The organism is Propionivibrio limicola (assembly GCF_009469695.1).
GTDB lineage: Bacteria > Pseudomonadota > Gammaproteobacteria > Burkholderiales > Rhodocyclaceae > Propionivibrio > Propionivibrio limicola.
The window spans coordinates 1-44,205 of the sequence record NZ_SSSR01000025.1 but is presented as its reverse complement, the minus strand read 5'-3'; the positions used below and the strand labels follow the sequence as shown (position 1 = coordinate 44,205).

The 44,205-nt window shown below is 61.3% G+C and carries 45 protein-coding genes; 11 read left to right on the top strand and 34 right to left on the bottom strand.

The features are described 5' to 3' along the window. Positions 1-56: 56 nt before the first annotated feature. The 14 genes from GH659_RS13690 to mnmG form a co-directional block, all read right to left on the bottom strand. On the bottom strand, positions 57-563 hold the full coding sequence (locus GH659_RS13690) for a COG3014 family protein (RefSeq protein WP_153111999.1): 507 nt from the start codon (positions 561-563) through the stop codon (positions 57-59). Positions 564-816: 253 nt separating this feature from the next. Next, positions 817-1,239, bottom strand: coding sequence for a F0F1 ATP synthase subunit epsilon (locus GH659_RS13685; protein ID WP_153111998.1), 423 nt, complete (start codon positions 1,237-1,239; stop codon positions 817-819). A 12-nt stretch (positions 1,240-1,251) separates the two neighbouring features. Then, the gene (gene atpD, locus GH659_RS13680; RefSeq protein ID WP_153111997.1) at positions 1,252-2,652 is read right to left on the bottom strand and encodes a F0F1 ATP synthase subunit beta; all 1,401 of its coding nucleotides are present in this window, start codon (positions 2,650-2,652) and stop codon (positions 1,252-1,254) included. A gap of 36 nt (positions 2,653-2,688) precedes the next feature. Beyond that, positions 2,689-3,561, bottom strand: coding sequence for a F0F1 ATP synthase subunit gamma (atpG, locus tag GH659_RS13675; protein WP_153111996.1), 873 nt, complete (start codon positions 3,559-3,561; stop codon positions 2,689-2,691). A gap of 17 nt (positions 3,562-3,578) precedes the next feature. After that, complete coding sequence (gene atpA, locus GH659_RS13670) at positions 3,579-5,117, bottom strand: F0F1 ATP synthase subunit alpha (RefSeq protein ID WP_153111995.1); 1,539 nt, start codon at positions 5,115-5,117, stop codon at positions 3,579-3,581. A 9-nt stretch (positions 5,118-5,126) separates the two neighbouring features. Continuing rightward, positions 5,127-5,663 (bottom strand): F0F1 ATP synthase subunit delta, encoded by a 537-nt coding sequence (locus tag GH659_RS13665; RefSeq protein WP_153111994.1) that lies wholly within the window; start codon positions 5,661-5,663, stop codon positions 5,127-5,129. A gap of 5 nt (positions 5,664-5,668) precedes the next feature. Continuing rightward, entirely contained in the window at positions 5,669-6,139 is a 471-nt protein-coding gene (locus tag GH659_RS13660) for a F0F1 ATP synthase subunit B (RefSeq protein WP_153111993.1), read from the bottom strand. A 46-nt stretch (positions 6,140-6,185) separates the two neighbouring features. After that, complete coding sequence (atpE, locus tag GH659_RS13655) at positions 6,186-6,434, bottom strand: F0F1 ATP synthase subunit C (protein ID WP_153111992.1); 249 nt, start codon at positions 6,432-6,434, stop codon at positions 6,186-6,188. An 84-nt stretch (positions 6,435-6,518) separates the two neighbouring features. Beyond that, the gene (gene atpB / locus GH659_RS13650; protein ID WP_153111991.1) at positions 6,519-7,385 is read right to left on the bottom strand and encodes a F0F1 ATP synthase subunit A; all 867 of its coding nucleotides are present in this window, start codon (positions 7,383-7,385) and stop codon (positions 6,519-6,521) included. A 2-nt stretch (positions 7,386-7,387) separates the two neighbouring features. Next, positions 7,388-7,729 carry an ATP synthase subunit I gene (locus tag GH659_RS13645; RefSeq protein ID WP_153111990.1) on the bottom strand — a complete coding sequence of 114 codons (342 nt, stop codon included), beginning with the start codon at positions 7,727-7,729 and terminating at the stop codon, positions 7,388-7,390. Between the two features lie 249 nt (positions 7,730-7,978). After that, the gene (locus GH659_RS13640; protein ID WP_153111989.1) at positions 7,979-8,830 is read right to left on the bottom strand and encodes a ParB/RepB/Spo0J family partition protein; all 852 of its coding nucleotides are present in this window, start codon (positions 8,828-8,830) and stop codon (positions 7,979-7,981) included. Beyond that, on the bottom strand, positions 8,827-9,627 hold the full coding sequence (locus tag GH659_RS13635) for a ParA family protein (RefSeq protein ID WP_153111988.1): 801 nt from the start codon (positions 9,625-9,627) through the stop codon (positions 8,827-8,829). The genes GH659_RS13640 and GH659_RS13635 overlap by 4 nt, the downstream gene beginning before the upstream one ends. Position 9,628: 1 nt before the next feature. Next, positions 9,629-10,276, bottom strand: coding sequence for a 16S rRNA (guanine(527)-N(7))-methyltransferase RsmG (gene rsmG / locus GH659_RS13630; RefSeq protein WP_153111987.1), 648 nt, complete (start codon positions 10,274-10,276; stop codon positions 9,629-9,631). After that, positions 10,273-12,180 (bottom strand): tRNA uridine-5-carboxymethylaminomethyl(34) synthesis enzyme MnmG, encoded by a 1,908-nt coding sequence (mnmG, locus tag GH659_RS13625; protein WP_153111986.1) that lies wholly within the window; start codon positions 12,178-12,180, stop codon positions 10,273-10,275. The genes rsmG and mnmG overlap by 4 nt, the downstream gene beginning before the upstream one ends. Before the next feature lie 170 nt (positions 12,181-12,350). Here mnmG and GH659_RS13620 point away from each other — a divergent pair, with 170 nt between their 5' ends. Next, the gene (locus tag GH659_RS13620; RefSeq protein WP_170285897.1) at positions 12,351-14,078 is read left to right on the top strand and encodes a response regulator; all 1,728 of its coding nucleotides are present in this window, start codon (positions 12,351-12,353) and stop codon (positions 14,076-14,078) included. Here the strand turns inward: GH659_RS13620 and mutY are convergent. Beyond that, a complete protein-coding gene (gene mutY / locus GH659_RS13615) occupies positions 14,075-15,196 on the bottom strand; it encodes an A/G-specific adenine glycosylase (protein ID WP_153111985.1) in 1,122 nt (373 codons plus the stop codon). The genes GH659_RS13620 and mutY overlap by 4 nt on opposite strands. A gap of 154 nt (positions 15,197-15,350) precedes the next feature. Between mutY and GH659_RS13610 the strand changes: the two genes are divergently transcribed. Continuing rightward, a complete protein-coding gene (locus GH659_RS13610) occupies positions 15,351-15,884 on the top strand; it encodes a flavin reductase family protein (protein WP_153111984.1) in 534 nt (177 codons plus the stop codon). A gap of 17 nt (positions 15,885-15,901) precedes the next feature. Here the strand turns inward: GH659_RS13610 and pflA are convergent, their stop codons facing one another. From pflA to GH659_RS13575, 7 genes are all read right to left on the bottom strand, one after another. After that, positions 15,902-16,663, bottom strand: a complete 762-nt coding sequence (gene pflA / locus GH659_RS13605) for a pyruvate formate-lyase-activating protein (protein ID WP_153111983.1) — start codon at positions 16,661-16,663, stop codon at positions 15,902-15,904. 95 nt (positions 16,664-16,758) lie between these two features. Next, positions 16,759-19,092: a formate C-acetyltransferase gene (pflB, locus tag GH659_RS13600; RefSeq protein WP_153111982.1), complete on the bottom strand. Its 2,334-nt coding sequence runs from the start codon at positions 19,090-19,092 to the stop codon at positions 16,759-16,761. 49 nt (positions 19,093-19,141) lie between these two features. Then, entirely contained in the window at positions 19,142-20,002 is an 861-nt protein-coding gene (nirC, locus tag GH659_RS13595) for a nitrite transporter NirC (RefSeq protein WP_153111981.1), read from the bottom strand. Between the two features lie 107 nt (positions 20,003-20,109). Beyond that, the gene (locus GH659_RS13590) at positions 20,110-22,104 is read right to left on the bottom strand and encodes a UvrD-helicase domain-containing protein (protein ID WP_153111980.1); all 1,995 of its coding nucleotides are present in this window, start codon (positions 22,102-22,104) and stop codon (positions 20,110-20,112) included. A gap of 61 nt (positions 22,105-22,165) precedes the next feature. Beyond that, a complete protein-coding gene (gene ubiB, locus GH659_RS13585; RefSeq protein ID WP_153111979.1) occupies positions 22,166-23,698 on the bottom strand; it encodes a ubiquinone biosynthesis regulatory protein kinase UbiB in 1,533 nt (510 codons plus the stop codon). A gap of 148 nt (positions 23,699-23,846) precedes the next feature. Next, the gene (locus tag GH659_RS13580; RefSeq protein ID WP_153111978.1) at positions 23,847-24,275 is read right to left on the bottom strand and encodes a universal stress protein; all 429 of its coding nucleotides are present in this window, start codon (positions 24,273-24,275) and stop codon (positions 23,847-23,849) included. Between the two features lie 86 nt (positions 24,276-24,361). Further along, entirely contained in the window at positions 24,362-25,282 is a 921-nt protein-coding gene (locus tag GH659_RS13575) for a calcium/sodium antiporter (RefSeq protein WP_153111977.1), read from the bottom strand. 216 nt (positions 25,283-25,498) lie between these two features. Between GH659_RS13575 and GH659_RS13570 the strand changes: the two genes are divergently transcribed. From GH659_RS13570 to ubiT, 8 genes are all read left to right on the top strand, one after another. Continuing rightward, positions 25,499-26,215, top strand: a complete 717-nt coding sequence (locus GH659_RS13570; protein WP_153111976.1) for a DUF554 domain-containing protein — start codon at positions 25,499-25,501, stop codon at positions 26,213-26,215. A 59-nt stretch (positions 26,216-26,274) separates the two neighbouring features. After that, positions 26,275-28,038 carry an arginine--tRNA ligase gene (gene argS, locus GH659_RS13565; RefSeq protein ID WP_153111975.1) on the top strand — a complete coding sequence of 588 codons (1,764 nt, stop codon included), beginning with the start codon at positions 26,275-26,277 and terminating at the stop codon, positions 28,036-28,038. A 32-nt stretch (positions 28,039-28,070) separates the two neighbouring features. Next, positions 28,071-28,718 (top strand): SPOR domain-containing protein, encoded by a 648-nt coding sequence (locus tag GH659_RS13560; protein ID WP_153111974.1) that lies wholly within the window; start codon positions 28,071-28,073, stop codon positions 28,716-28,718. Between the two features lie 6 nt (positions 28,719-28,724). Continuing rightward, positions 28,725-29,384, top strand: a complete 660-nt coding sequence (locus GH659_RS13555) for a thiol:disulfide interchange protein DsbA/DsbL (protein WP_246167863.1) — start codon at positions 28,725-28,727, stop codon at positions 29,382-29,384. A gap of 30 nt (positions 29,385-29,414) precedes the next feature. Next, positions 29,415-30,212: an SDR family oxidoreductase gene (locus tag GH659_RS13550; RefSeq protein WP_153111973.1), complete on the top strand. Its 798-nt coding sequence runs from the start codon at positions 29,415-29,417 to the stop codon at positions 30,210-30,212. Positions 30,213-30,322: 110 nt separating this feature from the next. Further along, positions 30,323-31,336 carry a ubiquinone anaerobic biosynthesis protein UbiU gene (gene ubiU / locus GH659_RS13545; protein WP_153111972.1) on the top strand — a complete coding sequence of 338 codons (1,014 nt, stop codon included), beginning with the start codon at positions 30,323-30,325 and terminating at the stop codon, positions 31,334-31,336. Between the two features lie 57 nt (positions 31,337-31,393). Beyond that, the gene (locus tag GH659_RS13540; RefSeq protein WP_153111971.1) at positions 31,394-32,287 is read left to right on the top strand and encodes a U32 family peptidase; all 894 of its coding nucleotides are present in this window, start codon (positions 31,394-31,396) and stop codon (positions 32,285-32,287) included. A gap of 23 nt (positions 32,288-32,310) precedes the next feature. Further along, positions 32,311-32,796: a ubiquinone anaerobic biosynthesis accessory factor UbiT gene (ubiT, locus tag GH659_RS13535; RefSeq protein WP_153111970.1), complete on the top strand. Its 486-nt coding sequence runs from the start codon at positions 32,311-32,313 to the stop codon at positions 32,794-32,796. 93 nt (positions 32,797-32,889) lie between these two features. On the opposite strand, the gene frdD is transcribed toward ubiT, so the two are convergent. The 9 genes from frdD to gmk all read right to left on the bottom strand — a co-directional run bounded on the left by frdD (position 32,890) and on the right by gmk (position 41,654). Continuing rightward, a complete protein-coding gene (gene frdD / locus GH659_RS13530; protein ID WP_153111969.1) occupies positions 32,890-33,258 on the bottom strand; it encodes a fumarate reductase subunit FrdD in 369 nt (122 codons plus the stop codon). Further along, positions 33,255-33,653 (bottom strand): fumarate reductase subunit C, encoded by a 399-nt coding sequence (locus tag GH659_RS13525; RefSeq protein WP_153111968.1) that lies wholly within the window; start codon positions 33,651-33,653, stop codon positions 33,255-33,257. Before GH659_RS13525 ends, frdD begins: the two co-directional genes overlap by 4 nt. Further along, entirely contained in the window at positions 33,650-34,405 is a 756-nt protein-coding gene (locus GH659_RS13520) for a succinate dehydrogenase/fumarate reductase iron-sulfur subunit (protein WP_153111967.1), read from the bottom strand. Before GH659_RS13520 ends, GH659_RS13525 begins: the two co-directional genes overlap by 4 nt. Further along, positions 34,398-36,197: a fumarate reductase (quinol) flavoprotein subunit gene (frdA, locus tag GH659_RS13515; RefSeq protein WP_153111966.1), complete on the bottom strand. Its 1,800-nt coding sequence runs from the start codon at positions 36,195-36,197 to the stop codon at positions 34,398-34,400. Before frdA ends, GH659_RS13520 begins: the two co-directional genes overlap by 8 nt. A 220-nt stretch (positions 36,198-36,417) precedes the next feature. Continuing rightward, positions 36,418-37,197: a TatD family hydrolase gene (locus GH659_RS13510; protein WP_153111965.1), complete on the bottom strand. Its 780-nt coding sequence runs from the start codon at positions 37,195-37,197 to the stop codon at positions 36,418-36,420. A gap of 107 nt (positions 37,198-37,304) precedes the next feature. Next, on the bottom strand, positions 37,305-38,555 hold the full coding sequence (locus GH659_RS13505; protein ID WP_153111964.1) for a D-amino acid dehydrogenase: 1,251 nt from the start codon (positions 38,553-38,555) through the stop codon (positions 37,305-37,307). Between the two features lie 2 nt (positions 38,556-38,557). Next, entirely contained in the window at positions 38,558-40,777 is a 2,220-nt protein-coding gene (locus tag GH659_RS13500) for a RelA/SpoT family protein (RefSeq protein ID WP_153111963.1), read from the bottom strand. Positions 40,778-40,817: 40 nt separating this feature from the next. Next, positions 40,818-41,024: a DNA-directed RNA polymerase subunit omega gene (gene rpoZ, locus GH659_RS13495; RefSeq protein ID WP_153111962.1), complete on the bottom strand. Its 207-nt coding sequence runs from the start codon at positions 41,022-41,024 to the stop codon at positions 40,818-40,820. 21 nt (positions 41,025-41,045) lie between these two features. After that, positions 41,046-41,654, bottom strand: a complete 609-nt coding sequence (gmk, locus tag GH659_RS13490; RefSeq protein ID WP_153111961.1) for a guanylate kinase — start codon at positions 41,652-41,654, stop codon at positions 41,046-41,048. 132 nt (positions 41,655-41,786) lie between these two features. Here gmk and GH659_RS13485 point away from each other — a divergent pair, with 132 nt between their 5' ends. After that, positions 41,787-42,128, top strand: coding sequence for an HdeA/HdeB family chaperone (locus GH659_RS13485; RefSeq protein ID WP_246167860.1), 342 nt, complete (start codon positions 41,787-41,789; stop codon positions 42,126-42,128). Here the strand turns inward: GH659_RS13485 and GH659_RS13480 are convergent. The 3 genes from GH659_RS13480 to GH659_RS13470 are packed head-to-tail and all read right to left on the bottom strand — an operon-like array spanning position 42,121 to position 43,942. Beyond that, positions 42,121-42,720, bottom strand: coding sequence for a ubiquinone biosynthesis accessory factor UbiJ (locus tag GH659_RS13480; protein ID WP_153111960.1), 600 nt, complete (start codon positions 42,718-42,720; stop codon positions 42,121-42,123). The two genes, GH659_RS13485 and GH659_RS13480, sit on opposite strands and share 8 nt — an antisense overlap. A 15-nt stretch (positions 42,721-42,735) precedes the next feature. Beyond that, on the bottom strand, positions 42,736-43,476 hold the full coding sequence (ubiE, locus tag GH659_RS13475; protein WP_153111959.1) for a bifunctional demethylmenaquinone methyltransferase/2-methoxy-6-polyprenyl-1,4-benzoquinol methylase UbiE: 741 nt from the start codon (positions 43,474-43,476) through the stop codon (positions 42,736-42,738). A 37-nt stretch (positions 43,477-43,513) separates the two neighbouring features. Further along, positions 43,514-43,942 (bottom strand): gamma-butyrobetaine hydroxylase family protein, encoded by a 429-nt coding sequence (locus GH659_RS13470; RefSeq protein WP_153111958.1) that lies wholly within the window; start codon positions 43,940-43,942, stop codon positions 43,514-43,516. Positions 43,943-44,205 lie beyond the last annotated feature (263 nt).

The window sequence follows — 44,205 nt, the reverse complement described above, 5'->3', positions numbered from 1 at the left end:
GCGCTGATCGCGCCGCCTTCCGGTCGGGCCTTCGCCCCTCCCTCTCGGCAACGCGATCAGCGCAAATGAAGTGTCCGGGGTGTGTCAGTTTTGAATCGCTGCCCAACAAAAATCTGTATCAGTTTTGAATCGCCGTTGACAAGGGTCAGGTCGGTCGACAGCATGACCTTCTCGTAATCCTGTCCGTCGTAACGGCGCGTCTTGTCATTGATCAGGAAGCTGCCGATGTCGCCGATGACCTTCGCCGGGTCCGTCTTCACGCTTTCTTCCCATTCGCGCACGACCTCATCGGCCTTGAGCCAGGAGTCGCGAGCCCCGGCATACTGACTGTCGAGGGTGAGCAGCTGGCCTTTCTCAAGGTAATAAAGAATGTCCTTGTCCTTGGTGATCAGGCCGGGCTCATTGTTCTTGTCCAGTACGTTGACCGCTTGTTTAACTGAACCAGTCTTAACGAGCGAGACGGTCTCCTTCAACTCACCGTCGTATTGGCGCATCGGATTGCCGGCGCAGCCAGCGAGGATTGAAGCGGACAAAAGCGTCGCGGTTAGGATTTTTTGATTCATGGTGTCCGGAATCAGGTTAGGGAAAGGGGGGGGGCTCCATTCGGGATCAGAAGATGCATGGTGCCGAAACCGCACGATTTTATGGAATTGTTATCCATTATGGAAATGACGAAGGCGAATAGTGATGCTTTTGTCACTTTTGGCGTGGTTTGGATACAACGCCGAAACGTGTCAATGCCTCGCGCTTCTGAATGCCTCAAAAGCGAAAAAGCCGCCTGGGAAGGCGGCTTTTTCGCTGCGGGTGAGAGAAAAGCTAGTGGCCTCCCCGGCCCTTCTTGATGGTCTGCAACTGCGCGATCGATTTGGCGAGTTCCGCTTCGGCCGCTGCGTAATTGACGTCGGTTTGCTGCAGCTTGGCGGCTTCTTCGGCCTGTTGTTTGGCCTTGAGCGCTTCGGCTTCGTCCAGACTCTTGGCGCGAATCGCCGTGTCGGCGAGCAATGTAATCAGCGTGGGCTGAACTTCAAGGATGCCGCCCGACACATAAACGAGCTCGTATTCGTTGCGGTCGGGTATTTTTAGCCGGATGGCGCCCGGCTTGACGCGGGTCAGCAGTGGCGTGTGGCGCGGGTAAATGCCGAGTTCGCCGGCTTCACCGGGGAACACGGCAAATTCCGCCTCACCGGAGAAGATCAGTTCCTCGGCGCTGACGACATCAACATGAACTCTAAGTGGCATGTCCGTTCCTGATTAAAGCGTTTTGGCTTTCTCGAACACTTCCGCGATGCTGCCCACCATGTAGAAGGCCTGTTCCGGAATGCTGTCGCACTCGCCTTCGACGATCATCCGGAAGCCCTTGATGGTTTCGGCGAGCGGCACGTACTTGCCCGGCGTGCCGGTAAAGACTTCGGCGACGCTGAACGGCTGCGACAGGAAGCGCTGAATCTTGCGCGCGCGGTAGACGACCAGTTTGTCTTCGGGCGAGAGTTCGTCCATGCCGAGAATGGCGATGATGTCGCGCAGTTCCTTGTAGCGCTGCAGCGTCATTTGCACGGCGCGGGCGACCGAATAATGGTCTTCGCCGACGACCTGCGGATCGAGCTGGCGCGACGTCGAGTCGAGCGGATCGATTGCCGGGTAGATGCCCAGGGCGGCGATGTCGCGCGACAGAACGACGGTCGAGTCGAGGTGCAGGAAGGTGGTGGCCGGCGACGGGTCGGTCAAGTCATCGGCTGGCACATACACGGCTTGGATCGAGGTGATCGAACCGATTTTGGTCGAGGTGATGCGCTCCTGCAGGCGGCCCATTTCTTCGGCCAGCGTCGGCTGGTAACCCACGGCGGAAGGCATTCGGCCGAGCAGCGCGGAGACTTCGGTCCCGGCCAGCGTGTAGCGGTAGATGTTGTCGACGAAGAACAGAATGTCGCGGCCTTCGTCGCGGAAGCGCTCGGCCATGGTGAGTCCGGTCAGCGCGACGCGCAGGCGGTTGCCCGGCGGCTCGTTCATCTGGCCGAACACCATCGCCACCTTGTCGAGAACGTTCGACTCCTTCATCTCGTGGTAGAAGTCGTTGCCCTCGCGGGTGCGTTCGCCGACGCCGGCAAATACCGACAGACCGGCGTGCTGCTTGGCGATGTTGTTGATCAGTTCCATCATGTTGACGGTCTTGCCGACGCCAGCTCCGCCGAACAGGCCGACCTTGCCGCCCTTGGCGAACGGGCAGATCAGGTCGATGGCCTTGATGCCGGTTTCGAGTAGTTCCACCGACGGGGACAGTTCGTCGAACTTCGGTGCTACCTGGTGGATGGCTCGGCGCTCTTCCGTTCCAATCGGGCCGGCTTCGTCAATCGGACGGCCCAGCACGTTGACGATACGGCCGATGGTCGCTTCGCCGACCGGCACCGAAATCGGGGCGCCGGTATTGTTGACCGCCATGCCGCGCCGCAAGCCATCGGAGGAGCCCATGGCGATCGTGCGCACGATGCCGTCGCCCAACAGTTGCTGTACTTCGAACGTCAGATCGGCTTCACAGCCGTCGTGTTCCTCGGCTTTGTCGAGCAATAGTGCGTCGTAAACCCTGGGCATGGTGTCGCGCGGGAACTGGATATCCACCACGGCGCCAATACATTGAACAATCTTTCCTTGACTCATCGTCGTTTCCTCAATCAATACGGTTGGTTCGCGTGGTCAGACAGCTGCGGCGCCGCCGACAATTTCCGAAAGTTCCTTGGTGATCGTGGCCTGACGGGCCTTGTTGTAGATCAGCTTCAGTTCACCAATCACGTTCTTGGCGTTATCCGAAGCCGATTTCATGGCCACCATGCGCGCGCTTTGCTCGGACGCCATGTTTTCGGCGACCGACTGGTAGAGCACGGCTTCAACGTAGCGCAGCAGCAGATCATCGATGACCGATTTGGCGTCCGGTTCGTAGACGTAATCCCAGCGGTTGGCGGTGGTGCTTCCCACCAGATCGCCGGAAAGCGGCAGGAGCTGTTCGATGACCGGTTCCTGCTTCATGGTATTGATGAAGCGGGTGTAGGCGATGTACAGAACGTCGATCTCGCCGTTGAGGTAGGCATCGATCTGCACCTTTGCCGGGCCGATCAGTTTGTCCATGCGCGGCGTGTCACCGAGTCCGCTTCCGCTCAGGTGCGAAACGATGGTCGCACCCGCCCGGGCCATGAAGCTGAAACCCTTGCTGCCGATGGCGGTGACCTGCAGCTTCTTGCCTTCGGCATCCCATTCCTTCATCCGGTTCAGGGCCAGACGCAGGATGTTGGTGTTGAGGCCGCCGCACAAGCCCTTGTCGGAGGTGACGACGATCAGACCCACCGATTTCTGCTCCGGACGGACTTCCATGAACGGGTGCGAGTAGTCGGTCAGGGCGTGCGAGAGGTTTCCCGCCACGCGCCGAATCTTGTCACCATAGGGACGCGCCGCACGCATCCGATCCTGCGCCTTGCGCATTTTCGATGCGGCCACCATCTCCATGGCCTTGGTGATCTTGCGCGTGCTTTCGACGCTCTTGATCTTGTTGCGAATTTCCTTGCCGCTCGCCATCTCGATCTCCCGGTCGCTCAGGCCTGCGTGGCCTTGAACTCCTCGATGGCCTTGGTGAGCGCCTGCTCAGTCTCGGCATCAAGATCCTTTTTAGCTTCGATCGTGTCGACGAGGCTGGCATGCTGTTGCTTGATGTAGGCGTGCATCTGTTTCTCGGTTTCGAGCGCCTTTTTCACTTCGACATCGTCGAACAGCCCTTTGTTGATCGCGTGCAGCGTGACGGCCATTTCGGCCACGGTCAGCGGCGAATACTGGGGCTGCTTCATGAGCTCGGTGACCAGACGCCCACGGTCAAGCTGTTTGCGCGTCGCTTCATCGAGGTCGGAAGCAAACTGGGCAAAGGCCGCCAGTTCGCGGTACTGGGCCAAGGCGAGACGAACGCCGCCGCCGAGCTTCTTGATGATCTTGGTTTGCGCCGCGCCACCGACGCGCGATACGGAAATACCGGCGTCGATAGCCGGGCGCACGCCGGAGTTGAACAGGTCGGTGTCGAGGAAGATCTGGCCGTCCGTGATCGAGATGACGTTGGTCGGAACGAAGGCGGAAACGTCGCCAGCCTGCGTTTCGATCACCGGCAGGGCGGTCAAGGAACCCGTCTTACCCTTCACTTCGCCGTTGGTGAACTTCTCTACATACTCTTCGTTCACGCGGGCGGCGCGTTCAAGCAGGCGCGAATGCAGGTAGAAGACGTCGCCCGGATAGGCTTCGCGACCCGGCGGACGGCGCAGCAGCAGCGACACCTGGCGATAGGCCCAGGCCTGTTTGGTCAGATCGTCATAAATGATCAGCGCATCCTGGCCGCGATCGCGGAAGTATTCGCCCATCGTGCAGCCGGCGTACGGGGCAATGTATTGCAGGGCGGCCGACTCGGCGGCCGTGGCGGCAACGATGATCGTGTATTCGAGCGCGCCGTGTTCTTCGAGCTTGCGCACGACGTTGGCGACGGTCGAGGCTTTTTGCCCGATCGCCACGTAGATACAGATGAGGTTCTTGCCCTTCTGGTTGATGATCGCGTCGACCGCGACCGCCGTCTTGCCGGTCTGCCGGTCGCCGATGATCAGTTCGCGCTGGCCGCGGCCGATCGGCACCATCGAATCGATCGACTTGAGGCCGGTCTGCACCGGCTGCGAAACGGACTTGCGCCAGATGACACCCGGCGCCACTTTTTCGATCTTGTCGGTCAGCTTGGCGTTGATCGGGCCGTTGCCGTCGATCGGCTGGCCGAGCGAGTTGACGACGCGGCCGAGCAGTTCCGGCCCGACCGGGACTTCGAGAATGCGGCCAGTGGCCTTGACCGTGTCGCCTTCGACGATGTGGCCATATTCGCCGAGCACGACGGCGCCGACCGAGTCGCGCTCAAGGTTCAGCGCCATGCCGAAGGTGCCGCCCGGGAATTCGAGCATTTCGCCCTGCATGACATCGACCAGACCGTAGATGCGGCAGATGCCGTCAGTGACCGAAACGACCGTTCCTTGCGTGCGGTTCTCGGCGCCGACGTCCAGTTTCTGAATCTTGTTCTTGATCAGTTCGCTGATCTCGGAAGGATTCAACAGCATTTATTTCTCCTAATTCTTGAGCGCCGCGGCCATTGCATCGAGTTTGCTGCGCACGGAAATGTCGATCACGCGGTCGGTGAACGACACCTTGATCCCGCCAATCAGTTCAGGATCCACCTCGATGGTGGGCTGGAGCTTGTGGCCGAAATGCGATTCGAGCTGGGCCAGCAGGTCGTCAAGTTGCTTTTGTTCGAGCGGAAAGGCGGTCGCGATGACCACGCGCCTGACACCTTCTTCGATGCGCTTCAGGCGCTCATAGACCTTCAGCATTTCCGGCAGGGAGTCGAAACGCTCATTCTCGGCCAGCAAGGAGATGAACGTGGCGAGTTCCTTGTCGTCCGGCTCGTCGGTCAATGAAAGAAACAGTTCAGCAAGCTGGCTGGCTGAAATTCCCGGATTGCCAAGAAGTCCTGCAATCTCCTTGTCCTCCGCAATCAGCGCCAGCCGCTGCAGACGCTTTTGCCAGAGCTCCTGCGTCTGGTTCTCCTGCGCGAGGCGGAAGAGCGCCTGCGCATAGGGTCGGGCGGTGGTGATGAAGTCGGACATAAGCGTTACAGGTCCTGTTTGATCGTTGCCAGCAGATCGGCATGAACCTTGGCATCGATTTCGCGGCGCAGAATTCTTTCCGCGCCGGCTACCGCCAGCTCGGCCACGCGTTCGCGCAAGGCTTCCTTGGCGCGCATGGCTTCGTGCTCGATGTCGACCTTCGCTTCGGCGATCACCTTTTCGGCTTCGATCCGCGCCTGTGCCTTGGCTTCATCGATGATTTGATGTGCCCGCTTTTCGGCCTGCAGGACGATTTCGGATGCCTTGGTCTTGCCATCGCGCAGTACGTCCGCCGAACGCTTGGAGGCCAGATCGAGGTCTTGCCTGCCGCGCTCGGCTGCAGCAAGACCTTCGGCAATTTTGGCGGCCCGCTCGTCGAGTGCCTTCATGATGGGTGGCCACACGAATTTCATCGTGAACCACGCCAGAATGAAGAACACAACGAGCTGGGCAACCAGTGTTGAGTTCAGATTCACGGTTATCTTCCCTCTGCGTGTGGGTGTACGAAATGCCAGTCAGCGATTAGCCAGCGACAAACGGGTTGGCGAAGGCGAACATCATGGCGATACCGACACCGATCAGGAAGGCCGCGTCGATCAGACCGGCCAGCATGAACATTTTCGTTTGCAGCTCATTCATCAGCTCAGGCTGGCGTGCGGAGGCTTCGATGTACTTGCCACCCATCAGTGCGATACCGATACATGCCCCAATAGCCCCGAGGCCGATGATCAGACCGCAAGCGAGCGCAACATTGCCGAGAACAGTTTCCATAACCACTCCTTAAATTGAATTGCTACTACCAGTTGAACCAGTTGAAAAAAACGAACTACAAAGCGTGAAATCGAATAAATCGGTTTAGTGCCCTTCGTGCGCCTGGCCGATATAGACCAGCGTCAGCATCATGAAAATGAAGGCCTGCAAGGTGACGATGAAGATGTGGAAAAGCGCCCAGCCCGTGCCGGCGACGACGTGGCCGATCCACAGCAACGGGCCGGCCAGCGCGGAGCCGCCGAAAGCGGCCCCCATCAGGGCGATCAGCAGGAAGACGAGTTCGCCGGCGTACATGTTGCCGAACAGCCGCATGCCGTGCGAGACGGTCTTGGCGATGAACTCGATGACCTGCATCAGGAAATTCGGCAGATAGAGCAACGGGTGGTTGCCGAACGGTGCAGTGAACAGCTCATGCACCCAGCCGCCGAAGCCCTTGACCTTGACGTTGTACCAGAAGCAGAGCAGCAATACGCCAAGCGACATGCCGAGCGTGCCGTTGAGGTCGGCGGTTGGCACAACGCGCAGGAAGGCGTGCGGATTGCCGGTGATTTTCTGCCAGATCATCGGCAGCAGATCGACGGGCAGGAAGTCCATCGAGTTCATCAGGAAGACCCAGACGAAGACCGTCAGCGCCAAGGGGGCGACGTAACGCCGGGATTGTTCGCTGTGAACAATCGACTTGGCCTGGTTGGCGACCATTTCGAGCAGGATTTCGAGGGCGGCCTGGGCGCGTCCGGGAACGCCGGAGGTGGCCCCTCGGGCGATGCGCCACATGAAATACAAGCCGACGATGCCGGTCAGGATCGAGAAAAATATCGTGTCCACGTTGAGGACACTGAAATCCACAATCGATGATTGCGCATGCCCGGTCGTGTTCAACTGGGTCAGATGGTGCACGACGTATTCGCCGGCGTTTGGAGCGTTTGTTGCTGCCTCGTGACCTGTAGCCATATTCAAGATTTTTTCAAGAAAGCCAGAAATCCCGCTTGCAAAGCAAGCCCCAGGCCGATCAGCATGGAAGGCCAATGCAGATCGGCAAAATTCTTACCCACCAGATAAAGCAGCGAAACTGTCGCAACAATCTTGATGATTTCACCAAGAAAAAAATTCAGGGGATAAGACGCCCCCGGGCGAGTGTTGATCGATCTCAGGCGCAGCGCGAATAGTCCATTGGGAAGAACGCAGCACATTCCACCTACTATCGCCGAGATCGCGCCGGGCGCTCCTTTAAGGAGTCCGGCCACTGCCGCTGCAATTATTGTTGCAACAACTTGAAACAGAATAGCTCTGAGCATTTAGGCACCGCAATGAAAAAAAATTCAGCAGGAAGGGCTGATTGTGTGTTTTTTGCCAATTTTTATAAAGTCATCGTTTTTTGCATTGCGCTACGCAATAAATGAATTTTCAGGCCGCAATTCGCACCCCTCTGTTTTGGTCGCGCCGTATTTGCCCGCGATATGTCAATGGGTTGTTGGCGGCCGGGCGGAAAAAAGCCCGGCGACATTCCTGTTGCCGGGCCTTGGGGAATGGTGTGATCCGAGCGGTCAGCGGAAGCGCTGGAGAATGCCTTCCAGTTGATCGAGATTGCCGAATTCGATCGCGATCTTGCCCGATCCGCGCTTGTTCGTCCGGATTTCAACCGTAGCGCCCAGCAAGTCTGACAACTCTTCCTGCAGGCGAAGAACGTCGCGGTCAGGTTTTTTCGCTTCCTGTGGTTTCGGCGGCTTCAAGGCTTGCTGGGCCAGGCGTTCGGCTTCGCGTACCGAGAGCCCCTTGTCGGCGATGTGCTGGGCCAGCTGAACCTGCAGCGGCACGGCGAGCGGCAGCAGGGCGCGGGCGTGGCCCATGTCGATGGCGCCGCGCATCAGGAGTTCCTGCACCGGCGGGGCCAATTGCAGCAGGCGCAGCAGGTTGGAGGCAGCCGGACGCGAGCGCCCGACGGCATCGGCGGCTTGCTGGTGCGTCATCGAGAATTCGTCGATCAGACGTTGCAGCCCTTGGGCCTCTTCCAGCGGATTGAGGTTTTCGCGCTGGATGTTTTCGATCAGCGCCATGGCGAGCGCCGATTCGTCGGGAATCTCGCGGATCAGGGCGGGCACTTCGGTCAGGCCGGTCATTTGCGCAGCCCGCCAGCGGCGTTCGCCGGCGATGATTTCGTAGCGGTCCTCGCCCAGGCCGTCTCCCAAGGGGCGTACGAGGACGGGTTGCATCAGCCCCTGGGCGCGAATCGATGCCGCCAGTTCCTCAAGCGAGCCGAGGTCCATCTGCGTGCGCGGCTGATATTTGCCCGGTTGCAGGCTAGTCACCGACAGGCTGCGCTGCTGATCCTTGTTCTGCGAATCGTTGCCGGCCAGCAGGGCGTCGAGGCCGCGGCCAAGCCCTTTGAGTTTTTTCATGCCGGCACTCCCTGCTCGGCGGCTGGGCGAACAACGCCGTCACGGCGGTCGAGAATCTCCTGCGCCAGCGCCGAATAGGCTTGCGCGCCCCGCGACTGGCGGTCGAAGGCAATGACCGGCTTGCCGTAGGATGGGGCTTCGGCCAGGCGCACGTTGCGCGGGATCATTGTGCGATAGACCTTGCTGCCAAAGTGCTCGATCAGTTCGGCCGACACTTGCTGTGTCAGCGTCGAGCGCGGGTCGAACATGGTGCGCAGCAAGCCTTCGATTTCGAGCTCGCGGTTGAGGTGGGCGCGCACTTTCTTCAGCGTGGCGACGAGATCGGTCAGCCCCTCCAGCGCGTAGTACTCGCATTGCATCGGAATCATGACCGCCTGCGCGGCAACCAGTCCGTTGACGGTCAGCATGTTCAGCGCCGGCGGGCAATCCATCAGGATGAAATCGTAGTCGCCGAGCACCGGCGCCAGCGCGTCGCGCAGCCGGTATTCGCGGCCTTCGATGCCGACCAGGTCGACCTCGGCGCCGGCCAGTTCGCGGTTGGCGGGCAGGATGTCGAAGCCGAAATCGGTGCGGATGCGCGCGTCGTTGAGCGTCGAGCGGCCGATCAGGATCTGGTAGACGGTGGGCAGCGCTTCGCGCTTGAGCACGCCGCAGCCGGTCGTGGCATTGCCCTGCGGATCGAGGTCGATCATCAGCACGCGCTGGCCGAGCGCCGCCAGACATGCCGACAGATTGACGGCCGTCGTCGTCTTGCCGACGCCGCCCTTCTGGTTCGTTACCGCGAGTATTTTCGTCAACTCAACTCTCCGTGGTTTCTTCTGCACCGGCTTTTTTCAGGACGACGAGATGGCGCTCGCCGTCGACGCCCGGCACGGCCAGCGCGTGCACCGCCTCGACTTGCACATCGGCTGGCAGGCGCGCAATTTCGTCATGCGGCCAGACGCCCTTCATCGCCAGCCAGACGCCATCCGCCGCCAGCAAATGATGCGACAGCGTGACAAAATCGGACAATTCCGAAAAGGCGCGCGAGGTGATCGCGGCAAAGCCGACGGCGGGCTGGTACTGCTCGACCCGCCCGCTATGGACGCTGACATTCTTCAAGCCGAGCTCGATGGCCGCCTGCTGCAGAAAGGCCGTCTTCTTCGAATTGCTGTCGATGAGCGTGACCTTGAGTTCCGGCCGGACAATCGCCAGCGGAATCCCCGGCATGCCGCCGCCGCTGCCGACGTCGAGCAGGCTGCCCGTCGGGACGTAAGGCAGGATGGCCAGCGAGTCGAGCAGATGGTGGCTGACGGCCTTTTCCTGTTCGCGCATCGCCGTGAGGCTGAAGGTCTTGTTCCACTTGTAGAGCAGCGCCACGTAGGCGAGCAGTTTTTCCTTGGCCTCTGCCGGCAAATTCACGCCCATGGCGGCTAGCCCCTGATCGAGTTGTTCGGCTTGCGTCATGGGTTGCCAGGCGCCGCTTCGAGCGCTTTACGCTTGAGATGAACGAGCAGGATCGAAATCGCCGCCGGCGTCATGCCCTGAATGCGCGATGCCTGGCCGATCGTTTCCGGCTGGTGATGGCTGAGCTTTTGCCGGATTTCGTTCGACAGGCCGCTGATCTGGCTGTAGTCCATCGACTCGGGCAGACGTGTGTCCTCGTAGGCGCGGCTTTTTTCGACCTCTTCGAGCTGGCGGTCGATGTAGCCCTGATATTTGGCCTGAATCTCGATCTGCTCGACGACGAGCGGGTCGGTTATGGCAACGTTGGCGGTCTCCTCGCCAACCTGCAATGTCGTCAGGCTGGCGTAGCTCACGCCCGGCCGGCGCAGCAGGTCGTACAGCGAGTACTCGCGCTCGATCGGCTTGCCGAGCACGCGCGTCACGTCGTCCATGTTGACCTTGGCCGGATGAACCCAGGTCGATTTCAGTCGCTCCTGCTCGCGGGCGATCGCTTCGCGCTTCTCGCAGAAAGCCGCCCAACGGGTGTCGCCGACGAGGCCGATCTGGCGGCCCTGCTCGGTCAGGCGCATGTCGGCGTTGTCCTCGCGCAGACTCAGGCGGTATTCGGCGCGGCTCGTGAACATCCGGTACGGCTCGGAGACGCCGCGCGTGATCAGGTCATCGACCATGACGCCGATGTAGGCCTCGTCGCGGCGTGGCGACCAGGCTTCCTTGCCTTGCACCTGTAGCGCGGCGTTGGCGCCGGCGAGCAGGCCCTGCGCGGCGGCTTCTTCATAACCTGTGGTGCCGTTGATCTGGCCTGCGAAGAACAGGCCTTTGAGCGCCTTGCTTTCGAGCGAGGCGTGCAGGCCGGTCGGGTCGAGGTAGTCGTATTCGATGGCGTAGCCGGGGCGCAGGATGTGGCAGTTTTCCAGTCCCTTCATCGAGCGCACGATGCCAAGCTGAACGTCGAACGGCAGACTTGTTGAGATGCCGTTCGGGTAGATTTCGTGCGTCGTCAGGCCTTCCGGTTCGAGGAAGACGTTGTGGCTGTTTTTTGCCGCGAAACGGTGAATCTTGTCTTCGATCGACGGGCAGTAGCGAGGCCCGACGCCTTCGATGACGCCGGTGTACATCGGCGAACGGTCGAGGTTGTTGCGGATCAGTTCGTGCGTGCGCTCGTTTGTGTTCGTCACCCAGCACGGCAACTGGCGCGGATGCTGGCTGGCGTGGCCGAGGAAGGAGAACACTGGCAGCGGGTCATCGGAATGCTGCTCTTCGAGTACGGAAAAATCGATCGTCTTGCCGTCGAGGCGTGCTGGTGTTCCCGTTTTCAGGCGGCCGATCGGCAGACCAAGATCGCGCAGACGTGCGGCCAGCGCGACCGACGGCATGTCACCCATGCGGCCGCCGGTCGATTGCGACAGGCCGACGTGAATCTTGCCGTTCAGGAACGTACCGGCAGTCAGCACGACGGCGCCGGCCGAAAAGCGGATGCCATGCTGCGCGACGGCGCCGACGACGCGGTCGCCATCGACGATCAGGTCATCGCAGGGCAGCGCGAACAGCGTGAGATTCGGCTGGTTCTCAAGCCGGGTGCGGATCGCCTGCCGGTAGAGCACGCGGTCGGCCTGCGCGCGTGTTGCACGCACCGCCGGCCCCTTGGAGGAATTGAGGATGCGGAACTGGATGCCGGCCTCGTCGGTTGCAGCGGCCATTGCGCCGTCCAGCGCATCGACCTCCTTGACCAGATGCCCCTTGCCGATGCCGCCGATCGATGGGTTGCAGCTCATCGCGCCGAGCGTGTCGAGGTTGTGCGTGAGCAGCAGCGTTTTCGCGCCCATGCGCGCGCTGGCAAGTGCGGCTTCGGTACCGGCATGGCCGCCACCGACGACGATGACGTCAAAACGGTCGGGATACTGCATGGGGTTGGGGTCTCGTACGGAGGTGCTGAAGGGATGCGGATTCTACGCCAATTCCATGAAAAATAACATGTTTCAAGCCGCTTTGGCGGCTTTGTGGCGGGCGTTGACGGTGCTCGACGCCGGCCCGTTTTACCTTGATCGGCAAAGCGCTGTCGCGTAATGTGCGGTTCATGGGAATCGCCAACATTAACGACTCTTCGGAACTGATGAAGCGCCTGAACAAGGAGCTGCCGCGCTTGCGGGTGCTGCTCGTCGACCGGCACAACAGCGCCCGCCATTCGCTGCGCATCATCCTGTCGACGCTCGGCATCACGGCGATCCACAACGCCGGCTCGTCGGCCGAGGTAATCCGCCAGGTCAAGGCGTTTTCGTTCGATGTCATCTTTGCCGACTACATTCTCGACGACGGGCGCGACGGCCAGCAGTTGCTGGAGGAGTTGCGGCAAAAGCGCATGATCTCGCTGTCGACGGTCTACATGGTGATTACCGCCGAGCGCGCGTACCGCAATGTCGTTTCCGTCGCCGAACTGGCGCCGGATGACTACCTGATCAAGCCGTTTACGGCCGACCAGCTGCAAACGCGCCTGTTGCGCGCCTTGTACAAGAAACGCTTTTTCGAACGGGTGTTCGCCCATCTCGACAATGGCGCTTTCACCGATGCGCTGGCGGCCTGCGAGGCGCTGCTCGGTCGCGATGAGCAGTTCTATTACGACACCTTGCGTTTCAAGGGTGAGATTCTCAATTCGCTGGGCCGCTATGTCGAGGCGCAAGCGGTTTATCAGGAGGTGCTCGAAAAGGCGATGGTGCCCTGGGCGCGCATGGGGCTGGCCATCGCGCTGCGCGGTCAGGACGAGCTGGCCGAGGCGGAGTTGCTCGGCAATGCGCTGATCGAGGATTTCCCCGAATTTCTGGCGGCGTACGATTTTGTCGCCAGCGTGCGCGAGGAGATGGGCAAGCTGCAGGAGGCGCAGGAGGTGCTGCAGAAAGCGGCCGAGATTTCGCCCAACAATTCGCTGCGCCAGCGCATGGTGGGTGACTTTGCCGTGCGCAACGAGGATCTCGATGCCGCCGAGCGCGCCTACGGCAAGGTGCTCGAGCGCCATCGCGGCTCGTCGCTGCGCGCCGTGGACGACTACACCAATCTGACGCGCGTGCTGCTCGACAAGGGGCGCGCGGAAGGGGCGCGCATGGTGACGCAGGAATTGCGCCGAGAGTGGCGTGGTAACGCGCAAGGCGAACTGGCGGCGCTGGTCATGGACAGCCTGTGTTGCGAACAGGAGGGTGAACCGGCGAAGGCGAAGCAGGCGCTGGAAAAAGCGCTGGCGCTGCACAAGACGCTGCAGGACTCGCCGGAGAAACAGGACAGCCTGTCGCAGAAGATCTCCGTCGATCTGGCGCATGCCTGTCTGGCCGTTGGCGAGGAGGCCAGGGCGCAGGAGATTCTGAGCCAGGTGGCAGCGGAGAATCACGAAGACCGCGGCATGATCGCCCAGATTCAGGGCGTCTTTGCCAAGACCGGCAACGAGGAGGCCGGGCAAGCTTTGTTGGCCAAGGTCGGGCGCGAGATCGTCGCGCTCAACAACCGCGGCGTGCTCGCGGCGCGCAGCGGCGACATCGAGGCGTCGGTGCAGATGCTGATCGAAGCGGCCGAGCGGGTGCCCAACGTGCAATTCCTGGTCAATGCCGCGAAGGCCATCTTCACGCTCCTGGCGCGCAAGGGCTGGAACGAGGAACTCGCCCTGCGTGGCCTGCGTTACCTGCAGCTGGCGCAGGCCAAGGAAGAGCGCAACCCGAAGATCATCTCGGCGCGCGAGCTCTACTTCCAGGTGGCCCGCAAGTACGGCATCGAGGTGGTGCCGGGCGGCGGGCGCGGTGCGGCCGAACCGAAGACGACCTAGTTCGGGCTGTTGTCGGGTGTCAGTGCGGCTTGCAGTAGGCGGCGCAGCGGTGGGGGCAGCGCGGCCGTGCCGATGGCGTCGCAGGGTAGCCATTCCCGGCCGGACTCGGCGGCTGACGGCATTTGCCGCTCGATCGCGCAATAGAGCGCCCGGATGGTCAGATGAAAATGCGAGAAGGTGTGGCGCAGCGGCGGCAGTTCGCGCGTACGAAGCAGTTGTGCATTGTGGCGACCGGCGAACGCGGCGGCCGCTTCGTTCCAGGCGCTGAGTGATTCCGGCGGGCGGTCGTGGCCGATTTCGGGCAGGGCCAGCAAGCCGCCCCAGATGCCGAGCGGTGGGCGGCGTTCGAGCAGGACATGTTGCCCGTCGGAGAGAATGAACACGTGCGTTTCGCGTTCGGGCAAAAGCTTTTTCGGCTTCGGCGTGGGCAATTCCTGCTGGCGGCCGTCGCGGCAGGCGATACAGCCTCCGGCCAGCGGGCAAATGGTGCAGGCCGGCTTGGTGCGCGAGCAGACCGAGGCGCCGAGGTCCATCAGCCCTTGCGTATAGGCTTCGATGCGCGTCGCTGGCAGCAGCGATTCGGCAAGTGCCCACATCTCTTTTTCGATCTTCGCGGTGCCCGGAAAACCATCGATGCCGAAACAGCGGGCGAGCACGCGCTTGACGTTGCCGTCGAGAATGGCGGCGCGCGTGCCGTAGGCAAAGGCGCTGATCGCCGCTGCGGTCGAGCGGCCGATGCCCGGCAGTGCGGCCAGCCTGGTCGGATCGACCGGGAATCGGCCGCCATGTTCGTAGACGATGGTCTGCGCGCAGCGGTGCAGGTTGCGCGCCCGGGCGTAGTAACCGAGGCCGGCCCAGTGTTCGAGGACGGTGTTGACAGGCGCGGCGGCGAGAGCTCCGACATCGGGAAAGCGTTCGAGAAAGCGGGTGTAGTAGGGGATGGCGGTAGCGACCTGCGTCTGCTGCAGCATGATTTCGGAGAGCCAGATGCGGTAGGCGTCGCGCGTGTTTTGCCAGGGTAGATCATGGCGGCCGAGATGGCGTTGCCAGTCGATGATCTGTTCTGCAAAACTGCGAGGGCGCGCTGTTGGCGCTCCCGAATCTCGTTCGGTCATCATTTGTATGCCTTGCTCTTTCATCGCAGTCTGCTTTTCGCGCACAATTTTCTCCGTTTCTGAACTTCCCGGGGGCGAATCGATCTTATCGGCCTTTTCGGCTTGCCCGGCCTTTTTGCCTCACGTATCTCTTACAACCTCACTGGAACGAATCGTCATGGACAGCAACGGAAAACACCAGAACAGCCAGAGCAATGAGCAGGAAAACAAGGACGCTTTGCGTCGCGAGTTTCGCGCCGCGCTGGGGGCGTTTGCCACGGGCGTTACCGTGCTTACCGCGCTGGATGATGGCGGACAGCCGATCGGCGTGACGATCAGTTCGTTCAATTCCGTTTCGCTCGATCCACCGCTGATTCTCTGGAGCCTCGACGTCAATTCGCCGAATCTGGAGGCCTTTCGAGGTGCCCGCCATTACGCTGTCAATGTGCTGGCAGCCGACCAGCAGCCCTTGTCGGACCGTTTCGCCTCGCGTCGCGAAAAGCGCTTTGACGACCTACCTTGGAATCCCGGCCTGAGCGGCGCACCGCTATTCGCAGGCTGTTGTGCCTGGTTCGAGTGCGTCAGCGAAGCGCATTATCCGGGCGGCGACCACCTCATCTTCGTCGGACGCGTTGAGCGTTTTTCGCTCGGTGAGGCGGAAGCGCCGCTCGTTTTTCATCAAGGGCGTTATCGTCGTCTCGACGCCGCCTGATTGAGCCGGGCCGGCGCTCAGACGACGGTCAGGCCGCGCGAGGCAAAGATGCGATGGACGCGTTCGATGGCTTCCGGTGTCGGCGGCTTGGTGTCGGACAGCTCGTAGCGCATTTGCAGTTCCTTCCACTTGAATTCGCCGAGCTTGTGGAACGGGGCGACTTCGACGCGTTCCACCCCTTTGAGCGAGGCGACGAAATCGGCCAAGCCTTCGACGTTGGCCGGGGCGTCGGTGAGCCCCGGTACCAGCACAAAGCGGATCCACATCTTGCGGCCGAGACTTTCCAGGCGTTTGGCGAAATCGAGCGTCGGCTGCAAATCGACGCCGGTGACGCGGCGGTAGGTGGCCGGATCGAAAGACTTGATGTCGAGCAGCACGAGATCGGTGTCGGCGAGCATCTCGTCGGTGGCCCGTGAGCCGAGATAGCCGCTCGTGTCGAGCGCCGTATGCAGCCCCATTTCCTTGCAGCCGCGCAGGATGGCGGCGACGAATTCGGGCTGAACGAGCGGCTCGCCGCCGCTGATGGTGACGCCTCCGTTGGCGCGTTTCAGGAAATCGGCGGTTTTCTGGATGTCGTCGAGGAGTGCATGCGAACTGACGAGGCGCCCGTTCTTCATCTTCAGGCTGTCGGGGTTGTGGCAGTAAAGACAGCGCAGCGGGCAGCCCTGCGTGAAAACGACGTAGCGGACGCCGGGGCCGTCGACGGTCCCCAGCGTTTCGACAGAATGGATGTAGCCGTCCACAGACGCCGCTTGGCGCGGACGGGACTGAATTTTCATGGGAGTACTCCGGTCTCTGCAAAAAAGAAAGGCGGACCGGTCGCGGCATGGTCTGTTGCCGGTTCCGGTCCGCCTTTTACGGACTTCTCAAACGCTTACGAAAGGGTGCTGCCGCAGATCTTTTCGTGGAAGGTGCGGTTGATGACGTCCAGCTGTTGCTCGCGCGTCAGCTTGATGAAGTTGACGGCGTAGCCGGAGACGCGCACGGTCAGTTGCGGATACTCCTCCGGATGCGCCATGGCCTTGAGCAGCGTTTCACGCGTGAATACGTTCACGTTGATGTGCTGGCCGCCGTCGCCGAAGTAGCCGTCGAGCATGCCGACCATGTTGGTGACGCGTTCTTCCGGCGTCTTGCCAAGTGCCTTCGGCACGATCGAGAAGGTGTAGGAAACACCGTCCTGAGCATGCTCGTAGTTGATCTTGGCGACCGAACGCATGGAAGCGAGCGCTCCCTTCTTGTCGCGGCCGTGCATCGGGTTGGCACCCGGTGCGAACGGCTCGCCGGCCTTGCGGCCGTCCGGCGTGTTGCCGGTCTTCTGGCCGTATACCACGTTCGAGGTGATGGTCAGCACGGACTGGGTATGCATCGCGTTGCGGTAGGTCGGATGGTGGCGCAACTTCTCCATGAAGTTCTTGACCAGCGAGGTGGCGATATCGTCGACGCGGTCGTCGTCGTTGCCGAACGCCGGATATTCGCCTTCGATCCGGTAATCGACGGCCAGGCCGCTTTCGTCGCGGATGACATGGACCTTGGCGTGCTTGATCGCCGACAGCGAATCGGCGACGACCGAGAGACCGGCGATGCCGCAGGCCATCGTGCGCAGGATGTTCGTGTCGTGCAGCGCCATTTCGATACGCTCATAGGCGTAGCGGTCATGCATGTAGTGGATGACGTTGAGCGCGTTGACATACGTTCTGGCCAGCCAGTCGAGCATGATCTCGTAGCGGCCCAAGACTTCGTTGTAGTCGAGAACGTCCGACGTGATCGGGGCAAAGGCCGGGGCAATTTGCTTGCCGCTCTTTTCATCGCGGCCGCCGTTGATCGCGTACAGCAGAGCCTTGGCCAGATTGACGCGGGCGCCGAAGAACTGCATCTGCTTGCCGACACGCATCGCCGACACGCAACAGGCGATGGCGTAGTCATCGCCCCAGTACGGACGCATCAGATCGTCGCTTTCGTACTGGATGGCGCTGGTTTCGATCGACTGCGAGGCGCAGTAGTCCTTGAAGCCTTGCGGCAATTGTTGCGACCAGAGAACGGTCAGGTTCGGTTCCGGTGCCGGGCCGAGGTTGGTCAGCGTGTGCAGGACGCGGAAGCTGCTCTTGGTGACGAGCGGACGGCCGTCGATGCCAACGCCGCCGATTGCCTCGGTGACCCATACCGGATCGCCGGAGAACAGCTCGTTGTACTCGGGCGGACGCAGGAAGCGGACCATGCGCAGCTTGATGACGAGGTCGTCCATCAGCTCTTGCGCTTCCTCTTCGCTGAGCAGGCCTTCGCGCATGTCGCGCTCGATGTAGATGTCGAGGAAGGTGCTGACGCGGCCGATCGACATGGCGGCGCCGTTCTGTTCCTTGATCGCGGCGAGGTACGCGAGGTAGGTCCACTGGATCGCTTCCTGAGCGGTCGTGGCCGGTTTCGAGATGTCGAAACCGTAGCTCAGTGCCATCTGGCGCAACTCTTCGAGCGCAGCGATTTGCTGCGACAACTCTTCGCGCAGACGGATGGCGTCGCCGTCGATGACGTCCAGGCGCAGCTCGGTTTTCTGCGTTTTCTTGTCGGCGACAAGGTGATCGAGGCCGTACAGGGCGACGCGGCGGTAGTCGCCGATGATGCGGCCGCGGCCATAGGCGTCGGGCAGGCCGGTGATGATCCCGGAACTGCGGGCGCGCAGCATTTCGTCGGTGTAAGCGTCGAATACGCCGTCGTTATGCGTGCGGCGATTTTCGTGGAAGAACTTCTCAACTTCGGGGTCGATCTTGTAGCCGTAGGATTCCAGCGCGTTGGCGGCCATGCGGATGCCGCCGTAAGGCATGAGGGAGCGCTTGAGCGGCTTGTCGGTTTGCACGCCGACGATCTTTTCCAGATCGCGGTCGATGTAGCCGGCAGCGTGTGTCGCGATGTTGCTGACAATCTTGGTATCGGCGTCGAGTACCCCGCCGTTATCACGCTCTTGCTTGTAGAGGTCGAGCACCTTCTGCCAGACCTTCGACGTCCGTTCGGTAGCCGGCGTCAGGAATGAACTGTCGCCCGTGTAAAGCGTGTAGTTGCGCTGGATGAAGTCGCGGACGTTGATTTCTTTCGTCCAGATACCCGCCTCAAACCCTTCCCAAGCGTTTTCGCGCACGGTCGTGGGGGCGGTAGCAGAATTCGCATCGGGTGTTGGTGACACCTTAGCTTTGCCAGTCGTTGTATCAACCTTGGCCATTCTTTTGTTACCTCCTTCTGTTGAGAAAATCCGGCACACGACGTGCCGCTTAGCTGCTGCCTTCTTCAAAAACCTTTTTGCCAACCGGCTGGGCGGATATGCCCAGCGCGGCTGTTTTGTCCTGGCCGTTGCCGGCCTCTTCGGATTCGTCGATCGACGGCCGTGAGGCGTACCAGTAACCAACGCCCATGAACAGGATGCCGCTGGTGGCATTGCCCAGCGTAGACCACAACAGGTTGTGACCCCAACCGGCCAGATTCACGGTCGAGTCGCCTCCACCGAGAACTCCAATGGTCAGCCCGGTCATGTTGGCAACGCTGTGTTCGTATCCACTGGCGATGAACGCAAACAGACACCAGAAGATCAGCAAGCATTTAGCCGCATCATTCGTTGTGCGCGACGTCGTCCACACCGCCAGACAAACCAGCCAGTTGCAGAGCATGCCCTTGGCGAAAATTTCGATGGCTGGCGGATGCATTTTGTGTCCGACAATGTCGTAGAGCACCGAACCGTGAATAAGGTTCCCGCCGCCGGATACGATAAAGAGGGATGAGACGAGCAGAGCGCCGGCGAGGTTGCCGAGCCAGGTCATCGAACAGAGGCGGAAGAGGTCGGCGAGCGTTGTGCGACCGCGCAGCCAGCCGATCGACATGTACATGGTGTAGCCGGTGAAAAGCTCCGAACCGGCGAAGATCACGAGGGTGAGCGCGATGCCGAAACTGGTGCCCATCACCAGGCGCCGCGAGGCGGGATCGACGTCGTTGCCAAGGGTGAAGATCAGGATGATGGCGAGGCCGACATACGCACCGGCCATCATGGCGCCAACGAAGAAGGCGCCGGGGGATTTCTTTTGATACTTGACTTTCTTTGCAGCCAGTTCCGCAAACTTGTCAACTGTGTCCAGGTACATTGAAAATTTCGCGCAATCCAAAAAACGCGCACACTACACCAATTTGCCAGCCGTTTGGTTATTTTTTGAGCTTGAGCGGACAGAAATTCTGCAATCCGTGTTTCCCCTTAGCCTGAGTTTCCCGACAGCATGGCTTTCATGGCAGCCAATCTGGCCGAAGCGCTGGCCTTGTCCGGGACGCTGTCGGCCTTGCCGCCGGAGAAGCGCAGGTCGTCCTTGCCCATCTCGTTGATGAAGCGCGACGGCTCGCAGGGGATCAGTTCCTTGCCCTGCTTGCGCTTTTCGCTGTAGCTGACGTGCAGTGAGCGCTGCGCGCGCGTGATGCCGACGTACATCAGGCGGCGTTCCTCCTCGAGCTTGACGGGGTCCATCGACTCGCGGTGCGGCAGCACGCCCTCCTCGACGCCGATCAGGAACACGTGCTTGAACTCCAGTCCCTTGGCGGCGTGCAGTGTCGATAGCTGGACGGCGTCGGGCGCGTTGCCGTCCGCCTGTTTGTCGAGCATGTTGATCAGCGCGATCATCTGCGTGAGTTCGAGCAGCGTCTTCTTGTCTTCCTCGCCCTTCGTCGTCAGCCATTTGACGAGTTCCTGCACGTTGCCCCAGCGCGTCTGTGCGGCGCGCCGCTCTTCCTCGTTGAACAGCCAGGCTTCGTAGCCGATGGCCGCGAGCAGGTCTTCCATGACCTGTCCGACCGGTTCCTTGGCGGCGCGGTATTCAAAGCGGTTGATGAACTCGCAGAATTCGAGCAGCGGTGCGAGCTGGCGCGGTTGCACCCGGTGCGCGAAGCCTTCCTCGAAGGCGGCGGCAAAAAGCGAGATGTGGCGCTGGCCGGCGTAGGTGCCGAGCGCCTCGAGCGTCGCGCCGCCGACGCCGCGCTTCGGCGTCGTCACGGCACGGATGAAAGCGGGATCGTCGTCGCTGTTGGCGAGCAGGCGCAGGTAGCAGAGGATGTCCTTGATCTCGGCCTTGTCGAAGAACGACTGGCCGCCGGAGAGCAGATAGGGCACTTTCTGATCGCGCAGGTGCTGTTCCAGCGCCCGTGCCTGGAAGTTGCCGCGATAGAGGATGGCGTAGTCGGAAAACTTCGTGCGGTGCTCGAACTTGTGCGCCTGCAGCTTCATGACGACCTGTTCGGCTTCCTTCTCGTTGTCCTTGCAGGCGGTGACGGTGATCGGGTCGCCCATGCCGAGGTCGGACCACAGCTTCTTTTCGAACAGCTTTTCATTGTGCGCGATCACCGCGTTGGCGGCTTTCAGGATGCGCACGGTCGAGCGGTAATTCTGTTCGAGCTTGATCAGCTTCAGGTTCGGGTAATCGCGCGGCAAGCCGCGCAGGTTTTCGACGTCGGCGCCGCGCCAGCCGTAGATCGCCTGGTCGTCGTCGCCGACGGCGGTGAACGCGGCGCGCGGCCCGGCGATGAGCTTCAGCATCTGGTACTGGCAGGCGTTGGTGTCCTGGTATTCGTCGATCAGCAGGTAGCGCAGGCGGTTCTGCCATTTTTCGAGCACTTCCGGATGCCGGGAGAACAGCTCGACGGGCAGCGAAATGAGATCGTCGAAATCGACCGCCTGATACGCTTTCAACGTCGCGGCGTAGCTCGCATAGGCGCGCGCGGCGAGCGTTTCGGTGTCGTTCTCGGCGTTCAGCATGGCCTGGTCGGGCGTGACGAGCGCGTTCTTCCAGTTGGAGATCAGCGACTGCAGGCGGCGGATCGTCGCCTTGTCCACGCTGCTGGCGAGGTCGGAAATGATGCCGTAGCAGTCGGTCGAGTCGAAGATCGAGAACTGCGGCTTGTAGCCGAGCGCCTTCGCTTCCTCGCGCAGGATGCGCACGCCGAGCGAGTGGAAGGTCGAAATGGTCAGACCGACCGGCTTGTCCTTGAGCAACGAACCGACGCGCTCCTGCATTTCGCGCGCCGCCTTGTTGGTGAAGGTGATGGCGGCGATGTTCGACGGCTTGAGGCCGCACTGTTCGATCAGATAGGCGATCTTTTGCGTGATGACGCGCGTCTTGCCGGAGCCGGCACCGGCCAGTACGAGCAGCGGGCCGTCGAGATAGCGGATGGCTTCGCGCTGCGGGGGATTGAGTAAAGCGGACATCTTGGATACCAGAAACGACGAGGACGCGCCGCGATTCGGCACGTCCTCAGGGCAATACGGGTCAGAAATACGGAGCGGCGAGCAGGGCCAGCAGCAATGCGACTATAAGGCCGAGCAGACGATTCTGCCAGCGCTGCGTGGCCGCGAGATCGGCGAGGATCGGGGCCAGCTGCGCCGACTTTTCGCGCGCCAGAACTTGATGCACGAGACGCGGCAGTTGCGGCAGCGTGCGCGGCCAGTTCGGGGATTCCTGTTTCACGCCGCGCACGAAGGCGCGCCAGCCGAGTTGTTCGTTCATCCAGCGTTCGAGGAACGGCTTGGCCGTTTTCCACAGGTCGAGGTTCGGATCGAGCTGGCGGCCGAGTCCTTCGATATTGAGCAGCGTCTTTTGCAGCATCACCAGCTGCGGCTGGATCTCGACGTTGAAGCGGCGCGAGGTCTGGAACAGGCGCAGCAGCACCTTGCCGAACGATATTTCGGCCAGCGGCCGGTCGAAGATCGGTTCGCAGACGGCGCGGATCGCCGCCTCGAACTCGTCGATGCGCGTATCGGCGGGCGCCCAGCCGGCTTCGACGTGCGCCGTCGCGACGCGCTTGTAGTCGCGCTGGAAGAAGGCGAGAAAGTTCTGCGCCAGATAGTTCTTGTCGGTATCGGTCAGCGTGCCGACGATGCCGAAATCGAGGGCGATGTACTTGCCCTTGTGCTCGCCTTCGATGGCCACGAAGATGTTGCCCGGGTGCATGTCGGCGTGAAAGAAGCCGTCGCGGAATACCTGGGTGAAGAAGATTTCGACCCCGGCGCGCGATAGTTCGGTCAGATCGATGCCGGCCGCCACCAGTGCCTCGTTCTGGCTGATCGGGACGCCGTGCATGCGCTCCATGACCATCACCGTCGTCGTGCATTGATCCCAATAGACTTCCGGCACCAGCAGCAGTTTCGAGTCCTTGAAATTGCGCCGCAACTGCGAACAGTTGGCGGCTTCGCGCATCAGGTCGAGCTCGTCGTAGAGATACTTGGCAAATTCGGCGACGACTTCGCGCGGCTTTAGGCGCTTGCCGTCCGACCACAGTTTCTCGAGCAATCCCGCCAGCGTTTCGAGCAAGGCGATGTCGTGGGCGATGATCCCTTCCATGTTCGGGCGCAGGATCTTGACCGCGACCTCATGGCCGCCGTCCTCCGGGCGCAACCTGGCAAAGTGAACCTGGGCCACCGACGCGCTGGCCACCGGTGTTTCGTCGAACTCGGCGAAGACCTCGCTCGCCGGGCGGCCGTAAGCGGCTTCGATCTGCGCGTGCACGAGTTCGGTCGCGAACGGCGGCACGCGATCCTGCAATTTCGCCAACTCGTCGGCGATGTCGAGCGGCAGCAGATCACGGCGTGTCGACAGCACTTGACCGAACTTGACGAAGATCGGCCCCAGTTCCTCCAGAAACCGCCGCAAACGCACGGCGCGCGGCTCGTCGAACTTGCGCCAGAGATGCGTGCAGCGGCATGCCGTTGCCAGTCGGCCGCTTGGCTCATGTTCGAGGATCATCGCGTCGATGCCGAACCGGTGGGCGACGCTCAGGATTTTGGCCAGACGAAAAAGGTGCATGGAGGAATGGTGGCGGGGCGCCGGGAGAAGGCAAAAGCGAGAGTTTATCCCGAATCCGCGATCACCCGCCCGAGCGAAAAACGGACACGACCTCGCAGCACGACGCTACGGTCGCGCTGCGAAGCCGGCAAGGCGCCGGCGAGGCCGGTTACTTCACGCAGATGACCGGCACTTGGGACAGATGCAGAACCTTGCGAGTGATCGACCCGAGCGCAAGGCCGGAGACGGCGCCCAGACCGCGCGTGCCTATGACGATGCTGTCGCAGCCGAGCTTGTCGGCAAGGGCTACGACTTCTTCGGCGACATCCCCGATTTTGGCGTGGGTGTGGCAAGGCACGCCGGCGGCTTTGAGGATGTCGTGCGCCGATGTCATCGTCTGATGGCACAGCGACTTCAGGTGCGCGTGGATCGCTTCCGGTTCCATTCCGCGCGTCTGCCAGGGGATGGGTTTGGGTTCCACGTTGACCAGGTGAATTTCCACCGGGCCGTGCTCCTTGGCGAAGTCTGCCGCAAAACGGGCGGCCTGATCCGAATGCTCGGAGCCATCCACGGATATCAGAATCTTGCGCATGGTCATGGTTGCTCTCCTCCTCAGTTTTCGTGGTTGATGATCCCGCCTGTTGGCGTGGAAGACTTTTTGTGCGGCAATCTCTGCTTTGGTACTTAACGTTGCAGCAAGACCGTGACATAGGTTGCATACAACAACAGTAGCAGAACTCCCCTCGTCCGGCTGATCAAACCGTGCCGGTCCGGGTAGGCGAAAACAAGCGCCAGCACGCCTAGTCCCAGCGCGAAGGCAACCTCCTGCCCGGCGACGCTAAAGGGGTGGATCAGCGCGGTGACCGCCATGATGAAGAAGCCGTTGAAAATGTTGCTGCCCAGCACGGTTCCGAGCCCGACTTCCTCGTGTCCGCGCAGAGTCGAAATCACGGTTGTCGCTAGTTCTGGGACCGAAGTGCCGACGGCCACGATGATGGCGCCGATGACAAACTCGGAGACGCCGAACGAAAGCGCGATGCCCGTTGCGCCGCTGACGATGAGACGGCCGGCGGCGATCAGGAAGGCGAGCCCGACGGCAAGGATCAGCGCTACCTGCCAAAGTTGGTGCGCGCCGACCGCGGTACCGGCCTCGTTTCGCTGTTGTCGCGCCTCGGCCATCGCTGCGATAAGCCAGGCCAGGAACAGCAGCAGCATGATTCCGCCATCGAGCCGTGAGAGTTCGCCATCCAGTAGCAGAATCGCGGTCGCGACCGGCGTCAGCAGGGCGACCGGAAAATCCCGCTTGATGCTGCCGCGCTCGCAGTGGATGCCGGCGATGAGCAAGGCCAGCGCCAGAACCAGGGCGACGTTCACTACATTGCTGCCGAGCACGTCGCCCAGCGTAATCTGCGGCCGGCCGGCCAATGAGGCGCTGATGGACACGGAGAGTTCGGGGCTGGAGGTGGCGAATGCGGCAACGGTCGCGCCGACGATGCCCGGCGAGATGCCAAGACAGAAGGCCAGGCCAATCGCGCCGCGCACGAAAAGCTCTCCGCCCATGGCGGCGCAAGCAACCCCTGCGGTCAGTACGGCGTAATCGTTCATCGTGGGTCCTTGCCGGCGGGTTGCCGGATCCCTGCTGCCGCATGAAGTATAGACAACGGGCACGGAGTGACATAGCCTTCTCCTCTTTGTGCCGGAGCCGGCCGGGTGTGCCGGCGGGTGTGTCGGTATAGGTGCTCCCTCTGGTTCGATCCCGGTTTTACCGTTCCCCCGGCGCTGTCTGCGCAGTGATCCGGCTCACTCTTTTGGAGGTCTCGCATGCTGGGTCCACTCGTGAATAGTGCGGCGCTGATCGTCGGCGGCGTTTCCGGCGCGCTGCTTGGCCGGCTGGTGCCGCGCCGGGTCAAGGAGGCGTTGCCGCTCACTTGCGGCGTTATTTCGATGGGCGTCGGCGTGGTGCTCGTCAATAAGGTGCAGACGTTGCCGGCCGTCGCCCTGGCCCTGATTCTCGGCGCCCTGCTCGGCGAGTTGTTTTTCCTTGAGCGCGGCCTGGAGCTGGCCGTGGGCTGGGCGCGCAAGCGTGTCGAGCGGGCGTTCCCGGCCGAGCGCGGCAACAAGCGCGTCGACGATTTCGTCGTCCGCTTCGTGACGATCATGGTGCTGTTCTGCGCGAGCGGCATGGGTGTTTTTGGTGCCACGCACGAGGGCATGACCGGCGAACCGAACATCCTGCTTGCCAAGTCGGTACTCGATCTGTTTACCGCGATGGTTTTTGCCACCGAGCTAGGTTTTGCCGTGGCCCTGATTGCCCTGCCGCAGATCGCCATTCAAGCCGGCCTCTACTTTAGTGCCTACCTCCTGATTCCGCTCGCCACGCCCGCCATGCTCGGCGACTTTTCCGCCTGTGGCGGGCTGATCATGCTGGCGACCGGGCTGCGCATCTGCGGCATCAAGATCTTTCCGATCGTCAATATGCTGCCGGCGTTGCTGCTCATCATGCCCGTTTCAGCGCTGTGGTCGCAGTTGTTCACCTAGGCGGGCATCGTATAATCCGCCTCTTAGTTATTTTTCCACCTTATCCGCCAAGCATTGCAATGACCCACGATATCAAAACCCACCTCGCCGACCTGATGCGCACCGCTCTGACGAGCGTCGTGCCCGAGCAGGTGGAGACGCCGATCATTCTCGAACGTCCGAAACAGGCTTCGCACGGCGATTTCGCCTGCAACCTCGCCATGCAGTTGGCCCGCGCGCTAAAGCGCAATCCGCGCGAATTGGCGCAACTGCTTCTTTCGGAGATCCCGAAATCGCCGTTCGTGGCCAAGACAGAAATCGCCGGGGCGGGATTCATCAACTTCCACCTTGAACCCTCGGCCAAGCTGCAGGTTGTACGCGGCGTGCTTGAGCAGGGCGAAGCGTTCGGACGCTCGAACATGGGCGGCAAGAAGAAGGTGCAGGTCGAATTCGTTTCGGCCAACCCGACCGGGCCGCTGCACGTCGGTCATGGCCGCGGCGCGGCCTATGGCGCTTCGCTGTCGAGCCTGCTGGCCTATGCCGGCTGGGACGTGACCCGCGAATACTATGTGAATGATGCCGGCCGGCAGATGGATATCTTGGCCGTTTCCGGCTGGTTGCGCTATCTCGACCTCTTTGGTCAGACGGTGCCGTTCCCGCCCAACGGCTATCAGGGCGACTACGTGCGCGACATGGCGCAGCAGATGAAAGCTGCGCATGGCGACAAGTTCGTTCATCCGGCGAGCACCGTGCTGGAAAACACGCCGGGCCTGCCCGAGGCCGACCGGGCCGACGACGAAGCCAAGGCGCAGCGCGAGGCGCACCTCGATGCCCTGATCGCCGCCGCCAAGAAGCTGCTCGGCGAAGAATGGGCCTACGTGCACAACCATGTGCTGACCGAACAGCTGGAAGACTGCCGCAACGACCTCGAAGAGTTCGGCGTCCATTTCGACGTCTGGTTTTCCGAGAAATCGCTGTTCGACACCGGCCTGGTGGCCCGCTGCGTCGACCGCCTGAATAAGGCCGGTCACCTTTACGAGCAGAACGGCGCACTGTGGTTCAAGTCGACGGAATTCGGCGATGAGAAGGATCGCGTCGTCCAGCGCGAGAACGGCTTGTACACGTACTTTGCATCGGACATCGCTTACCACCTGAACAAGTACGAACGCGGCTTCGATCGCGTCATCAATATCTGGGGCGCTGACCACCACGGCTACATCCCGCGCGTCAAAGGCGCCCTGCAGGCGCTGGAGCTCGATCCGGAGGTGCTGCACGTTGCGCTCGTCCAGTTTGCCGTGCTCTATCGCAACGGCCAGAAAGCCTCGATGTCGACGCGTTCGGGCGAATTCGTCACGCTGCGCACGCTGCGTGCCGAAGTCGGCAACGACGCTTGCCGCTTCTTCTATGTGTTGCGCAAGTCCGACCAGCATCTCGACTTCGACCTTGACCTCGCCAAGAGCCAGACGAACGAGAACCCGGTGTATTACATCCAGTATGCCCATGCCCGCGTCTGCTCGGTGCTGGCGCAATGGGACGGCGACGAAGCGGTGCTGTGCGCGGCCGATCTTGCGCTGCTCGACAATCCGTACGAGCTGGCCGTCGCCGCCAAGCTGAGCGAGTTTGCCGAGGTCGTCGAAGCGGCGGCGCGCGATCTGGCCCCGCACATGATCGCCTTCTACCTCAAGGACCTGGCCGCTGCGTTCCATAGTTACTACAATGCCGAGCGCATGCTGGTTGAAGACGTGGCGCTGAAGAACGCCCGCGTCGCGCTGGCCGCCGCCGTCCGTCAGGTTATCCGCAACGGGATGGCGATCCTCGGTGTCAGCTGCCCGCAAACGATGTAGGTTGCGCACCTTATCCAAGACAAGAGACAACCATGAGTCGTGATCTGAAACACCACCGTCGTCCTGCCGCCGCGCCCAAGAAGAAATCGGGGGGCGGCACCCTGGTCGGTCTTTTTGTCGGCCTCGTGCTCGGCGTCGTCTGCGCGGCGGGCGTCGTCTGGTATATCCAGAAGGCGCCGATGCCGTTTACCACCAACGGACATGCGATACCCAGTACGCCGGCCGGGCAGGCGCCGCTGGCGCTGCCGGGCAAGCCCGGCGATCCGGTGCCGAAAGAGGACGACAAGCCGCGTTTCGACTTCTACAAGATCCTGCCTGGCGACGCGGACGCCATTCCGGATCCGTCGTCTGGCGAGCAGGGCAAGTCGATTGAACCAAAAGCGTCGGAGCAGTCCAACGCCAAGGACGAGAAATCCGAGAAGGACGCGAAGAAGGACAGCGCGCTCAAGGAGCCGGTTTTCCTGCAGGCGGGTTCTTTTCAGAGCGCGGCCGACGCCGACAACCAAAAGGCCCGATTGGCACTGATGGGGGTCGAGGCTTCGGTGCAGCAGGTCATGCTGCAGGACAAGGTCTGGTACCGCGTCCGTCTCGGACCGTTCAAGAAGCTGGATGAAGTCAATAATCTCCGCTCCGATCTGGCCAAACAAGGGGTCGAAGCGAATATCGTGAAAAAGGACTGAGGACGCATGATGAAGAACACCGTGATCGGCTGGCTGGCCGCTGTTACTCTGGCCCTGTTTGGGATGGCATTGTCCGCTCAGGCGCAACAACTGGCGGTCGGGCGCGACTATGCCGCAATCGAGCCGGCGCTGACCACGGATGATCCGTCGCGGATCGAAGTGCTCGAATTCTTCTCTTACGGTTGTCCGCATTGCAGCGAATTGCACCCATTGCTCGTCAAGTGGGCCGCCAAGCAACCCGCCGATGTGGCGTTCCGCCGTGTTCCGGTCGGTTTCGGTAATCCGTATTACCAGCTCATGGCGCGCCTTTATTACTCGCTTGAGGCGATCGGCGAACTCATGCGGCTTGATGATGCGGTATTTCATGCTATCCAAGTCAAGGGCCTGAGACTGGTCGACGAGAAGAGCGTCACAGAGTGGGTGAAGGCACAGGGTGTCGACGCGCGGAAATTCAGTGAAGCTTTCAATTCCTTTGGCGTCGTCAGCAAGGCCAGGCGCGGCGATCAACTGGCGCAGGCCGCCAAGATCCGCGGTGTGCCGTCGCTGGTCATCGATGGTCGCTATCTGGTGGTCGGGCAAGGCGTGAAATCGCATGCCGAGTTGCTGGCGCTGGCCGACAAGGTCATCGACAAGGCGCGTGCCGAACGCAAGCTCAAGAAAAAGTAAGCTTCATTTCATCCCACTTCCGTCCCGACCGTGCAGGCGCCTCTTCGAGTTTTCATTACCGGTGCCTCCTCGGGTATCGGACAGGCGCTGGCCCGGTACTATGCACGGCAGGGGGCGGTCCTCGGTCTGGCTGCCCGGCGCAAGGATGTGCTGGCAGCGTTTGCGGCAGAGCTTGTCCAGACGGGTGCCGCAGGAGTCTCCTGTTACGGGCTTGATGTCGCGGATGCTCCCGCGCTACAGCAGTCTGCCGGTGACTTTATTGCCCGCCACGGCGTTCCGGCGATCGTCATTGCCAATGCCGGTGTATCGAGCGGTACGCTGACCGAATGCCGCGAGGATCTCGATACCATTCGGCGCATCCTCGATGTCAATGTTTTCGGCTTGGCGGCTACGTTTTCGCCATTCATCGCGGCCATGAAGGCGGCGGCTGCTACGGGAGTCCCTTGCCGGCTGGTCGGCATTGCGTCTGTCGCCGGTATTCGCGGCTTGCCGGGGGCAGAGGCCTACAGCGCCTCGAAAGCGGCGGCTATCGCCTATCTCGAAAGTCTGCGCCTGGAGATGCGCCGGTATGGCATTCCGGTCGTGACCATTGCGCCGGGCTATATTGCGACGCCGATGACCGAGATCAATCCCTATCCGATGCCGTTCATGCTGGCGGCCGATGAGGCCGCCCGCCGCTTCGCGCGGGTCATCGACCGTGGAAGCAGCTATGCCGTCATTCCCTGGCAGATGGGGGTCGTTGCCAAACTGCTGCGCCTGCTGCCCAATGCCATTTACGACCGCCTGTTCGCCAACGCCCCGCGCAAGCCCCGAAGTCCTGATTTTTGAGCCGCCGGGAGTGGGGGTGTCGCCCCGCGACAAGAGCAGAATAGTGATGAAAATCATGCGGTTTTGACGGCCGCTCGCTATACTTGCAGCTTCGTTTTGCGAGATTCACCATGCAGCAGCAGAAAATTCCCGAACTGGTTTGTCCGGCCGGCAGTTTACCGGCGCTCAAGGCCGCCATCGATAGCGGCGCCGATACCGTCTATATCGGCTACAAGAACGACACCAACGCCCGTAATTTCGCCGGCCTCAATTTCGACCGCAAGGCGATGATGGAGGGCATCAACTACGCGCACGCACGTGGCAAGCACGTGTTGATGGCGATCAATACCTTCCCGCAACCGGGGCGCGAGGCCGATTGGCATGCGGCCGTCGATGGTGCGGCCGATCTCGGCGTCGATGCCGTGATCCTGGCCGACATCGGGCTGCTCGACTACGCCAGCCGGCGCCATCCCGATCTGCGCTTGCACCTCTCGGTACAGGGCTCGGCGACGAGTTACGAGGCGGTCAATTTTGCGCAGCGCGAGTTTGGCATCCGGCGCGCGGTGTTGCCGCGTGTCTTGACGCTGGCACAGGTCGAACAGGTGATCAAAAACACGTCGATCGAAATCGAGGTGTTTGGTTTTGGCAGCCTGTGCGTGATGAACGAGGGGCGCTGCTGGCTGTCGTCCTACGCGACCGGCGAGTCGCCGAATACCGTCGGGGCCTGTTCGCCGGCCAAGTACGTCAAGTGGGAGAAGGCGCCGGGCCAGATGTCGACGCGGTTGAACGGCATTCTGATCGACCGCTACGGCGACAATGAGGCGGCGGGCTACCCGACGCTCTGCAAGGGACGGTTCGAAGTCAATGGTGCGACCTATTATGCGCTGGAAGAACCGACGAGCCTGAATGTGCTGGAGATTCTGCCGGAGATCGTGAAGATCGGTGCTTCGGCCATCAAGGTGGAAGGGCGCCAGCGCAGCCCGGCCTATGTCACACAGGTGACGCGCACGCTGCGCGCGGCGCTGGACGAACTGGCCCGCGATTTCGACCATTTCAAGGTTAAGCCGGCCTGGCAAACAGAACTCGGCAAGGTCTCCGAAGGTGTGCAGGCGACGCTTGGCGCCTACAACCGGCCTTGGCGATAATCAATCCTCGGGGCGGCCTGCTCGCCGCCCGTTCTCCGCTTTTTGGTAAGTCGCTTTATGAAACTAGCTCTTGGCCCCCTCCTCTTTTTCTGGCCGAAACAAAAGGTTCTTGATTTCTATGCCGAGATGGCGCAGTTGGACGCCCTCGACATCATTTACGTCGGCGAGGTCGTTTGCTCGCGGCGTCAGGAATTGCGCGTGGCCGACTGGATCGCTCTGGCACGCCAGCTTGCCGATGCCGGGAAAGAAGTCGTCGTCTCTGCACAAGCGTTGTTGCAGTCGGAAAGTGACCTCAAGGCGTTGCGCCGTCTTGTCGACGAGGCCGGATGCCGGATCGAGGCCAACGATCTCGGGGCGGTCAATCTGGCCGCCGGCCGGCCGTTCGTAGCCGGGTCGCACCTGAACATCTATAACGCCGCGACCTTGGCCACCTACCATCGTTATGGCGCGCAACGCTGGGTGCCTCCGCTGGAGGCCAGTCGGGAAATGATTGCAGCGCTGCACGCGGCGCGGCCGGATGGTGTGGAGACCGAGGTTTTCGTTTTCGGGAAGCTGCCGTTGGCGTTCTCCGCACGTTGCTTTACGGCGCGCCACTATAATCTGGTCAAGGATGACTGCCAGTTCAAGTGTCTGCTGCATCCGGAAGCCATTACGCTGAAAACCCGCGAAGGCCAGCCGTTTCTGGCGATTAACGGCATCCAGACGATGTCGGCGCACACGTGCAATCTGCTCGCGGCGGTACCGGATATGCTGAAGATGGGCATCGATATTGCGCGTATCAGTCCGCAACCGGTGCATACGCCGGAAATCATCGCCGCGTTTGATGCGGCCCGGCATGGTGAGTCGAAACTTCCCGACATGGCGGGCTGGGCCGAGAACGGCATGGTGGATGGTTACTGGCATGGCGAGCCGGGCATCGCGTCGCATATTGCCCGGCAGCAAGCCGATTGATGAGATTTGCAAGGAGTTTGAGTATGTCCGAAAGTCTTTCCCCCTCGTTGCTGGTGACGAACTTCTCCATTCCGAGTTTCCGGTTGCCGGCACTCGTTTCGCGCATCGGGCGCCGGCTTCCGCAATGGCCGCACGCCGTGGCGCTGACCGCCGCGCTTAATGCGGCTACCCGCATGAAAGTGTTGCCAGCCGACAGTCTGGAATTGCTCGAAGGCCGCACTTTTCTGATCGAAGTGCTCGATACGGGGGGCGTCGCCTGCTTTGCCTATCGCGGCGGTTATTTCCGTCCGCTGTTCTCGGCGCCGGATGCCCCGGATTTGGCCTTCCGCGCCAATCTGTCCGCCTTCCTTCAGTTGGCCGTGCGGCAAGAAGATCCTGATACGCTGTTTTTCAATCGGGCGCTCTCGATCGAGGGGGATACCGAGCTTGGGTTGATCGTGAAGAACATGCTGGACGCGATCGAGTGGCCGGCGCTTGGCCCTTTCATCCGGGGCGGGCGCTCATATTGAAGCAGGGGAAAAGGCCGATTGGTTTAACCGTGACGAGATAAAAAAATAGGCAGCCGAAGCTGCCTATTTTTTTGCTGGTGCGCAGTCTGTCTGTTAGAGACCGAGCAGGATGACAGCCGCCACGATCGTGCTGACAAAGGCTACGCCATAGGTCAGCAGCTTGCAGCCGGTGCCGGCGTGAACGCCGAACTCGTGCAGCGAGTGGAAGATGCGGTGCGCGGCGTGCCACATGAAGAGCGCGATAACTGCAAAGATGAAACCCTTGCCCAGGATGTTCTGAGCAAAAGCCAGCATCTTCGCGTAGCTCATCGTGTCGGCCGGGAGCAGCAGGCCGAGCGGAATGGCGAGGCCGGTGATGAAAACCAGCATCGGGCCGAACAAAGCGGCAAGCATGCCGCCGCCACCAAACAGGCCCCAGAAGATTGGCGCGTTCGAACGTTTGCGAATCTTGGTGTTCTTCATGCTGCGATCCTCCAAACGAAACCAAGCAGGGCCAGTGCGGCAGCAACCGCAGCTGCCAGACCGGTGTTGACCATGACCTCCGGAGCAACCTTCTTGCCGTTAACGACCATCGGCGGCATGGTCAGCGGGAAGAGCTTGAACCACGTGAAGGCGTGGTAAGCAATCGCCGCCAGGAAGACGACGTGCGCCACCAGCGAGAACGGGCTCTTGAGTGCTTCGAGCCAGGCGTTCCAGGCGGCTTCGCCCTGCCCAAGACGGACGAGGCCGCACAGCAGCGTCAGCGCGTAAGCAGCAACGAAAACGGCGGTGCCTTCATGAATCATGTACTCGACGAAGTGGGGGTTTTTTTTCCACCACCCGTCCATCGAACGAACGTAAGGACGACGCTTGCTCACTTGGAACCCCCTTTTGGCGACAGGAAGCGCAGGAAGTAGTCCTTCGCTGCATGGATTTTGTTGACGTTGACGGCATTGCCCGGATCAACGTGCTTCGGACAGACTTCGGAGCAGTAGCCGACGGCGCTGCAGTTGTAGACACCGTCTTCGGAGGCAAGCAGTTCCATCCGCTGTGCCTGACCACCGTCACGGGAATCCATGTTGTAGCGGTGGGCGAGCGCGATGGCGGCCGGGCCGATGAAGTCGGGGTTGAGGCCGACTTGCGGACAGGCGGCATAGCAGAGCGTGCAGTTGATGCAGGACGTGTACTGGATAAACTCGGCGAACTGCGACGGCGTTTGAATGTACTCGCCCTGCTCGAGCGTACGCGGCTCTTTCGGGATGATGTACGGCTGGATGGCTTCGAGCTTTTCCATGAAGCCTGACAGGTCAACGACCAGATCCTTTTCGATCGGGAAGTGTGCCATCGCTTCGATACGAATCCGGTTCGGATAGTAGTCACGCAGGAAGGTTTCGCATGACAGCTTCGGTACGCCGTTGATCATCATGCCGCAGCTACCGCAGATCGCCATCCGGCATGACCAGCGGTACGTCAACGAGCCGTCGAAGTTGTCCTTGATGTACTGGGCGCCCTGCAGAACCGACATGTCGTCGGTAAAGGGAACCTTGTAAACCTGCGAGTGCGGCTCCTGATCGGATTCGGGGTTATACCGCAGAACCTCGATTTCGATGATTTTCTGGGTGTCAGACATTGGATGCTTTCCTTTCCTGGTCTGCTTGTTCACCGGCCGCGCCATACACGCGCGCTGCGGGTGGGGACTTGGTGATCTTCACATCGCCGTAGGTGATCTTCGGCGCGCAGCCCGGAACGTAGAAAGCGTCCGAGTGCTTGAGGAAGTTGACGTCGTCGCGTTCCTTGTAGGCACCGTTCGGGCCGTCGAGACGCTGGTGGGCGCCACGCGATTCCTTACGGTTGACGGCGGAGTGCGCCATGGCCTGAGCAACGTCGAGCTGGTAGTCGAGCTCGATGGCGGACAGCCAGTCGGTGTTCCAGACCGAACCCTTGTCGTCGATGGTGATGTTCTTGAAGCGCTCACGCAGCTCGGCGATCTTGTCGCAGGTTTTCTGCATGGTTTCTTCAACGCGGAAGATGCCGCAGCCTTCTTCCATGGCCTGGGCCATTTCCTTGCGGATGGTGGAGATGCGCTCGGTGCCGCCGGTCTTGTTCTTCAACGCGCACATGCGGGCTTCAACTTCCTGGGCCTGCTTGAGCAGGTTGGCCGAATTGCCCGGGGTGACGTTGCGGATGTAGTTGACGGCATCTTCGCCGGCAGCGCGACCAAAGACGAGCAGTTCGGTCAGCGAGTTCGAGCCGAGACGGTTCGCCCCGTGGATACCGACGCTGGCGCATTCGCCGACGGCGTACAGGCCGGCGAGTGACGTGGCGCCCTTGCCGTTAGTCTGGATACCGCCCATCGTGTAGTGGACGCCCGGGCGAACCGGAATCGGATCCTTGGCCGGATCGAGACCCATGAAGGTTTGCGCCATTTCATAGATCAGCGGCAGGCGCTCGTGCAGATAGGCTTCGCCGAGGTGACGCAGGTCGAGGTGCACGACGGAGCCGAGCGGACCTTCAATGGTGCGACCTTTTTGCTGCTCGTACCAGAAGGCCTGCGACACGCGGTCGCGTGGGCCGAGCTCCATGTACTTGTTCTTCGGCTTGTCCTGCAGCGGTCCGAGACCATAGTCCTGCAGGTAGCGGTAGCCGTCCTTGTTTACGAGATAACCGCCTTCGCCGCGACAGGCTTCGCTGAACAGCAAGCCGGTGACCGGCATGCAGGTCGGGTGATACTGGACGAATTCGAGGTCGCGCAGGGCGACGCCGTGACGGTAGGCCAGTGCCATGCCGTCGCCGGTAACGATCCCGCCGAGGGTGCTTTCGCGGAACACGCGGCCGGCACCGCCGGTAGCGATGATGACCGATTTGCCTTCGATCAGCGTGAATTCGCCGGTGGCCATTTCAACCGCGACAACGCCTTGAACGCGGCCGTCTTCCTCGACGAGGTCAACGCAGAAATATTCGTCGAAGCGCTCGATCGATGGATACTTGATCGAGGTCTGGAAAAGGGTGTGCAGGATATGGAAGCCAGTCTTGTCGGCAGCGAACCAAGTCCGCTCGATCTTCATGCCGCCGAAAGCGCGCACGTTGACGTGACCGTCTTGCGTACGGCTCCACGGGCAACCCCAGTGCTCAAGCTGGATCAGCTCTTTCGGCGCATTCTGTACGAAGTATTCGACGACGTCCTGCTCGACGAGCCAGTCACCGCCACCTACCGTGTCATGGAAGTGGTAGTCGAAGCTGTCGGTCGGCTTCTTGACGCCGGCTGCGCCACCTTCTGCCGCCACGGTGTGGCTGCGCATCGGGTAGACTTTGGATACCAGTGCGATTTTCAGTGAAGGGTCAGCTTCGGCGACAGCGATTGCTGCACGCAAACCGCCTCCACCACCGCCCACGATTACTACGTCTGCCTTGTAAATTTCCACGCCTAATCCTTTCTCGCTTAACGCGAAGTTTGCTACGATCAGCGCAACTTAAACCCCGGAGAAAACATACCGGTGCTTGATGCTAAAAACAGCTGGCGATTATGGCTTTTTTTTCACAGGCCAGCAACTTTAGGCGCATCTTGCTGTCTTTTTATGGTTGTTTGGTAAGGGTTTGCGGAGCAGTCGGTAAATAGGCCGGTGTGTAATCTTGAGTCGCCAGTCACGCAGAAATGCCGAACAGCGTGCGCGAAGTGCGAGACGTGGCCTCGGCAATCTCGCTGAGCGAGGTCTGGCGTAGTTCGGCAAGCGTCTCGGCAATTTTCGCAAGTTCCACGGGCGAATTTCGCTGCCTGTCGAGCCAGCAGGGGGGCATGTCTGGCGCGTCGGTCTCAAGTACGATGGATTCAATCGGCAGCTCGGCGGCAAGCCGCCGGATACGGGTGGAGCCTGGAAAGGTCATGGCGCCGCCGAAGCCAAGTTTGAAACCAAGGCGGATGAATTCGTCAGCCTGCTGACGGCTACCGTTGAAAGCGTGGGCGATACCCCGGCGCAGTCCAGTTTTGCGCAGGCATTTCAGCACGTGGTCGACGGCGCGACGCACGTGCAGTAACACCGGCAAATCAAATTCGCGGGCAATTTTCAGCTGCTCAACGAAAAACAGTTCCTGGGATGCGGCATCCGTACCGGGGACGTAAAAATCGAGCCCGATTTCGCCGACGGCGAGCGGGGGGGTGGGGCTCGCCAATTCATCCCGCAACCATTCGCGTGTGTGAATCAGTCCGTTCGCGCCGGCTTGGGCAACGTAAAGCGGATGAATTCCATAGGCCGGATAGCAGCCGGGGTAGCGTTGGCAACAATCGCGCACGGCGGCGAAATTGGTCGGGGCGACGGCCGGGATGATGATCGCGCTGACGCCGGCGTGTTGTGCGCTGTGTAATACGGTGTCGCGGTCGGTGTCGAATTCGGGTGCATCAAGGTGGCAGTGAGTGTCGATCAGCATTTGCATGCTCCGCGCAATGGAGTCGGGCCAGCATACTCACTGCGTTGGCCGGGCGCTCCCTGAGAAAGGTTTGTAACACCTGCTCAGGGAGAATGCCAAGCGCTTGATTAGCGGCTGCGCAGGCTGACCTCGGGTTTCCGGCCGGCCATAATGTCGGCGAGCGCCGCGCCGGACCCGCACGCCATCGTCCAGCCGAGCGTGCCGTGCCCGGTGTTGAGATACAGATTGGACAGTTTCGACTGGCCGATGAAGGGGACGTTCGAAGGCGTCGAGGGGCGCAGGCCGCACCAGAATTCCGGTTCGCCCGCCGGGCGAAGTTCCGGGAACAGCTGGTGGGTGCGACGGATCAGCGCCTGGCAGCGGATCTTGTTCAGCTCAAGGTTGTAGCCGTTGAACTCAGCGGTGCCGGCGATGCGGAGCCGCTGTCCAAGCCGGGAAAATACCAATTTGTGGCCATCGTCGGTCATGGCGACGGAGGGGGCGACGCTTTCATCGGAGAGCGGGATCGTTGCCGAGTAGCCTTTGGCCGGATAGACGGGGAGGTGGATTCCGACCGGGCGCAGCATGAGCGGCGTGTAGCTGCCGAGCGCGACGACGTAAGCGTCGGCCTTGAGTTCTTCCTGGCCTTCGGCGGTCTTGACGACGGCACCGGTGATCTTTCCGCCGGCAGAGCTGAGGCGTTCGACGGTGGTGTCGTAGCGGAAGGTCACACCACGTTCGCGGCAGAGGGTCGACAGGTTGTACGTGAATTTTTGCGCGTCTCCCGATTCATCCTCGGCCGTGTAATCGCCGCCGACCAGAATCGGCCGCGTCGCCTTGAGGGCGGGTTCGATTTCCACGCATTTGTCGGCGTCCACGGTACGCCGGTCGCAACCGAACTCGCGCAGGGTTTTGGAAGCTTCGACGGCTGCCGCGAACTCCTTTTCGTCGGTATACACGTGCAGGATGCCGCGTTCGAGGTGGTCGTACTCGATGGCCGTTTCGTCGCGCAGCTCTTTCAGCTTGTTCCGGCTGTACAGGGCCAGCAGGACGATGTCGCGGATGTTCGTGCGCGTCCGCCCCGGCGTGCATTCGCGCAGGAAGCGCCAGCTCCAGTCGAGCAGGGCGAAATCGGTCGGGCGCAGCCGGAAGAGCAGCGGCGCATCTTCGCGCCCCATCCAGGAGAGGGCGCGCATCGGAGCATGCGGGTTTGACCACGGTTCGGCGTGGGAGACGGAAATCTGGCCGCCGTTGGCAAAACTGGTTTCGAGAGCGGGGGCGGGCTGACGGTCTACGACGGTGACTTCATGACCTGCCTTGGCGAGATACCAAGCACTGCTGACGCCAACAACGCCGGCGCCAAGAATCAAGATTTTCAAAACTACTCCTGTTCACGAATGATGCGGACAACTTCGGGGATCCGCCGCAGACCGCGCATGAGTACGGCCAGGTGCGGACGCCCTGAAACCTGGATCAGGAAGTGCAACTCGGTGAAAAGCCCCGGCCTTTCCTGATCCATGTTGACATGGTCGATATTGGCGCCCGACTGGGCGATGCTGGACGCCACACGGCCAAGAACCCCCCGGATATTCTTGACCGTGACGCGGATGCGGACGTCGAAAAATTGACCGGGATCCGGCTGCCAGTCGACATGAATCCAGTTTTGCGGCTCGATGCTGCCAAGGCGCCGGATCGTCCTGCACGAATGGGTGTGGATGACAAGCCCGTGGTCCTTGCGCAGTACCCCGATGATGGGGTCGCCGGGAATCGGGCGGCAGCACGGCGCCAGCTCGATGGCGGTGCCTTCCGTGCCGCGAATGACGAGCGGCGTGGCGAAGCCTTCTTCTCCGTGGGGTACATCGTCCTGGTCGGCGAGGCGTCGCGCGACGACGGGGGCGGCACAATAGCCAAGGCCGATATCGGCGAAAAGATCGCGCTTTGTTTTCTTGCCGGCGTGGCGCAGTTCCCGTTCCCAGACGGCCTCGGGGATGGCGGCCGGGATGACGCCGATGGCGCGCAGCTCCTGATTGAGCATGTTTTCACCCAGTGCACTCGAACTGTCTTGCTGGATGGTGCGGAGGAACTGGCGGATCTTGCTGCGTGCCCGGCTGGTCTTTACGTAGGATAGCCAGGCCGGGTTGGGCGTTGCGTGTGGTGCGGTGACGATCTCGACCTGGTTGCCGCTTTCCAGTTCGGCCGAAAGCGGGATCAATTCATGGTCGATGCGTGCCGCGATGCAGCGGTGGCCGATGTCGGTATGCACGGCATAGGCGAAATCAATGACGGTCGCGCCGCGCGGCAGCGACAGGATTTTGCCCTTGGGGGTGAATACATAAACTTCGTTCGGGAAGAGATCGACCTTGACGTGCTCAAGGAACTCCGACGAATCGCCGGCCGCGCTCTGCAGTTCGAGCAGTGACTGCAGCCATTGGTGCATCTTGATTTGCAGGTCGCCGCCGCCGGTATCGCTATCCTTGTACAGCCAGTGCGAAGCGATGCCTTCCTCGGCCAGTCGGTGCATCGCCTCGGTACGAATCTGGATTTCGATCGGTGTTCCGTACGGCCCGATCAGCGTCGTGTGCAGGGACTGGTAGCCGTTTTCCTTGGGGATGGCGATGTAGTCCTTGAATTTGCCGGGGACCGGCTTGTACCTGGCGTGCAGCGCGCCCAGCGCCAGATAGCAGGTGGGAATGTCGTGCACGATGATGCGAAAGCCATAGATGTCGAGCACTTGCGAGAAGCTCAAATGCTTTTCGACCATCTTGTGGTAAATCGAGTACAGGCTTTTTTCGCGCCCGAAAACGCCGCCCTCGATGTGAGCCTCGTTCAGCTTGTTCCGGATGCCATCGAGAATCTTCGTCAGCAATTCGCGGCGGTTTCCCCGCGCGGCCTGTACGGCGCGCGAAAGCACCTGGAATCGCATCGGGTAAATGTGCCGGAACGACAGATCCTGCAGCTGCCGCGAGATGTTGTTGAGGCCGAGCCGCGTGGCAATCGGCACGTAGATTTCGAGCGTTTCACGAGCAATCCGGCGGCGCTTGTCCAGCCGGATTGGCCCCATCGTTTGCAGGTTGTGACGCCGGTCGGCGAGCTTCACCATGACGACGCGCAGATCGCGCGCCATGGCCATGAGCATCTTGCGGAAATTTTCGGCTTGCGCTTCCTGGTAGGACTGGAACTCGATCTTGTCGAGTTTCGACAGACCGTCGACAAGGTCGGCTACCTGCTTGCCGAAATGATCGGTGATTTCGGCCTTGGTGACGGAGGTGTCCTCCATCACGTCATGAAGCAGCGCGGCAATGATCGCCGGCGCATCCATGTGCCATTCGGCGAGAGCGCCGGCGACAGCCAGCGGATGGGTGATATACGGCTCACCGGAGAGCCGCGTCTGTCCCCGGTGGGCTTCGTCGCTGAAGCGGTAGGCTTCCTGGATGTGCTCGATATCTTCCGGACTCAGATAGTCCAGAGAATCGATGAAAACCCGGTACGCCGGATCTTCACTCAGATAAGCCGGGGTGGAGAGGCCGCTTTCTCGCTTTTCAGGCGAAGGCCCCGCGCCGGAAGGGGCATCGGGAATGCTGGCCGGGGCGTTTGCGTCCACGTTGTCTCACCGCTCAGCCATGGCGTGGAGTTCTGCCGGGTCAGGCTTGGCCGCGGTTGAGCACTTCAAGGCCGTATAACCCTTCGGCCAACTCGCGCAGGGCGATGACCGTCGGCTTGTCACGTCCCGGTTCGACCATCGGCGAAGCGCCGGCCGTAAGTTGGCGGGCGCGATAGGTCGCAGCCAGTGTCATCTGGAAGCGGTTCTCGATGTTATTCATGCAGTCGTCGACGGTTACTCGTGCCATTGTGGTGTTCCATAAAATCGGTTAAAGCAGCGCGTCGAACAGGGTTGCGTGTCGTTCGCGCTGGGTCGCATAGCGGAGGCGGGAGGCGCTGACTACGGATTGCAGGTCGCCTAAAGCCTGTTGCAGATCGTCGTTAATAATAACATAGTCAAATTCGCCTACATGCCGCATCTCGTCTCGTGCGGCGGCAATGCGGCGGGCGATCGTTTCGGCCGAATCGGTGCCGCGACCGTCGAGCCGTGCTTCCAGCGCCTCCATTGAGGGCGGCAGGATGAAGACTCCGATGGCTTGCGGGAATATCCGCCGCACCTGTTGTGCCCCTTGCCAGTCGATTTCGAGCAGGACGTCGTTGCCCGCGGTCAGCGCGTCTTCAATCCAGCGTCGGGACGTTCCGTAATAGTTGCCGTGGACTTCAGCCCACTCGAGGAACTCGTTGTGGTGGATCATGTCGAGAAAGTGCGGGACGTCGACGAAGTGATATTCGCGCCCATCGACTTCTCCGGCGCGCGGCGCACGCGTGGTGCTGGAGATCGAAAGCCGGATTTGTCTGTCTTTCTCCAGCAGGAGGCGAACCAGCGTCGTTTTCCCGGCTCCGGAGGGGGCGGCGACGATGTAGAGATGACCGGTCATGATGGCGAACTCGCGTGATGGCGGGGACAGGATTTTACCCGTGAATAGGCACGGTAGACGACGTCTGGCGTTAAGCAGAGAATGGGGCTGATCTTCCACTGCACTGTGAATAGTCTCTATCGGGCGATGTCCATGAGAAAACCGCTGATCTTCGTTATGTTCTTTCTCGCTGTGTCGTCCTCCGCGTCTGCGGCGCCGGTCAAGATGGTCGGCTTTGACGACATGACGTGCGGCGCCTGGAAGGCGTCAAAGGGCGACCCGGAGCAACGGCGGATGTTTGTGGCCTGGGTTCGCGGTGTGCTGACCGGGCACAACTACGCCCGGCAAAGCCAGCAGGTATCGGCCGTGTCGAACAGCACCGTGGAAAATTTCGTCGACCGCTATTGCACCGAGATGCCGCAGGGCGACTTTGGCGAGGCGGCACTGCGCATGACGGACCGCTTCTCCGGGCGCAACGAGGCTATTGCTAAGTAGGGGTGTTTGTCCTGCGTGAGGCGGCGCGGAGTTCGACGGCCGCGATGCGGCGTTCTAGCTGTTCCAGGTGGCTGGCGATCGCCTGCACGCCTTCACTGAATTCAGTGAGTTGTTGTTTCGTGGCCACTTGCCGGTTTTCCTGCGCGACGTATTCGGCCACGTTGCGTGCGAGGTTTTCCGTCGAGCGCGCCTGCCAGTTGGCAAGCTGACGGCCGCTTTTAACGAGACGGCGGGCCACTATGTCACCGGTGAAGTCGGCAAGGTCGGCCTCGATATCCCAACGCAAATGGCGGAAAACGAAACCGAGATTCTCGGCGAATTCGGCCGGACCGCTGATGTGAGCCGCCGAGAACAGCGAGTTGCGGTCGAGCAGCATCCGTACCGGGGCGTCGGCCGGGAGCTGGATGGTCACGCTGGCGGCCGTGACGTCGGTGGCTTGCAGTCGCCCCTCGGCGCTGATGCTGAACGGGAAGGCGAGCGCCCCCAGCTTCAGACACGCCGTCTGCCCGGCAAAGGGCTTGAGCCGGTTACGCGCCCACTCCTCGTTGGCCAGCAGGTGATTGAGGCCGGCGAGGGCCAGCTTGAGCAACATTCGGACTCGCTACCGTCAGAACTTGAACCCGCGATGCAGCGCGACGACGCCGAGCGTCAGGTTGAAGTAATCCACATTCTCGAAGCCGACCGACTCCATCATGTTCTTGAGCGTTTCCTGATCCGGGTGCATGCGGATCGATTCGGCGAGGTAGCGGTAACTGGCCTCGTCCTTGGTGATGATCTCGCCGATGCGCGGGATGACCTTGAACGAATAGAAGTCGTACAGCGGAGCCAGCGGTTTCCAGACGTGCGAAAACTCAAGCACCAGCAGGCGGCCACCCGGGCGCAGCACGCGGTACATTTCAGCCAGCGCTTTGTCCTTGTGCGTCATGTTGCGCAGGCCGAAAGCGACGGTGACGCAATCGAAATAGTCGTCCGGGAACGGCAGTTTTTCGGCGTCGCACTGCACGGCAGGGATCAGGTATCCCTTGTTGCACAGCCGGTCGCGGCCGTTGGTCAGCATGGCATTGTTGATGTCGGTCAGCCAGACTTCGCCACGCTTGCCGACGCGCTTGGCGAAGGCGTGCGACAGGTCGCCCGTGCCACCGGCGACGTCGAGCACGCGCGAACCTTCGCGCACGCCGCTGCGGTCGATGGTGAAGGCTTTCCAGAGACGGTGCAGGCCGCCCGACATGAGGTCGTTCATCACATCGTAACGGTTGGCGACGGAGTCGAAGACGCCGGCAACGCGGCGGGCTTTTTCGGCTTCGGCGATCTGTTCGAAGCCGAAATGGGTCGTGTTTTGCGAATTCATGGCACGGGTAAGCCGGTAAGGGAATGAGGTGGGACGTTCAGCGCTTGATGCCGCACTTGGGCGTTGGCTTGGGCGGCGGTGGCGGGCATTTTTCCGGATCGCGGCTGGCCCCTTCGGCTTCCAGACGGTCGAGGTAGCCCTGCCACAGCTGGTCGCGGTTGGCGCCGAACCAGTGCAGGAGATCCCAGGAATAAAGGCCGCTGTCGTGGCCGTCGGAAAAAACCGGCTTGATGGCGTAGTTGCCGACCGGCTCGATGCGCTCGATGTTCACGTCGCGTTTGCCGATCTGCAGCACTTCCTGTCCCGGTCCGTGGCCCAGCGCTTCGGCGGACGGGCTAAAGACGCGCAGGAACTCGTAACTGAGTTCAAAATGATCGCCGTTGTCGAACGTCAGCTCAAGCAGGCGGGACTGCTGATGCAGTTTGATTTCGGTGGGAACGGGGGTGTTGGGACTCAGGCCGGCCATGATGCTCTTCGTGAAAAACGGACGCGCTATCATAGCGCAAACTGTTCTCTCCGGCCTGAGGCGGCCGTTTGCAGGGCAATCGCACCAAACCCGAAATGCCACCGTCGTGAACATGCCAAAATAGCCGTTCACAATCAATCAGTTACAAAGGGGCTGTTCACAGGGCGTTGATTTGTGTAGTTTTCTGTCTTTTTGGGTGGCGTATGGAGACGGAGAAAGCGGCTACGGCAAATCAACGAGTCTCGCTGACGGAGGTCTTTTCG

Bases quoted from the DNA above. Each gene is read 5' to 3' on its own strand.
- GH659_RS13690 (WP_153111999.1), bottom strand. From the start codon at position 563: ATGAATCAAAAAATCCTAACCGCGACGCTTTTGTCCGCTTCAATCCTC.
- GH659_RS13685 (WP_153111998.1), bottom strand. From the start codon at position 1,239: ATGCCACTTAGAGTTCATGTTGATGTCGTCAGCGCCGAGGAACTGATC.
- atpD (WP_153111997.1), bottom strand. From the start codon at position 2,652: ATGAGTCAAGGAAAGATTGTTCAATGTATTGGCGCCGTGGTGGATATC.
- atpG (WP_153111996.1), bottom strand. From the start codon at position 3,561: ATGGCGAGCGGCAAGGAAATTCGCAACAAGATCAAGAGCGTCGAAAGC.
- atpA (WP_153111995.1), bottom strand. From the start codon at position 5,117: ATGCTGTTGAATCCTTCCGAGATCAGCGAACTGATCAAGAACAAGATT.
- GH659_RS13665 (WP_153111994.1), bottom strand. From the start codon at position 5,663: ATGTCCGACTTCATCACCACCGCCCGACCCTATGCGCAGGCGCTCTTC.
- atpE (WP_153111992.1), bottom strand. From the start codon at position 6,434: ATGGAAACTGTTCTCGGCAATGTTGCGCTCGCTTGCGGTCTGATCATC.
- atpB (WP_153111991.1), bottom strand. From the start codon at position 7,385: ATGGCTACAGGTCACGAGGCAGCAACAAACGCTCCAAACGCCGGCGAA.
- GH659_RS13645 (WP_153111990.1), bottom strand. From the start codon at position 7,729: ATGCTCAGAGCTATTCTGTTTCAAGTTGTTGCAACAATAATTGCAGCG.
- GH659_RS13640 (WP_153111989.1), bottom strand. From the start codon at position 8,830: ATGAAAAAACTCAAAGGGCTTGGCCGCGGCCTCGACGCCCTGCTGGCC.
- rsmG (WP_153111987.1), bottom strand. From the start codon at position 10,276: ATGACGCAAGCCGAACAACTCGATCAGGGGCTAGCCGCCATGGGCGTG.
- mnmG (WP_153111986.1), bottom strand. From the start codon at position 12,180: ATGCAGTATCCCGACCGTTTTGACGTCATCGTCGTCGGTGGCGGCCAT.
- GH659_RS13620 (WP_170285897.1), top strand. From the start codon at position 12,351: ATGGGAATCGCCAACATTAACGACTCTTCGGAACTGATGAAGCGCCTG.
- mutY (WP_153111985.1), bottom strand. From the start codon at position 15,196: ATGATGACCGAACGAGATTCGGGAGCGCCAACAGCGCGCCCTCGCAGT.
- GH659_RS13610 (WP_153111984.1), top strand. From the start codon at position 15,351: ATGGACAGCAACGGAAAACACCAGAACAGCCAGAGCAATGAGCAGGAA.
- pflA (WP_153111983.1), bottom strand. From the start codon at position 16,663: ATGAAAATTCAGTCCCGTCCGCGCCAAGCGGCGTCTGTGGACGGCTAC.
- pflB (WP_153111982.1), bottom strand. From the start codon at position 19,092: ATGGCCAAGGTTGATACAACGACTGGCAAAGCTAAGGTGTCACCAACA.
- nirC (WP_153111981.1), bottom strand. From the start codon at position 20,002: ATGTACCTGGACACAGTTGACAAGTTTGCGGAACTGGCTGCAAAGAAA.
- GH659_RS13590 (WP_153111980.1), bottom strand. From the start codon at position 22,104: ATGTCCGCTTTACTCAATCCCCCGCAGCGCGAAGCCATCCGCTATCTC.
- ubiB (WP_153111979.1), bottom strand. From the start codon at position 23,698: ATGCACCTTTTTCGTCTGGCCAAAATCCTGAGCGTCGCCCACCGGTTC.
- GH659_RS13580 (WP_153111978.1), bottom strand. From the start codon at position 24,275: ATGACCATGCGCAAGATTCTGATATCCGTGGATGGCTCCGAGCATTCG.
- GH659_RS13575 (WP_153111977.1), bottom strand. From the start codon at position 25,282: ATGAACGATTACGCCGTACTGACCGCAGGGGTTGCTTGCGCCGCCATG.
- GH659_RS13570 (WP_153111976.1), top strand. From the start codon at position 25,499: ATGCTGGGTCCACTCGTGAATAGTGCGGCGCTGATCGTCGGCGGCGTT.
- argS (WP_153111975.1), top strand. From the start codon at position 26,275: ATGACCCACGATATCAAAACCCACCTCGCCGACCTGATGCGCACCGCT.
- GH659_RS13560 (WP_153111974.1), top strand. From the start codon at position 28,071: ATGAGTCGTGATCTGAAACACCACCGTCGTCCTGCCGCCGCGCCCAAG.
- GH659_RS13555 (WP_246167863.1), top strand. From the start codon at position 28,725: ATGATGAAGAACACCGTGATCGGCTGGCTGGCCGCTGTTACTCTGGCC.
- ubiU (WP_153111972.1), top strand. From the start codon at position 30,323: ATGCAGCAGCAGAAAATTCCCGAACTGGTTTGTCCGGCCGGCAGTTTA.
- GH659_RS13540 (WP_153111971.1), top strand. From the start codon at position 31,394: ATGAAACTAGCTCTTGGCCCCCTCCTCTTTTTCTGGCCGAAACAAAAG.
- ubiT (WP_153111970.1), top strand. From the start codon at position 32,311: ATGTCCGAAAGTCTTTCCCCCTCGTTGCTGGTGACGAACTTCTCCATT.
- frdD (WP_153111969.1), bottom strand. From the start codon at position 33,258: ATGAAGAACACCAAGATTCGCAAACGTTCGAACGCGCCAATCTTCTGG.
- GH659_RS13520 (WP_153111967.1), bottom strand. From the start codon at position 34,405: ATGTCTGACACCCAGAAAATCATCGAAATCGAGGTTCTGCGGTATAAC.
- GH659_RS13510 (WP_153111965.1), bottom strand. From the start codon at position 37,197: ATGCTGATCGACACTCACTGCCACCTTGATGCACCCGAATTCGACACC.
- rpoZ (WP_153111962.1), bottom strand. From the start codon at position 41,024: ATGGCACGAGTAACCGTCGACGACTGCATGAATAACATCGAGAACCGC.
- gmk (WP_153111961.1), bottom strand. From the start codon at position 41,654: ATGACCGGTCATCTCTACATCGTCGCCGCCCCCTCCGGAGCCGGGAAA.
- GH659_RS13485 (WP_246167860.1), top strand. From the start codon at position 41,787: ATGAGAAAACCGCTGATCTTCGTTATGTTCTTTCTCGCTGTGTCGTCC.
- GH659_RS13480 (WP_153111960.1), bottom strand. From the start codon at position 42,720: ATGTTGCTCAAGCTGGCCCTCGCCGGCCTCAATCACCTGCTGGCCAAC.
- ubiE (WP_153111959.1), bottom strand. From the start codon at position 43,476: ATGAATTCGCAAAACACGACCCATTTCGGCTTCGAACAGATCGCCGAA.
- GH659_RS13470 (WP_153111958.1), bottom strand. From the start codon at position 43,942: ATGGCCGGCCTGAGTCCCAACACCCCCGTTCCCACCGAAATCAAACTG.